This is a genomic window from Hymenobacter tenuis, from assembly GCF_054780495.1.
Genome location: NZ_BAAGWF010000004.1, coordinates 976,028 through 1,033,698 on the forward strand (window position 1 = coordinate 976,028; position 57,671 = coordinate 1,033,698).

The following is a 57,671-nucleotide window of genomic DNA, read 5'->3' on the forward strand; positions in this document are numbered from 1 at the left end:
GGTCAGGATAGTTATAATTGGGTCAGCTGCTTGCAGGCTCCCCGTGATGGAGCGCACTTCCAGCGCCTCCGGGTCGGGGACCTGTACCTGCTTTTCGTACTCGGAGGTAGAGGCTTGGTCGCTGCCCTGGGCGCGGAGGCCCTGGCCTAGGGCCACCGTGAGCGGACTGCCGGGACGGACCTGCTGATTAAGACTAACGCGCACCACCTGGCCCGGCTCCCCGCTCACCTCAAAGGCTACGGGCTGACCGTCCTGGGTCACACGCAGCAGCGGCTTCACATCGGCAGGCTTTACGGGGTAGTTGAAGGGCAACTCAACGCGCATTTCGGCCGTGCCTGCCGCCCGCTCTGAGCGGCCCCAGAATGCCTGTGGCTCCTGCAGCTGCAAGTAGGGCGTATGGAATTTCTGACGATTCTCGGGTAGCTCTATATTGCGCTTGCCTTCCGGCAGGGCCTCTTTCCGCAGGGTAGCCGTAAAGGCGGTACTAGGTCTGAACGGGGTGCTGGGCGAAAAAATCAACTCCCTGTCGGAGGTCCACTTGAACTTGCCGCGCATGGCCGGCTCGAACTTTACCACCTGCACCGTATCCCAGCGGTCCTGCTGGTCCTTATCGGCTACGGCGTCAGAAAACTGAAACACCAGATTCTGGTAGGGGTCAATTTCCTCGCCGTTTGGGTCTTGGCTAGCATCGGAGCCCAGTTTAGAGCACGCGCATAGCAAAGCCAGCAGCACCAGCAGCGGCAGGCGAGAGAGGGGGCGGGGTAACATGGATAGGGAGGAGCTTAAATAGACGCCGGAAGGTATAGAAAAACGCGAATGTTGCTGGGTTATGTATAAGTATGAGTGAGAAAAATATTGTACAAAGTAGTTAATTATGACAAGCATACTGATTTAGCAGTCTCGAGTGCTATGGCCCGATTACTCACCTGGAGTGTACTGGTGCTACTAGGTATGGTGGGGCTCGCAACTGATGCATGTTGGTGGGCGAGTCGGCGTAATATGCCGTATACAGTGGCTCCCACCCATCCAGTCTCTACTATGAGTGCCGACCAAAACCGCCTGTACGCCGACGTTAAGTTTCTGACTTCGCTGCAACCTGCCCGCCATTACCGCAACCTGAAGTCCTTGAACCAGGCGGCTGATTATATCAAGGCAGAGTTTGAAAAGCTGGAAACCGGGCAGGTAGAGGAACAGGTGTTTCGGGCCGATGGGCGTGAGTATCGCAATATTATTCTGGCGATAGGCTCGTCGGAAGCACCGCGCCTGGTGGTGGGCGCCCATTACGATGTGTATGGCGACTCGCCCGGAGCCGACGACAACGCCAGCGCCGTGGCCGGACTGCTGGAAACGGCCCGCTTGCTTCAGCAACTGGGCTCGAATCTGAAATATCGCCTGGAGCTGGTGGCGTACCCGAATGAGGAGCCGCCATACTTTGCTACTAAGCACATGGGAAGTGCCGTGCATGCTAAGTCGTTGCACGATGCAGGCGTGCCGGTGCGGGCCATGCTGTGCTATGAAATGATTGGCTATTTCAGCGACGAGCCCAACTCGCAGCGCTTCCCCAATGAGCAGCTGGCCATGCAGTACCCCAACACTGGCAACTTTATTATTGTGGTGGGGCGCACGGGGCAGGAGGCCTTCACGCAGCAAGTGCAGCAGCTGATGCAAACCACCGCGGCCATAGACGTGCAGCGCATCAATCTGCCCCAGGAAATGGGGCTGGCCGGCCTCTCAGACCACCGCAACTATTGGCACTACGGCTACGATGCCCTGATGATTAACGACACGTCCTTCCTGCGCAACCCCAACTACCACCTCGCCTCCGACACCATCGAAACCCTGGACTTCAAGCGCATGGCCGAGGTAGTAAACGGGGTGTATGCAGCTATTTTGGGGTTGTAGGTTGCATGGGGCTGCTGGCGCAGAGGCTACCGGAACTAGCTTTATCGGAAACGGCGTAGCTTCAATGCTTCTCCTGCCCACCTTGTAACAGAGTATGCTTTCCCATCCGCACGAAGTTTTTCTGGAAGTCGCGCGACAGCTCAGCTTTACAAAAGCGGGCCAAATCCTCTTTCTAAGCCAGTCGGCGGTGAGCAAGCAGGTGAAAGCGCTGGAAGAACACTACAAAACCGGCCTGTTTGAGCGGCTCGGCAATAGTGTAAAGCTGACGCCCGCCGGCGAACTGCTATACCAAAAGCTACTGCTGGCCCGCCAACTGCAGCACGAACTGCACCAGGAGTTTGCGGAACTGAGCCCAGGCTTTTCGCCGCAGGTTCACATGGTGATTGGGGCTAGTACTACCATTTCGCTGTATGTGATTCCGCCGGTGCTGTCGGCGTATCTGGGGCGGTTTCCGCACACACAGCTTACGCTCAAAAACCGCAACTCCGAGAATATCCTGAAGGCGCTGTTGGAGCACGAAATTGACCTAGGCATAATTGAGGGCATTCACAAAGTCAGCAACGTGACCTACACGCCCTTGCTGACCGATGAGGTAGTGGCCGTGTGCTCGGCCCGCAACCCGTTGTACCGGCAGGAGCTGGAAGCTCAGGACTTGCTGCGCATTCCGGTGGCCCTGCGCGAAACCGGCTCGGGTACGCTGGCCGTGCTGGAAGAAGCCCTAAACGAGAAAGGCATCCGGCTCAACGACTTGCCCGTGAAAGTGAGGCTAGGCGGCACAGAGGCCCTCAAGAACTTCGTGCGCGTGGATACCTGCTTGGCGTTCCTGCCCCGCCAGTCGGTGATGAAGGAGCTGGCTGCCGGCGAGCTGATGGAGGTACAGGTGCGCGACCTGAACCTAGTGCGCCACTTTGATTTTGTGCAGCGCAAAGGCACCGAAAACAACCTGCCGTACAAGGCGTTTGTGCAGTTTGCGCGCCGCTACTATGGCGCCGGGCAACTGGCTGCCAAGGGATTCACGGCCTAAGCGGGGCTAGGCAAGCAGTGAGTTGAAACAGGGAGAGCCAAGCTTGCGGCAAGCGGGTTTTCAGGGGCTGACAGCAAAAAAGCACGTGGGCGTGTGGAAATAGATGAGTTCCGGCATCTGGTTTTTACCAACTTGCCCTCCTTATCCGTTCTGACTGTATGCGTCCCTTCCTGTTCAGCTTATTTGCCCTCTTGATGCTATTTTCCACGGGTTCTTCGCAAACTACCCCGCCCGGCAGCGGCGGCAATGCGCCTACCTGGAAGAAAATTGATCAGCTACTGGATAAGCGCCAAACTGCCTCGGCAGCCAAACTACTTGAGCCCATTTACCAGCGCGCCCGCCAACAGCAAAACACGCCCGAGTACTTGCGCGCGTTGCTCTACAAGCTGCGCCTGCTGGAAGCCAAAGAAGAAGAAGCCGACGAAAAAGCCATAGCGTTACTTGAGGCCGACCTGAAAACGGCCAAGTTTCCGGTCCGCCCTATTCTGCACAGCCTGCTAAGCCAGCTCTACGCCACTTACTACCAGGAGCACCGCTACCAGCTCCACGACCGCACCCGCACCGCTGCCCCCGATGCCGCCGACCAAAGCCGCGACGATATCCGCACCTGGGATGCCGCTCGTTTGGGCAGCGCCGTGGTGCAGCACTACCGCGCCTCCGTGGCCGAGGAAGCCAAGCGTCAGCAGCAACTCACCCTCCAGCAGTTGGGCTACGCCGTGCGCCTAGGCGATGCCGAAGGCCAAGCTCTGCGCCCCACGCTTTATGATCTGTTGGCCCACCGCGCCATTGATGGCCTGCAAAACGACGAGTACTACATTACGACTCCGGCCCAGCAGTTTGAGCTGCGGGATGCTGGCCTGTTTGGCCCAGCCGCTGACTTTGCGCGCCTTAAGCTAACGGCACCCCTAGCCGATTCTTTGAATGGCCAGTTTCATGCCCTGCAAGTGTTGCAGCAACTCACCACTTTCCGGTTGCAGGACACCAAGAACCTAGCCGCCCTCGCCGATGTGGAGCTGAAGCGCCTGCGCTTTGTACACCAGCACACAGAGCTAGCAACCAAAGCCGAACTGTACCGCGCCGCTCTGGCTCAGGCCGCCGAAACGTTTGCCGCCGTGCCTGTTTCCACTGAGTTTCTGACGGAGCAAGCCGAAACATATACGGAAAGCCAGCCCGCCAAGGCGCGTGAGCTGGCTTTGCAGGCAGAAAAGCGCTTCCCAACATCAAGGGGGGCGCAACAGGCGCTGGCGCTCCGTCGTCGCCTCGAAGCCGTGGAGCTTTCCTTCACTACCGAGGAGGTCGTGTTGCCCAACCAAGCTTGGCTGCTGAAGCTAAACGTGCGCAACGTAACGCAGCTGTATGCCAAGGCCTATCGGGTAAGCGCTGCCCAACTACTTCGCCAGCAGGAGCGGCCTGAGCGGAATGAAAACCAATCATTGCAAAAGCGCTATGCCCGCGTGTTGGCTGCTACCCCCACCGCTACCTGGAAGCTTCCCATGCCCGGCCCCAGTGACTATAAAAGCCACACGGTGCAGCACGCCGGCCCCGCGCTACCACTCGGTCACTACCTTATCGTGGTGAGTACCGTCACGGATTCTCCTACCAAAAAGCAATCCGGTATCACTACCGCGTATTCAAACCTGAGTGTGAGCGAGCTGAGCGTGGTTAGAAGAAGTGGCTCATCTTCGGATAGCGAGGAGCTTCTGATGCTCAATCGGCAAAGTGGTCAGGTGCTACCGGGAGTACAGGTGCTGCCACTTTATCAATACTACGATCAGAAATTCAACCGATACAACCACCAGCGAGGCGCTACAGTATCCACCAATACCGAGGGTGTGGTGCAAGTGCCGGTTGGGCTGATGGCCGCAGGGCATAACGAAATTGATGCTTACCTACTCACCAAAGGCCGCGACTCCCTGCTGTTTGCAGAAGGTGAGCAGTACTTCCCACGCCGGGCGCGCAATCAAGAGGTAGAGCAGCCCCAGCGGCGCACGTTCCTGTACACTGACCGCGCCATTTACCGCCCCGGCCAGACGCTGTATTTCAAAGGCATTCTGACCGAAAGTCAGGCGGGAAAATCTCGGTTACTAACCAAGCAGGCTATATCGGTACGGCTGGTAGATGTAAACGGCCAAACCGTGCAGACGCTTCCTTTCACTACCTCTGATTTCGGCTCCTTCCACAGCTCTATTGTACTGCCCACTGGCCTGCTGAATGGCGAAATGAGCCTTCAGACGGATGATGGCAGCATCAGCTTTGCGGTGGAAGATTACAAGCGGCCTACCTTCCAGGTCGTGTTTGAGCCAGTGCAGGGCACGCCGGTGCTCGGCCAGGAAATAACCATGCGCGGCAAAGCCACGGCCTATGCCGGCCAGCCCATTGATGGGGCTACCGTGAGCTACCGGGTTGTGCGCAACACGCTATGGCCCATGTTTGGCCGGGGGTACGGCGGCTACGGACCTAGTAGGCCCGAAGTGGAAATCTTGAGTGGCACAGCCCAGACCGATTCGGCAGGTGGGTTCACGGTGAAGTTCACAGCGAAAGGAGAGGTAAACCCCGCCCGCAACAAACGCGGCCCCTGGCAGCCCGGCTATGTGTTTGAAGTAACCGCCGACGTAACCGATGCCGCCGGCGAAACCCGCACCGGCGAGCAGCGGGTGAGCCTGGGCACCGACGCCTTAACCTTGCGCCTGGAAATCCCCGAACTGCTAAACCGCGAAAAGCTACCAACGCTGCGTCTGCTCAGTACCAACGCTACCGGCGAGCCCCAGCCCGCCCGTGGCACCCTCCGGCTTTACCGCCTGACGCCCCCTAGCAAAGGCCTGCGCCCCCGTGCCTGGCCGCAACCCGAACGTGAAGCTCTGAGCTTGGAAGAATTTAAGCGCCAGTTCTCGCTCGATGCTTACGGAAAGGAAGACAATGACAGCACCTGGGCCCGCACCCTTGTTACTACACAGGAGTTCGATACCGAAAAGTTGCCGTTACTGCCGGGGCTAGCCGCTCCGTTGGCGCAGCAGGCGCCCGGGCGGTATGTTCTGGAGGCTAGTGCTACGTTGCCAGCCAGTGCCCAACCGGCTAAAGCGGAACAACGCTTCACGTTGTATGGCCCCGCGGCCACCACGCTGCCATTGCCTACCCCCGACTGGTTTGTGAACCTCCAGGATAGCGTAGCGCCCGGCCAGCCCGTGCGCTTGTTAGTGGGTAGCTCTGAAGCTGGGGCGCGCATCTTGGTGCAGGCAGAAGCCAAAGGCCAAACCCTGCGCCAAGAGTGGCTTACCCTAGCCGCCGGCGAACAGCGCCAGCTAGAAATACCAGTGCCCGCTAACCTCGGCGAAACGCAGGTGTATGTGCACACCACCCAGGTACTCGACAATCGCCTGTACACCCACACGGCTACCATAGAAGTGGCCACGCCGCCCGCACCCCTAGCCCTCAGCATTGCCACGTTCCGCGACAAGCTTCAACCCGGCCAGCAGGAAACCTGGCGCGTTACCATTCATCAAACCGGTGGTAAGCCTGCCCAAGCAGAGCTGCTCGCTTCGCTCTACGATAAGTCACTGGATACCTTCCGGCCCCATGCATTTATGGAGCTGGAGTTTCCGAAGTCGTACTACCAGCCCGCTCTAGCTTGGCAAGGCCAGTTTGGTACAGAAGATTCGGATGAGTTGTTCAATGGTTCAGTATATGGTCCTAATGTTCGAGGCATTAGCTATCCTCATGTCAATATGTGGGGTTTTGATGGCCAGGATGTGGTAATGACCCAAACTGTGAAAGGCAATACCGATAACCCCGCTGATCTAGCCGGTTTGGAGGCGGGTGAAGGGGTAAGAGTGCTGGCAGATCAGGAAGAACTAAAGGACAAATCTGTCAGCTCAGGCCGCATGGCAATGGCTGCTGCGGCACCAAAAATGACAACTGTTAGAGTGTCAGGGGTTCGACAAGACACAACTAGGGCAAGACAGGCTAATCAGCCTGACCTCTCCGGCGTGCAGGCCCGCAAGGATTTTCGCGAAACCGCTTTCTGGATGCCTGAGTTGCGCACTAACGCCCAGGGTGAAACCGTGCTGGAATTCCAGATGCCCGAAGCCGTAACGCGCTGGCAACTACTGGCCCTCGCCCACGACCGGCAGCTGCATTCTGGCCTGCTGCGCCGGGAGTTGGTTACACAAAAACAGCTGCAGGTAACACCCAACGCCCCGCGCTTCTTCCGCGAAGGCGACCAACTGCGCCTCAGCGCTAAGCTCAGCAACCTCACCGATCAGCCTCTGCAAGGCACGGCGCAGCTGTTCCTTTTCGATGCCCGCACCCAACAGCCGCTGGAAAGCCGCCTGCTGAAAAGCAGCGCTAGCCTCCAGTTTGACCTAAAGGCCAACCAAAGCAGTGCCTTAGGCTGGGACCTGGCTATTCCGGAAACTGCCGAAGGGCAAGTGCCCTTGGAAGCCATAACCTACCGCGTGGTAGCCCAAACGGCCGCCCCCAAAAAAGCCAAGCGCAAAGCCAAGCAGCCGGTGGAAGTATTCTCTGATGGTGAGGAAAATACACTGCCTGTCCTGCCCAACCGGCTGCTTATCACGGAAAGCCTGCCGCTGCCCATGGTGGGGCCGGCCACCAGGGAGTTCGAGCTGAAAAAGCTCACGAGCACTACCTCGCCCACGCGCCGCAACTACTCGCTCACGCTGGAAATGACCCAGAATCCGGCGTGGTATGCGGTGCAGGCGCTGCCCTATCTCATGGAGTACCCCTACGAGTGCTCGGAGCAGGTGTTCAGCCGCCTCTACGCCAACCTGCTAGCTGCCAAAATTCTGCAAAGCAACCCCCGCCTCAGCAGCACGCTGGAAGAGTGGAAGCGCGCTGCCCAGTCCGGCGACAAAGCCGCTCTTACTAGCAAGTTAGAGCAAAACCAAGAGCTGAAAAATCTGCTGCTGCAGGAAACGCCGTGGGTGCGCGATGCCCAGTCGGAAACGGAGCGGATGCGCCGCCTCACCGAGCTGTTTGATGCGCCTCGCCTGAAGGCCGAAACCACGCGCGCAGTAACCAAGCTAGCCAAAATGCAGCAGCCCAATGGTGCTTTTCCGTGGTTTGAGCGTATGCCCGATGACCGGTACATCACGCAGCTGATTGTAGCTGGGTTTGGCAAGCTCAACAAGCTAGGCGCCTTTAATGCCGCTGAGGATGAGCAGGCAAGCCAGATTCTGCAGCGTGCCCTAGCCTACCTTGACGCTGAACTGCAACGCGACTACGCTACCCTGCAAAAGCAGCCGAAGGTGGATCTAAAGAAAAACCACCTGGCAGACCTACAGATTCAGGCCTTGTATGCCCGCAGCTTCTGGCCTGCGCAACCCGTAGCCAAAGCCGCGCAGCCCGCCCTAGCCTATTATCAGCAGCAAACCGCTACCTACTGGAAAGACCAAACCCGTTACCTCCAAGCCCAGGTGGCCCTAGCCCTCCACCGCGCCCAAACCCAGCCCGCCGCCACCAAAAACATCCTGACGGCTCTGAGTGAAAACGCCTTGCACAGCCCGGAACTCGGCATGTACTGGAAGGAAGTGCGCGGTGGCTACTACTGGCGCGAGGCTCCCACCGAAACCCAGGCGACACTTATCGAAGCCTTTGATGAGGTGCAAAACGACCAGAAATCGGTGGATGAAATGAAGCTCTGGCTGCTGAAGCAAAAGCAAACCCAAAACTGGGGAAGCACCCGCGCCACCGCCGATGCCTGCTACGCCCTGCTGCTGCGCGGCTCCAACTGGCTGCAGCCCACGCAACCCATTCAGGTAACGGTAGGAGGGGAGCCCGTAAAGCCTACTGCCCAACAGGCCGGCACGGGGTACTTCAAAACGACGTTCCCCAGCGCCAGCATTACAACCGCCCAAGGCAAAGTCACGGTGAAGAAAACCGATGCCGGCGTGGCCTGGGGTGCTCTGTACTGGCAGTATTTCGAGCAGCTGGATAAGATTACGCCCGCCACCAATGCGTTGCAGCTGGAACGCCAACTCTATCGTGAGCAGCGCACGACGGGCGGCCCCACGCTGGAGCGCCTCACCGCCGCTACCCCCCTGCGTGTGGGTGATGTGCTGGTGGTGCGCTTGGTGCTGCGCTCCGACCGCGACCTAGAATATGTACACCTCAAAGACCAGCGCGCCGCTGGGTTGGAGCTCATCGGCCAAACGTCGGGGTATCGGTATCAAAGTGGCTTAGGCTATTACGAGAGTCCCCGGGATGCCGCCACCAACTTTTTCATCAGCTACTTTCCCAAAGGCACACACACTTTCGAATATCGGTTGCGCGCTGCCCAAAGCGGCGATTACTCCGGCGGGCTTTCGCAGCTTCAGTGCCTCTACGCCCCCGAATTCACGGTGCACTCAGCTGGTACCAGAGTACAAATTGCTGCTCAGAAATAAAACTGTTTACAGTTTAGTTTTCTAGTGTATAAGTGAGCTTATTATTCAGTAAATCAATGGGTTGTTACTTTTTGTTTGAGACTACGGTCCCGGAATTGTACATTTGCGACTCGTTAGTTTTTTCAGGTAGGATGAAGTTGATGCATAAACTAGTACTTGCAGTTGGGGTGATGCTGGCTAGCAGCGCCACGGCTTGGGCTCAGGGAAATAAAAAACCACAGGCTGCCATTACTACCCCTACGCAGCTACCCGGCGAGGAGAAACTTTCGGCGCAGGAGCGTGCCGAGCGGGATTTTCTGATGCCCGTACGCCGCAAACACGCCGCCACGTTGCGGGCTGCCGCTGAAGAAGCCGGCGCCTCACAGCCCGCTGTAGAAGTAACGGCTCGTCATCTGGAAGCTGTGAAGGAAGAAGAAAAGCCAGCAGAAGCTACAGAAGCGAAAGCGGCCCCGGCTGCTGCGCCTCGCCGCACCAGCACGCACCGTTCGTCGTCAGCACGCCGGAAATCGTCCTCTTCACACCGGACTTCCTCCAAGAAATCGACTACCAAAAAGAAAACAACCAGCCGTCGCCGGCGCTAGGTTGCTTATACCTTTAAACCCAAAAGAGCCGCCTCAACAATGTTGAGGCGGCTCTTTTGGGTTTCTGGCTACCTAGTAGGGACTAGCCTACTCGTTAGGCATTCTGGGGCATGAGGCGTACTACTAGTCCATCGATGCGCGGCGTAATACGGATCTGGCAGGAGAGGCGGCTGCCTTGCGTCATCACGGGCAGGCTTTCCAGCATAGCTAGTTCGTCGTCGCCAGGTTCGGGCAACTCGGGGCCGGCCAGCACCTCCACGTGGCAGGTGCCGCACAGGGCCATTCCTCCGCAAGTAGCCTGAATGTCATACCCATCAGCCTTCAGCATTTCCATCAGGCTCAGGCCCATGTCGGTCGGAGCCACAATCTCGCGCCGTTGGCCCGGCGCTTCTTCTACATATACGCGTACTTCGTCGGTCATAGAGGTTTAGTTGCCAATTACCAGAGGAGAGTGGCCGGCTGCCCTGGGTTCCTGAACAGAACGCACTAGCAACCGACCACTCTCCTCTGGTAACTTGATTATAAGGTCGGGACTCCGTTTACAGTAGTGTACTTAAGTACGTACTTTTTATCGGGGTTGATATACTTGAAAGCGCCTTGGCACATCAGGGCTGCTTCGTGGAAGCCACACAGAATCAGCTTCAGCTTGCCCGGATACGTGTTGATGTCGCCGATGGCATAAATACCGGGCTCCGAGGTAGAGTAGTCCACGGTGTTCACCTTCACCGCATCGTCCTCTAGCTCCAGCCCCCAGTCACCAATAGGACCTAACTTGGGCGTGAGGCCGAACAGCGGAATAAAGCTGTCAACGGGTAGTGTTTCAGTGTCGCCGCTGTTAGCCGTGATGGTCACGGCCTCTAGGTGGCCGTTGCCGTGCACGTGCGTTACGTTGCTGCTGAGCACCAATTTTACTTTGCCCGCTTCGTGCAGGTCTTTTACTTTTTCTGCGGAGTCGGCGGCGCCACGGAAGGTAGTGCCGCGGTGTACTAGGGTCACTTCCTTGGCCACATTCGCCAGGAAAATAGTCCAGTCCAGAGCCGAGTCGCCACCGCCGGCAATCACCAAGCGTTGGTCGCGGAAGGTTTCCGGGTCGCGTACCATATAGTACACCCCTTTGCCGCCTTCGAAGTTTGTCAGATCCTCAATGGCCGGCTTTCGGGGCTCAAAAGAGCCTAGCCCCCCAGCAATAGCAATGGCTTTGCAGTGGATTTCGGTGCCATCAATGGTGGTGACGATAAACGAGCCATCCTCCAGTTTCTGGTATCCCTCTACTCGCTCACCCAGCGTGAACGTAGGGTGGAAAGGCTCAATCTGGCGCATTAGGTTTTGCACCAAGTCGCCGGCCAGCACCTCCGGGAAGCCCGGGATATCGTAAATCGGCTTCTTCGGATAGATTTCGGACAGCTGACCGCCTACCTGCGGCAGGGCATCTACCACATGGCAGCGCAACTTCAGCAACCCAGCTTCAAATACAGCAAACAGCCCCACCGGGCCAGCCCCGATAATGCAGATATCGGTGGAAATGGAATTCGTCATGTACTACGTACTAACAGCGAGAAACAGAACAAACGGACCGGAGGCCCCTGGCATAACAGCGAAGGCAGTCAAATCGTTGGCGAAGACCAACAATGCCTACGACAGTCGGGTGTTACGCGGGCGCAAAGATAGGGAGCCGGCTGCCAGCCCGCACCCTAGGGGCCAAACTATGTAAAAGCCGCGCCACGATGAAAGGCAACATGCAACAAAAAAGGCTCTCAGCTTAGTGCTGAGAGCCTTTTAGTGGTCACGTAAGGAGTCGAACCTTAAACCTTCTGATTCGTAGTCAGATGCTCTATCCAATTGAGCTACGCAACCAATTTTCACCATTTCGGGAGCGTTCCTCCGTTTTGGTTGTGCAAAGATAGCAGGGAAAAACTGGGGCGTGCAAACCGTCAGGCAAAATTTCAAGCAAAAACCATAGCTGAGACGTGCAAGGTGCTGAATCTCAATTGAAATTTTTTTGCTCCTGTTTCACACTTTTCTCCAAAGAACGCTTCACGGCCCGGGTAAACAAGAAGTATAGCCCGAACAACGATACCGCAATCAAGACCACTACCAGCACTTTGCCGGTGGTGCCCGTGTCGGGATCTTGGATCAGGAGCAATACATCCTGGGCTTTGGTTCCTAGCCAGTAGAAGAACAGCGTACGGGGTAGCATGCCTACTACGGATGCCGTCAGGAATTTGCCCCGCGGTACGCCCATCACGGCCAGAATAAAGGTTATCATGGCGAAAGGCAGGACCGGCGAAAGGCGCGTAAGCAGCACCAGACGCCAACTGTCGCCGCGCAGCTCGTGCATGACGGCGTGGGCTTTCGGAAACTTTTCCAGTAGCTGAATGAGCTTGCCCTTGTCCAGGGAGGTAGCGAGCATATGCCCGAACAAGGCGGCGAGCATGTAGGTCAGGATCATGCCCGGAAAGCCAGCCCAATCAAAATAGAACGCTGTGACCAACACAACCACTGTGGTGTGCGTCAGGGCAAACGTCATAGTAAACGCTACCCCCACAAAGTACAGCAACATCTGCAGCAGGGAAGGGTCCTGCAGCCACCCCGCATTCTGGTGCAGCCCCCAGGCCAGGGCACTGTCGCCGACTAAGGGCAGGAGTGCCATTAGAAACAGCGAGACGATGGTGGAGGTATTCTGGTGAAACAGTTCTTTCAGGAAAGCCATAGGCAAGTAAAACAAACGGGCCGGCGCACGAGGGCCGGCCCGAAGGTAAGAACGTAAAAATGGCTCCGATGGCTACGCGGGTGTCTCGTCGCTAGGGTCGCCGCCGGCCAAAACCGGCTGTAGCTCATCGTCCTTGGCTTTGCCGCCGAAGAACCGACGAATGGCCGTCCAGGCGCCGGCGAGCAGCGCCAAGCCAATTTTCCAGAACTTGAGGATGATGGCAAAGAAGCCCACCTTCGCTAGCACCTTGCCGGCCACTAAGCCGCCGATACCGTAGGCAGCCACTTCATCCAACTCGGGATTAAAATCGGCGTAGCGCAGGCCTTTGGTGAAGGTTACGCTCTTGATGACGTTCGGAATGGTGCTGCGTACCTCGGCCAGTTGGCTGGTTTCGCCCACAGCATTGAGGTTTAGCACACCTTTGCGGCCTAGTAGGCGCACATTGTAGTTGAGCGTGTTGGTAGCCGAGTTGCCAAACTTGAGCACTTTAGCCCAGTGCAGCACATTCAGGCCCTTGTCGTAATAGGGCTTGGCAGCCCAACCCACCAGCGTTACGGGCTCGTAGCCGGCTTGCGTCCGTTCGGCGTTGGCCTCTTCCGTGTAAGACTGCATGTCCTTCAGCAGATCGTCGTAATCAATATCGGCCGCGTCGTCATCTTTCACGTAGCCCATGCCTTCGTATTCCAGCACGAAGGCCCAGTTGTTTTTGCTGAGCGGGCCTCGGTCGGCGGGCATCAACATACCCAGCGACGAGCCATCGGGGTTGCCCCACACCTGCGTGAGCAGGCGCTTGCTTTGGTCGGCATCGAGGTAGCGGAAGCCAGCGGGTACGGCCAATTCACCCAGGTTTTCGGGCAACTGCACGCGGCCGGTCTGGTAGTGAAAAGTAGCATTTACTGAGTCGACGTAGGCCTGCATGCGGGCCGCTGAATCGAGGGCAGTAGGAGGGGTGGGCGCGGCGGTAGCTGTGAGGTAGCCGCACGCTAGCGCCGCTAGGAGTAGTAGTTTTTTCAAACAGATAAAGAAAAAGTGAATAGGATTTTAGGGAAAAGATAGAAAGTAGAGATGATCAGCACAACTTCAACAAACGGCTCCGCGCCTCGGCCGTACAGGACTAGGTACCTTCTGCGCCTGAACCGGTTGTAATAGCTTCTTCTTCTACCTTTGCGCTCCAACTCCTGAACCTCTTCGTTTCAACGACCACCCACATGAAATTCGGAACCAAAGTAATTCACGCCGGTGTGCATCCGGACCCCACCACCGGGGCTATCATGACGCCTATTTACCAGACCTCGACCTATGTGCAACGCTCGCCCGGCGACCACAAAGGCTTCGAATATTCCCGCACGCACAACCCCACCCGCACGCAGCTGCAGGATGCCCTAGCGGCTCTGGATGGCGGCAAGCATGGGCTGGCCTTTGCTACCGGCATGGCGGCCATCGACTGCATTGTGAAGCTGCTGCAACCCGGCGACGAGGTGATTTCGACCAACGACTTGTACGGTGGCTCGTACCGTCTCTTCACGAAAGTATACGCAGCGTATGGCATCAAATTTCACTTTGTGCCCATGCACGACATGACGGCCGTGGAAGCAGCCGTGACCGAGCGCACCAAGCTGATTTGGGTGGAAACGCCTACTAACCCGCTGCTGAACGTAATTGATATTGCTGCTGCCTCGGCTGTAGCTAAGAAGGCTGGTGCGCTGCTGGTAGTGGATAACACTTTCTCGACGCCCTACCTGCAAACGCCGCTGGAACTAGGCGCCGATATGGTGATGTACTCTCTCACGAAGTATATGGCCGGCCACTCCGACACGGTGATGGGTGCTGTGGTGGTGAATGATGACCAGTTGCACGAGCGTCTAAGCTTCTACCAGAACGCTTGCGGTGGCACACCCGGTCCTCAGGACTGCTTCCTGGTGCTGCGCGGCCTCAAAACGCTGCACGTGCGCATGCAGCGCCACTGCGAAAACGGCCGCAAAATAGCCGAGTACCTCAAGAGCCACCCCAAAGTGGAGAAAGTGTACTGGCCCGGTTTCCAGGACCACCCCAACCACGCCATTGCAGCCAAGCAGATGCGGGATTTTGGGGGCATGATTTCTTTCGTGCTGCAAGGCGACCGGAAGGAAGACGCCATTGCTTGCCTGGAGAAATTCGAGCTATTCTCGCTGGCGGAAAGCCTCGGGGGCGTCGAAAGTCTTTCGGGCCACCCCGCTACCATGACGCACGCCAGCATTCCGGCCGAGGAACGTCGCAAGGCTGGCCTCTCGGACTCGCTGATTCGCTTGAGCGTGGGCATTGAGGACGCTGACGACCTAATTGAAGATCTAAAGCAGGCCATCGGGTAATGTGCACCAGCTGGATAGCAGTTGTATCAGGGTTGCTGTTGGGAACGGCCGGCGCAGCTGTAGCGCAGCAGCAACCTCAGGTGGCGGCTGCGCCCTTCAGCCGGGCCAATATCGTGCTCGTGCAAACCTCCGCTCGCCCTGATTCAGTCTTGGCGCAGCTTCAGCAACATCTGCAGGCCCATGGGTTTATTATTGATTCCCTGGATGCCACGCGAGGCCTACTCACCACTAAAGTGATAGTGCCGGCCCAGCGCCCAGCGGAGCAGCTTAAGCTCCGGGCAGTGCGCCAAGAAGCCGGCTGGAAGCTGACCGGGCTGTTTACCCTAGAAGGTCCCGGGCGTGGGCAGGCCACGGCCTTTCCTGCCCAATACTTGGGCCTAGAAAATGCACCAGCAAAAACTGCTTTCCGCGAAGTGGAAGCACTAGCCCGCGCCGTACCACGAGGCCGCCTGAGCTACAGCCGGGCCAAAGTCAGCTTCGGGGCTTTAACCAAGCTAGAAGATGCCTTGAAGGCCGTCTGGTAACCTGCTGCACAACGTTTACCCAGCTGCCCGGCCATTTGGTCGGGCAGTTGTGGTTTAGGGTAGTGTAGGTGTAGCTCAGTAAGCTAGTAGCTCTGCTGCTACCAAGTCGTGGGGTATTCTTAGAACTAGTGTGGCACAAAGGAATTGACTTAGTGCAATCTGGGTTATGCGCAATGGCGTACGTCATTGCTCTACCTCCTACAGCGCTATTACACATGCGGATTCTGCTCTTCTTGTCCTTGCTACTCAGTTTCGGCTGTGAGCAGTCTAACCCGGCACCAGCGCCGGCTCCTACAAGCACCACTCCAACCGCTCCTGTCACTCCGCCAAGCGCCGCTACCGTCAGCTTTCTTTCGCTCGGCGACTCGTATACCATTGGGGAAGGAGTAAGCGAAACGGACCGCTGGAGTGTGCAGTTAGCGCGGTTGGGACAAGCTGAGGGGCTAGCAACTCCTGATATCATTGCTCGCACTGGCTGGACTACTGGGGCACTGCTACAGGCTATTGCTTCCGCGAACAATCAAAAAAAATACGAGTTGGTTTCCCTCATGATTGGCGTAAACAACCAATTCCGGGGGCTGCCGGTGGCCACGTACCGCTCTGAGTTTCGGGAATTGCTGCAAACCGCCATTCAATTTGCCGGCAACCGGCCGGGGCGCGTAGTAGTGCTGTCGATTCCGGATTGGGGTCGCTCGCCCTACGGCAGCAGCTCCGACCAGGCCCGTATTTCTACTGAAATTGATCAGTTCAACGCTGCCGCTAAGCAGGAATGCGCTCAGGCTGCAGTAACCTACATTGATATCACCGACCTAACCCGGGCCGCTGCCACCGACCGTACGCAGTTTGCCTCCGATGGCTTGCATTACTCCGGCAAACACATGCAGCAGTGGGCCGATCGGGTGCTCCCAACGGTGCGGCAGCTGCTGAAGTAGACTTCGGGCCAAGTTATTACCTAGGAAAGTAAAGTAAATGGCTGGGCTTTGCGTCAACAGTTGCAGGCGGTTTGAGTAGTTTCCCTGCCTAGTAGCTATGAAAACACCTTCCCGCTTTACGGGCAAAAAGTACCTGAATACCATTTCCACCAGCATGTCGGCCGATTACGGGCGGATGATGCGGCGGTGGCTTATGGGTAAGGAGGAGCGACAGCCCCGCAGTCCGCTAGGCCCGTTCCGCGCTGATGTTGCGGCTTTGCAGGAACTCGTACCGACCAGTGCGCTGCGGGTTACGTGGTTTGGGCACTCGAGCACCCTAGTAGAGCTCGACGGCAAACGATTCCTGACTGACCCCGTCTGGCGCCTGCGTGCGTCGCCGGTAGCTATAGGACCTAAGCGCTTCTTCGCGCCGCCACTACCCCTGTCCGAGCTGCCAACCCTCGACGGCGTTCTGATTTCACACGACCACTACGACCACCTCGATAAAGAGGCCATCCGAGCCTTGACGCCCACCGGTGTGCCGTTTTTTTGCCCGCTGGGAGTAGGCAAACACTTGCGCCGCTGGGGCGTGCCGGCTACCCAAATAACCGAGTTAGACTGGTGGCAGGAAGTTAAAGTAGGCGGTACGCACACACTGGTGGCTACCCCGGCCCGTCACTTTTCCGGCCGCGGCCTCACCCGCGACGACACGTTGTGGGCCTCGTGGTGTGTGCTCGGCCCCACGCACCGCGCCTTCTTCGGCGGCGACTCAGGCCCCTATGAAGAGGGTTTTCGCGAAATAGGGGAGGCGTATGGCCCTTTCCAGTTAGTGATGTTGGAAATAGGTGCCTACGACGACCAGTGGGCCGATATCCATATGGGTCCCGACGAGGCCTTGGTAGCGCATCAGGCCCTAGGCGGTGGAGCGCTGCTGCCCTTGCACTGGGCCACATTTAACCTCGCTTTCCATAGCTGGCACGAGCCCGCCGATCGGCTAGTAGCCGCCGCTGGCCCGAAAGTACCGTTGCTGCTTCCAGCACCTGGGCAGCGAGTGAATGTGGCAGATGGAGTGCTGCCCGAAAGGTGGTGGGCTGCCTACCGTGGGGAGGTAGTAGGTGCCTCAAGCCAAGTACTAGTAGCTGAGCAGTAAAAAACACCTGCAAAACAAATTCCTGGCTTATCTGTAGTTGATATCCTGTGCCGAAGAAATGCCGTGTGCTTTTTTGGACCAGCTATTTTACTTTTGCCGCGTGAAAAATATCTTCTCAGCCGCCTGCTACGTGCAGAAACATCGGCTGAATGCTACCTGCTTTTCTACTCCCAACACGGTTGAGCCAGCATGTGTTTGCGCGGCTGCGGTTGGGTGTTGTTGCTGTTGTTAGCCTAGAAGGCTGCCGTTGAGCAGCGTGGCGGCAGTTGCGCCGCCTTATTCCTCTCAGTTTCTGGGGTTGCTTTTCGTAGCTAAACGCTATCAGCTTTTGGGCGCCGTTGTGCGTATGCACGAATGAAGCCTTTCTGTAAGCTCCGGTGAGATAGTGGTGGGGTGCACGTGGGGCGCTGTTGTACTACACAGAACCACAAGCTAGTAAAGTTAAAATCTGCCACTAGGCCACTTGGGTTGGCCTAGCGGCCTTCGCACTCGTTTCTTTTTGCTTTTTGATATGAAAAATTTATTCTCCGCTCGAATAGGGCTGGTTACGGCAGTGTCGCTGTCGAGCTTTGCCGCCGTTGCCCAAAACGTGGCCGTAACGGGCCGCGTCACGAATACCGCCGGCCAAGGCCAGCCGGGCGTTACGGTACTGGAGCGCGGCACCAACAATGGCACCAGCACCGATGCGGATGGCCGCTTCAGCTTAAGCGTTTCGCCGGCCGCTACCTTGGTGGTTTCTGCTATTGGCGCCACCACCCAACAGATTCCGCTGAACGGCCGCACCAGCCTGGAGGTGCGCCTGGCTGACAATGAAACCACGCTGAACGAGGTGGTAGTAACTGGTTCCCGCGCTACGGAAGGCCGCTCCAATATCCTAACCACCTCGCCCGTCGATGTTATTTCGGCCCGTGAGATCAAGGCCTACGCGCAAACCGACGTTACGCAGATCCTGACGTACATCGCACCTTCCTTCCAGAGCACGCGCCAGACCGTGACAGACGGCACCGACTTCGTGGACCCGGCTACTCTGCGCGGCCTGGGGCCCGACCAGGTACTGGTGCTGGTGAATGGCAAACGCCGCCACACCTCGGCGCTAGTCAACATCAATGGCACGCCCGGCCGCGGCTCCGTGGGCACTGATATGAACGTGATTCCGCCGGCAGCTATCAAGCGCATTGAGGTGCTGCGTGAAGGTGCTGCAGCCCAGTATGGCTCCGATGCCATTGCCGGCGTCATCAACATCCAGCTCAAAGACGACACTACCGGCGTACAGGCCAGCAGCACCGTAGGCCAGACGGTAGAAGGCGACGGTGATTTATTTCAGGCCGATGCCAATGCGGGTTTCGGTCTGGGCCGTCGGGGCTTTGTAGATGTAAGCGGACAATTTAGCAACCGCAGCTACTTCGACCGCAGCGGCCGTGACACGGCACCTCTCATCTACAAGGGCACCAGCAGTGGCAACTATCCCGCGGGTCTCTCCAACGACCAAAAGCTCGCGCTCAAAGCTGAGGATGACGCCCTGATTGCCCAAAACGGCTTCAACCGCCGCAATATTCGGGTGGGTGCTTCCGACACTCGCACCTACGGGGGCTTTCTGAATGCGGCCTATACGTTGGCCCCAGCCAGTGGCCTAGAGGCTTACATAGCCGGTGGCATCACGCGGCGCACGGGCAAGGGTGGGGCACTCTACCGCCTACCTACCCAAACCACGCAAATCGACTTAAGCATCTATCCGAACGGCTTCCTGCCTTTTATTAATAGTACCGTCGATGACCAGTCGATTATTACCGGTCTGCGTGGTAATGTCCTGGGTTTCCAGGCTGATCTAAGCAATACCTTCGGCCGCAATAGCTTGCGCTACGACATTACCAACACGCTGAACGCCTCGCTGCCGCTGGGCACCAGCCCCACGGAGTTCTACGCGGGCACGCTTGTGTTTCAGCAGAATACCGTGAACTTAGGCTTCTCGCGCAAATTCACCAGCGTACCCGTACTCAGCACCCTGAACGTGGCGTTTGGTGGCGAGTATCGGGTAGATAATTTCCAGATCAAAGCTGGTGAAACCGGTTCATACGCCAACGGTATCAATGAGCAGGGTCGGGTGATTACACCGGCCAGCGGCAATACGGCCGCTACCTATGCCTCGGCTGGCTCGCAGGGCTTTGCTGGCTACCGCCCTTCCGATGCCACCGACCGCTCCCGCAACAACTTGGCCGGGTACATTGACTTGGAGAGCGACATTACGGAAAAGCTGCTGGTGAGCGTGGCCGGCCGCGCCGAACGCTACAGCGATTTTGGCAACAACGTAAGTGGCAAGCTGGCCGCCCGTTACAGCATCCTGCCCGATTTGGCAGTGCGCGGCAACATCGGCAATGGCTTCCGGGCCCCTTCTCTGCAGCAGCGCTACTTCACCAACTCCAGCACCCAGTTTACCAGCGGCGAGCTGCGCGAAGTACTGACCACCAACAACGACAATCCGCTTACACGCGCCTTTGGTATCGGCCCTCTGAAGCAGGAAAAGTCGAAGAACTACAGCTTGGGCCTCACGGCACGGGTACTCCGCACGATTACGCTGACCGTGGACGCGTATCAGATTGACATTGACGACCGGATTGTGCTCAGCAGCCAGTACAACCGCGGCAACGCCACCGTAAACCAGATTCTGGGCACATTGCCTGTGCAGGGCATCCAGTTCTTTGCTAACGCCGTGAACACCCGCACCCGCGGCCTCGATGTAGTAGCTAATGAGCGCCTGAACCTGGGCCCCGATAGTCGCCTGAGCCTAACGGCCGCAGCCAACTTCAACGAAACCACCGTGCGCGGCTTCAATAGCTCATCTATTATTGATGCAAATCCCGCATTGCAGAACACGTTGTTCGACCGCGCTCAGCGGGCCCGCCTGACCAATGGGCAGCCCCGCAGCAAAATCAACCTGAGCGCCGACTACGCCTACAAAATATTCAGTGCCAACCTACGGACGGTGCGCTTTGGAGAGGTGCAAACCAAGGACAGCAACCCCGACCGCGCCTTCATCGACCAGACGTTCTCGGCAAAATGGGTAACGGATTTGGTACTCAGTGCCCAGGTTATTAAGAACCTGAGCCTAAGTGTAGGCGTGAACAACCTGTTCAATGTATACCCTGACCGCCTCTATCAGGATCCAAACAACAATGAGCAGAGCCTAGCTTATAGCACCCTTGATGCTACCAACCGCGGCCGCTTCCAGTACAGCTCCAACCAATTTGGGTACAGTGGGGCCTTCTACTTCGGGCGCGTGAATTTCTCCCTGTAGGTTAGGTCACCTACTTAGTAACAAGTCGTGTGCAAAGCCGCTTCTGCAACTGCAGGGGCGGCTTTTTGCTTCCAGGTCACCCGTGTATTTTTCGCTAAATAGTTGGGTTTTTCTTAAATAACTTCTTTTCGCTCGGCATGATGGGTTAACTGTAAGTGTCATTTTATGGAATCCTACTTACACACTCTAAGCGGCCTAGGTCACATGAAAACATAAACCGCCGACTCGTGGGAGTCGGCGGTTTATGTTTTCATGTATTTGTATCGTTACTCACGTACCAGCCTTACCAATTGCTTACCATCAGCGGTACGGGCGAAGTATAGGCCGGGACTTACTGTTTCAGCGGGTTGCCAGGTAATGGTACCATCGGGGCGGCTTGTGAGGAGAGCAATAGCGCGGCCCAGGCCATCAAGTACCGTTACGGGTTGCGGCTTTGCTATCTGGAAGGACACCTGGGTATGAAATGGATTGGGGCTGGCCGGCAGAAGAAGTGGCCTAGGGGTAGTAGTACCCAATATTTGGTTGGTCACTAGAAATGTAATGGTGCGTACTTCGCTAGCATTAAGAGGGCAGCTATCATCGGCTACTCCTACCGCGAGGCGGTATCGGCCCATCGGAAGGGTGCTCGGTACAGTCCAGGTTAGGCGAGCCTGGGTGGCGTTCAGGGTTTGCAACGTGGCACCGGGAACTACCTCAGGAGCATCACTTACGAAGCGAAGTTTCTGGCCCGCATCAGCATCAGACGCGGTAAGCGTCAGGGATACTTTCTGGCCTGGGTTCACCCGAATGACCTGTTCAAGCGGTTGAGCCGTAGTGCCGTTGTTCACGGTAAGGCCAGTAAACGTAGGGTTGAGGCTGGAACTGGTATAGGCCCGATACATCTGGTCGCGGGTTACGCTGCCAATCTTCGTCCAGACGTTGTTGAGCTTTCGGTATTCATCTACCCGAACGGGCAGCACATAATCGCCTAGTACTAAAGCTGCTGAAGTAGGAAGCAGCGCACCCGTAGCAGCATCTATAGTAAAATGAGGAGCCGCCGTATAATTCGGTATTTCAGTGCTGCAAGCAAACTGCTGTGCCGACGCTGCAGTGTTTTCTCGTGGCGCCACAATCTGATAAACCAACGAGTCGCCGTCTATGTCAAAGGCGCTGGAGCTGTATTGGTGAACCTGATTGCCGCTCAGATACGGCAGCTTGTAGGAGGTGAACTTGGGAGAGGAATTTACCAAGCCGCTAGAGTTATCCAGAAACGACTCAATATGCTGGCTGTGCTGGATTGTCTGGTTTATGTTGAGAATAGCTGGTGAGCGGTTTATCTGCCATGTACTCAGCAGCCAACGGCCAGGCGGCAATGTCACATCTCCCTCGAAAACACTTGCTTCATCTAAATATATCCCACACCTGATGGCATCAAGAGAGATGACTTTCGTACGGGGTAGGTTTACAACAAAGCTTCCGGCAGAAGCAGCATCGCAACTGTTCTTGGTGCAATGCAAGGAAATTGATCCTCCAAAGTCAGCAACTCCGGGTCCTTCCGTTCTAAACAACCGGACCTTAATGTGGTAACGGTCTGCTGAACCAGCAATAGGCTCATACAGAATTTCGCCCCCAGCGGCGTGCGTGGCCCAAGCATGGGTAGATACCAGCAGCCCGCCCAGCAGTAGTAACCAGAATCTAAGGATAATATTTTTCATAAGTTTCAGATAAGTAAAGAAATAAGATATGGCAATATACCAAAAGAGCGGAGCCAGACACGCTGGCTCCGCTCTTTTATACGAAGTGACCTAAGCCTACTTGCCGCCGGCGGTAGAGTTGCTGTCTAGAATCTTGAGCAACTCGTTGAGTTTGGGCGTGAGAATGATTTCGGTGCGTCGGTTCAGGGCCTTATTGGCCGGCGAGTCGTTGGCGGCTACGGGCACAAACTGCGAGCGTCCGGAGGCCGTAACGCGGTCGGGCGCTACCCCTCCCGAGGTGAGCAACCGGGCAATTTCGGTGGCGCGCAGCACGCTCAGGTCCCAGTTATCCTGCATGGCGCCGGCGGGCCGGCTGAACGGTACGTTATCGGTGTGGCCTTCTACCACCACATTCACATCGGGCTGCTGCTGAAGCACCACGGCTAGCTGCTTTAGTGCCTCCTGGCCTTTGGGGTCAACTTTGGTAGAGCCGGTTTTAAACAGCAGCTGTTCCGAAAGCGACACGTACACTTTGCCATCCTTCATCTTGACCTGTAAATCGGTGCCTTGGAAGCCGCGCAGGGCGTTGCTTACGCTGGCCTTGAGGTCGTCCACGGCTTTGTCTTTATCGGCCAGTGCTTTTTGTAGCTCCTTCAGGCGGGCTTCGCGGGCGGTGAGGTCGGCGTTGAGCTTATCGATGTCGGCGCGGCTTTTCCGCAGGCTAGTGTCTAGCTCGCCTAGCTCGGCTTCGCGGCGGGCCAGGTCCTTGGCTACCTTGTTATAGTCGGCCGATTTGTCGGCCATGGCCCGGTCGGAGTTTTTGAGCAGCTTGTCATAAGAGTCCGTGAGCTGGGCATTGAGCTGGCGCGTGCGGCGCAGGCTGCGGCCGGTTTCAGTCGAGTCATCAATGAGGCGGCGGCTTTGCAGGCGCAGCTCGGCTAGCTCATCGGAGGCTTTTTTTAGCTCTGATACCGCTTGGCGCTGCTGGCGTTCCAGGTCGGCTTTGGCTTGTTCGGTAGCGGTTTGGCGGGCTCTTAGGTCGTCGTATTTCTTAGAGGCCACGCAGCCTGGCAGCGCGGCAGAGGCCAGAAGGGCGCAAACCGCCAGAGTAGAAAAGTTTTTCACAGAAAGTACGCGGAGTAAGTGCAACAACGGAAAGCCGGCTCAACTGCCCGGTTTTCTCGCGGCAAGGTACAGCACCTTGGCCGGATGTGCTACCCTAGGCGCCGCGGCAAAGCCAGCTTTCACGCTATATTTAACGTAGCTGCTACCTGCTCATCGTTACTCTAACCCGTTCAGCCCATGGCGTCTATCCTCGAAGGACTTCCTGCCGAAACCGCTGCATTGCTGGAACACGCATGCCGCACTATCCCGAAAGAGCAGCTGCACATTCCCGGCCCCGATTTTCTGGACCGCTGCTTTGTGCCCTCCAACCGCACCCCGCAGGTACTCCGGAGCCTGGGGCAGCTGTATAATCACGGGCGCCTAGGCGGCACCGGCTACCTCAGCATTCTGCCCGTCGACCAGGGGATTGAGCACACGGCCGGCGCTTCCTTCGGGCCAAACCCCATGTACTTCGACCCGGAGAACATCATTAAGTTGGCGCTGGAAGGCAACTGCAATGCCGTAGCAACCACGTTTGGCACCTTTGGCACGGTAGCGCGGCGCTACGCTCACAAGATTCCGTTTCTGGTTAAAATCAACCATAATGAGCTGCTGAGCTACCCCAATACCTACGACCAGATTCTGTTTGGCTCCGTGGAAGAAGCCTGGAACCTGGGAGCGGTGGCGGTAGGGGCTACCATTTATTTTGGGTCGGAGGAATCCCGGAGGCAGATTCAGGAAATAACGGCGGCCTTTGAGCGTGCCCACGAGCTAGGCATGGCCACCGTGCTATGGTGCTACACGCGCAACAATGCCTTTAAAACCAAGGATAAGGACTTTCACGTGTCGGCTGACCTCACTGGGCAAGCCAACCATTTGGGCGTCACCATCGGGGCCGATATTATCAAGCAGAAGCTGCCCGAAAATAACGGCGGCTTCAGCACGCTTAAGTTTGGCAAAACGCACCCGGCCATGTACGAGCAGCTTTCCTCCGACAACCCCATTGACCTGACGCGCTACCAAGTTGCCAACTGCTACATGGGCCGCATCGGCCTGATTAACTCCGGCGGCGAAAGCCTAGGTGCCGGCGATCGGCAAGCCGCCATCCGGACGGCCATTATTAACAAGCGCGCTGGCGGACAAGGACTTATTTCCGGCCGTAAGGCCTTTCAGCGGCCTTTCGCCGAAGGAGTAGAACTGCTACATGCCATTCAGGATGTGTATCTTGATGATTCGATTACGTTGGCTTGACCAGGAAGCAAGGGCTAGTAAACATACCTTAAGTAAGCAGAACCGTTGTTAGGGGCTGGCAGAGGGCTACTTGCGTAGATAAAGAGCCTGCAGTTGCCTGTTTCGTTGCCGGGTACGTACCTTTCATTCGCATTTCGCACTTTTGCATTCTGCCGTAACTTGCAGCACGGAAGAACTCTAAATCTGGCTTCGGCTAGCTTCCTTCTGCTCCTCTCATCGACCCAAGCATCTCACAGAAATATGTCCTCCTGGTTTAAGCGCAAAGAGAAAGGCATCGTCACGCCGACGGAACAAAAAAAGGAGACCCCCGACGGCCTGTGGTACAAATGCCCTGAGTGTAAGCACGTAGCTACCATGGCCGAGCACAAGCGCCTGTTAGCTACCTGTGGTAGCTGCGGCTACCACGACCGGCTAGATGCCGCGGATTACTTCGACTTCCTGTTCGACAACCATGAGTACCAGGAACTAGACGCCGACCTGCGCTCGGCTGACCCCCTGAACTTTGTCGACACCAAAGCCTACCCCCAGCGCGTAGCGGCCACCGAGAAAAACACGGGCCTGAAAGATGCCGTGCGCTCGGCGCATGGCCAGATGAACGGCCTGGGTTTGGTAGTAGCTGCTATGGATTTCAAATTCATTGGCGGCTCGATGGGCTCTGTAGTAGGGGAGAAGATTGCCCGCGCCATTGACTATGCCCGCCAGAACCGGCTACCCTTCCTCATGATTTCGCGCTCCGGCGGGGCCCGCATGATGGAAGCTGGCTACTCGTTGATGCAGATGGCCAAAACCTCAGCCAAGCTGGCGCTGCTCTCCGAAGCGGGCATCCCGTACATCTCACTGCTCACTGACCCTACTACGGGCGGCGTTACGGCTTCTTTCGCCATGCTCGGCGACTTTAACATTGCCGAACCTGGCGCCCTGATTGGCTTTGCTGGCCCGCGCGTTATCAAAGAAACCATTGGGAAAGATTTGCCCAAGGGTTTCCAGAGTGCTGAGTTTGTACTCGAGCACGGCTTTCTTGATTTCATTGTAGACCGGAAAGAGCTCAAGCATAAGCTCACCGATTTGCTGAAGATGCTGAAGCCAGTGGAAGTGCCTGCTCGTGAGGTAGCTACAGCTGAGCAGTAAGCCACTAGTCGGCTAGCCCTTCATTTCCGGCAAGCTTTTTGAAAACGCCCCTGCACCACCTGTCCGGTGGTTTGCAGGGGCGTTTCGGTTAAGCGAATTGGGCACCCTAGTGTAAATGAAAGCAAGTATCCATACTGGACTATATTTGCAGAACATTTTTCGCTAATCCGCAGTAGAAGCTGCAAAACCAACCGGTCGACATTCTCTCAACCTATTTCCTTAAGAACATGACATCTCGTAGTTCACTTCTAACATTGCTGATGGCTGTGCTGCTTTTCGTAAGCTCTTGCGCCAGCACCAGCACCCGCAACCCCAACATTCCGGAAGCTGACACCAACGGCACCGGCCCGCGCAAAACTGGCATGAGCAAAACGGCTAAAGGCGGCCTGATTGGCGCCGGCGGTGGTGCTGCAGCAGGTGCTATTTTGGGCCGCGTAATCGGTGGTAAGTCGGGTACGGCTGCCGGCGCTATTATTGGTGCTGCCGTGGGTGGTACTGGTGGTGCTCTTATTGGCCGCCGTATGGACAAGCAAGCTGCTGAACTGCAGCGCGATATGCAAAACGCCAAAGTGGAGCGCGTAGGCGAGGGTATCAAAATTACCTTCGACTCGGGCATCCTCTTCGATACCAACAAGAGCGAGCTGCGTGCTGCTTCGATGACGGAAATTCAGAAAATGGCTGAGGTATTGAAAAAGTACCCCGACACCAACGTGCTAGTAGAAGGCCACACCGATGCTTCCGGCTCGGACGCCATCAACCAGCCCCTGTCGGAGCGCCGCGCCCAGGCCGTTGCTAACTACACCCAGCAGCAAGGCGTTGAAGCCGGTCGTATTACCAGCAAAGGTTATGGCTCAAGCCAGCCGATTGCGGATAACACCACGGCTGAAGGCAAGCAGGCTAACCGCCGCGTAGAAATTGCCATCTATGCCAACGAGAAAATGAAGAAGGCTGCCGAAGAAGGCCGTCTGTAAGCTTACACAAGCTTTTAGTTTCAGAAAAGCCGCTCCTGTTGGGGCGGCTTTTTTTGTGCCCTAGCCTCCAGATAGCAACAAAGTATCAATAGCGGTAACTCAAAATACTGCGTCTGGCTATCAGTCTGTGATTTAGGTGCGAAGGGTTTGGGCAGGAGCAGGGGCTAGTAAAATGTGCAAGCAAACGCATTGATGGACAGCGTGCTGTAATTTTTAACGCGGGGTTTTGATACTTTAGAGGTGGTAGAGAGCGTTTTTGGCAAGGTGGTTGCAAAACGCTTTTTCCAGAACTGAAGCCTCAAACGAAAGTTGTCCTGATATCTTTGCCCCTGAGGCTTTCGCTTACCTCATACCACTACACTCAAACCTTGCCCTCATGAAAAATCTACGTTCCTTATTCGTGCTGATGTTGGCTGTGCTGCTACTAGGCAGCAGCTACGCGGAAGCTCAAACCACAACGACCACTAAAAAACCCTGGAGCAAAACCGCAAAAGGCGCTGTAATTGGCGGCTTGGGTGGCGCTGCCGGTGGGGCGGTACTGGGCCGCGTAATTGGCGGTAAGTCGGGCACGGCGAAAGGCGCAATTATTGGTGCTGCCGTGGGTGGTGCTGGTGGAGCTCTTATCGGCCGCCGCATGGACAAGCAAGCTGCTGAACTGCGGAAAGAAATGGCAGGCGCTACGGTTGAGCGCGTAGGCGAAGGCATCAAAATCACCTTCGACTCGGGTTTGCTGTTCTCTAAGAACTCGTCGGCTCTGACCGCTACGGCACAGTCTAACATTCAGGACCTGGCTAAAACTCTCATCAAGTACGGCGACACCAACGTAATTGTAGAAGGCCACACCGACACCAGCGGCAGCGACGCTATCAACAACCCGCTTTCGCAGCGCCGCGCTCAAGCTGTAGCTAACTATGCCCAGCAGCAAGGCGTAGATGCTTCGCGCTTCACGGTAACGGGCTACGGTTCGCGTCAGCCCATTGCTGATAACTCTACGGAAGCTGGCCGCGTAGCCAACCGCCGGGTAGAGGTGGCTATTTTCGCCAACGAAAAGCTGAAGAAGGCTGCTGAAAAAGGCACTATCTAAGCACTAAAGCAACTGCCTTAGTTTTGAGGCAACAGAAACGGTGGCTCCCGCAAAGGAGCCACCGTTTTTTATGGGGTTTGTGGTCAGGAGTGCCCTAGGAGCCCCGAGTGAGTGCAACCTGCACGCCACCTGAGCGGTACAACCTGCTATGCCCACAACCTACACCTCGCCGCCCGCTGAAAAAACCAATCAGGACCATCTGCTATTAAACGAGTTTTATCCGCCACTTACCCAAGAAACCACGCGCCGCTCACCCATGCGCGAGCTGATTTCGACGGTACTCTCGCACCGCACCACCCACGCCGATGAGGAACTGGCCTACGACCGGATGCTGGACACCTTCGGGGATTGGGAAGGCGTACTAGCTGCGCCTACGGCTGAGCTGGCCCACGCCATTCGTACTACCCGCTGGCCCGATACGCAGGCACCCCGCATCCAGGAAATTTTGCGTCGGATAAAAGCGGAACGAGGCGAGTTTACCCTCGATTTTCTGGAAGAGTGGCCCACGGAGCAAGGCATGCAGTGGCTGAATGATATGCCGGGGATTGGACTGAAAACAGCGTCCTTGGTGCTGCTGTTCAACTTTCGCAAGCCCGTACTGCCCGTGGATACCCATGTGCACCGCATTGCTCAGCGCGTAGGCATGATCGGGCCGAAAGCCTCTGCCGACAAGGCGCACCAAGTGCTGCTAGAACAGCTGCCCAAAGATTCGCTGGTCCTGCTTAACTTTCATAAACACAACTACTGGCACGGCCAGAAAATTTGTCTCTACACTAAGCCCGATTGCCACCGCTGCCCCCTAAAAGGCTTCTGTAATTACTATCTGGAGCATTACGGCCCGGCTACTCCAGAGGCACTGGCGGCAACCCCCACTACCTGGGATAGTGCCTGGGGCGCATTGCCACACTAAGTCTACTTGGGCGCGGAAGTGCTGCTAGGTTGGCTGCTGGCCCAAATCGGATGCCCTGCAGGCACACTCGCTTCCTGGCCGTACCTTTACCCGCCTATGCGTCTTGTTCGTCATCCGGTTCTGTGCAATTACTACGTCACCTATCGGTGTAATGCGAAGTGCTCCTTCTGCGACATCTGGGAAAAGCCGTCGCCCTACATTCAGCTGGAAGATGTGGAGCGTAACCTACGCGACCTGAAACGGCTAGGGGTATCGATAGTAGATTTTACGGGCGGAGAGCCGCTGCTGCATCGCCAAATCCATGAGTTTGTGGGCCTAGCGCATGATATGGGCTTTATCACGACGCTCACCACTAACTGCTTGCTCTACCCCAAGTACGCCGAAAAACTGCGCGGTAAGGTAGATATGCTGCACTTTTCCCTGGATGCCTCGGAGAAAGAAGTGCACGACAAAGGCCGCGGTGTCGCCTGCTTTGATTTCGTGCTAGAAAGCATCCGGGTAGCCAAGGAACTGGGCGAGCGGCCGGATATTCTGTTCACAGTATTCCGCGAAAACCTGGCCGATCTGGAAAAGGTGTACCGAGAAATAACGCGGCCCAACAAGCTGGTGCTGATTCTGAACCCGGCCTTTGAGTACAACACTGTGGAAACCGGCGAGCAGCTCACGGCCGCTGAACTTGACTACCTCTCTGATTTCGGTAAGCGCCCGGGCGTGTACCTGAATGAGGCGTTTATTCAGTTGCGACGCGACGGGGGCAACCACGTAGCCGCGCCCGTGTGCCGGGCCGCTAGTACTACGTTGGTCATTTCACCCAGCAATGAGCTGGTGCTGCCGTGCTACCATTTGGGTGAGCAGAAATTTCCAATTGCCAACGACCTGTTCGGGCTGTATAATTCTGCGCCGGTACAGCAGTTGGCTGCCCTTGAAGGCCGTTTGCCCCAGTGCGAAGGCTGTACCATCAATTGCTATATGCAGCCGAGCTTTGCGGTGGAAACCAGCAAGTATTTCTGGCAGGCGCTGCCCAGCACGCTCAAATACAACTGGGATAAAGGCACCTGGAAGCGGATGCTGGCGCGCTAAAAGGTGAAATCACTAGGTTTGCTTATCCAACCAACCTAGTAACTGTTGCTAGTTGCACCTTCGGTTGCCTACGCGCTATTCCTCGCTCGCCCACTTCACTTCCTTTCCTATGCCCGCGCTCATTCTTCCAGTTCAAGGCAAATATCCCCAACTAGGCCCCGACTGCTTTGTAGCCGATAATGCTACCATTGTAGGCGACGTGACACTAGGGGCTAACTGCACGGTATGGTTTAACGCCGTAATTCGGGGGGATGTGAACAGCATCCGCATCGGCGACAAAACGAACATCCAGGACGGCGCCGTGATTCACTGTACCTACCTCAAGGCCGCTACTACTATCGGCTCGCGCGTTAGCATCGGCCACAAAGCCATTGTGCACGGCTGCACGGTAGAAGATGACGTGCTGATTGGGATGGGCGCCATCGTGATGGACCAAGCCGTAGTGGGGGCTGGCTGCATTATCGCGGCCGGGGCGGTAGTACTCGAAAATACCCAGTGCGAGCCAGGCTACCTCTATGCCGGCATCCCGGCCCGTAAAATCAAGCCCGTAACAGAAGAGCAGCGCGCCAACATGCTGCGCACCGCCGACAACTACGTGATGTACGCCGGCTGGTTCACGCCTGAGTAGGAGCTAGGCTGAGCAAAAAACGTAAACGAAACAGACGAGGAAGTACTAGCCCTCCTTATGCGTCGAAGGCCTCAGATGGCTCTTCGTCGCGCTCGGCTTGCGTGGTTACGCGTAGCTGCACTAGCTCCACGGCGCGGCGGGAGCGTTTCAATACCCGAAACTCGTAGTTGTCGAGTACGGCTACATCGCCTACTTCCGGGATGTTGCCATAAATCACGTTGAGCAGGCCGCCCACCGTCTCGTAGTCATCGCCTTCGGGTAGGGGGAAAGGGAGGTATTCGTTAGCATCTGGGATGGCGGTAGACGAGGCTACGCGATACTCGGCTTCCGAAACCTTTTCCACTACCGGCACCTCGTTATCGTATTCATCCTGGATTTCGCCTACCAGCTCTTCCATAATGTCTTCGATGGTGACAATGCCCGACACGCCCCCAAACTCGTCGCTGACGATGGCCATGTGCGTGTGCTTGCGCTGAAACTGGCGCAGCAACCGGTTAATCTTCTTGGTCTCAGGCACGAAATACGCCGGCCGGATAATCTTCTGTAGTTCAATTGGCTCACTCCGACGAATAATCTGGAGCAGATCCTTCACGTACAGAATGCCGATGATATTGTCGATGTTGCCCTCGTACACCGGAATGCGCGAGTAGCCTTCGTTGTATACGGCTTCCAGCACGGCATCTTGGGGCGTGTTCACGTCAATAGCAGAAAGCTTGGTGCGCGGCACCATAATCTGCTTTACCATCCGGTCGTTGAACTGAAACACGTTCTCAATCAACTCATGCTCCGAGTCCTGAATTTCGCCGCTTTGCTTGCTTTGGTCGATTAGCAGGCGCAGCTCTTCGGCAGTATGTACTTCGTGCTCGGATACTTGCTGAATGCCAAACAAGCGCAGCACTAGGCCCGAGAGCCAGTTCAGCACGACAATAGGAATGCGGAATACAGTGTAAAACACCCGCAACGGCAGGGCCACAAACATGCTGGTGGCTTCGGGCTGCTGAATAGCTAGTGATTTAGGCGCCAGCTCCCCAAACACAATGTGCAGGATGGTGATGAGCGCAAACGAAGTAGGCAGGGCAATGCTGTGAGCGGTAGCATCGGTCATTTCCAGGCCCAGCGCGTGTACTGTGGCAATTATGATCTGAGAAACCACACTCTCGCCAATCCAACCTAAGCCCAGCGAAGCCAGCGTAATACCTAGCTGGGTGGCCGATAAGTAGCCGTCGAGGTTGTGCAGGATGCCTTCGGTCATTTTGGCAAACCGGTTGCCAGTCTGCGCTTTCAACTCAATCTGGGAGAGTCGAACTTTCACAATGGCAAATTCTGCCGCCACGAAAAACCCGTTCAACAATACCAGAAGAACAGTAAGAAGTATATTTAAGAGCATAGATGCGGAAGCAAGACTCGACCGGCCTGCCTTCCTTTGTAAGGCAAAAGTACGACATTCAGCGCAAGCGGTTCGGAATGAGGAGCGCTATTATAACCCAAAAGCCTAGGAAGTGGCTTGCGGGGCATTCAAGCTCACTACAGAAAACTACTTCTTGGCTGTAGCTGTTGCGGTTTCTGCCGACCTTTGTATTTCCTTTCGGCATCCGTTTGCCGTTTCTTTCTCTACTTCATGCCTCGTCGTACGTTTTATTTGCTCCCGTTGCTGCTAGCCTTGCTGGCGGCCCTAGGAGTTCAGGCCCAGGTCCTGACCCCCACCAAGCTTTCTGCTGCCGTAAGTAAATCCTCTGTGAAAGTGGGGGAGGAAGTAGAGCTCATCGTTAATGCCCGCATCGACGACAAGTGGCATCTGTACGCCACTAACTTCGACCCCGATCTGGGTCCTACCGTGTTTACCTTCACGTTCACCAAGAGCCCGGCTTACGAGCTGGTAGGTAAGCCTACGTCCATCGGGACCAAGAAAAAATTTGACGAAGTATTTAAAGGCGACATTACCTACTTCGAGAAGACCGGCCAAATTCGGCAGCGCATTCGGGTGTTACAGCCCGGTGCTCTGACTATTACGGCGGAAACCGAGTTTCAGACCTGCACCGATATTGACGGCCGTTGCATTCCGGGTGAAGAAACCCTGAGCTTTGGCCCGCTGGAAGCAACTGGCACTGCTGCCGCACCCGCTACGCCCAAGCCCGCCGCTACCCCCGTCGCCACCCCTAGTACTACTGGGGCACTAGCCCCGGCGGTAGCCCCCAGCAGCGCCGGGGCCGCAGTTACTGACACGGCGGTTGAAGCTGCCCCGGCAGCTAGCGCCCTTGCTGCGCCTGCCCCCGACTCGGGGCAGACTGCGGCCGCCGTGGTAGCTCCTGCCAAATCAGATGGAACTGTTGCGGCGGGAGCATCGGCCGCTACACCGGCTGGCACGGCCCTATCTCTATGGAAGTTCTTGCTAATTGCCTTTGGAGCGGGTTTGGTGGCCGTTATCATGCCCTGCGTGTACCCCATGCTCCCCATGACGGTATCGTACTTCACCAACAACAGCCGCAGCCGCAGCGAGGCCATTGCGAAAGCATCGGTTTATGGCTTATCCATTATTACCATCTATACCGGTGCAGGTGTGGTACTGAGCTTGCTATTTGGGGCCGATGCCGCCAACCTCATCAGCTCACACTGGCTGCCCAATCTGTTGTCGTTCGTCATCTTCATCATCTTCGGGATGTCGTTTCTGGGGCTTTTCGAGATTAATGCCCCTAGCAGCCTAGTAAATAAAGTAGATGCCCAGGCCGACAAAGGCGGCTGGTCGGGGCTGTTTTTTATGGCGGCTACGCTGGTGCTGGTGTCGTTTTCCTGCACCGTGCCTATTGTGGGCTCGGTGGCTATTTCAGCCGCGAATGGTGAGCTGCTTCGGCCCACGCTAGCTATGCTGTCGTTTTCAACTGCCTTTGCGCTGCCGTTCGTGCTGTTTGCCTTGTTTCCTACCTGGCTGAAGTCGATTCCTCGGTCGGGCGGCTGGCTGAACACCCTGAAAGTAGCGCTGGGTTTTGTAGAGCTGGGCATGGCGTTTAAGTTCCTGAGCTCCGCCGACCTCTCGTACCATTGGGGGCTGCTGCCGCGGCCGGTGTTCCTGGCCATCTGGATTGTGCTGGCCGGTTTACTGGGCCTATATCTGCTCGGGAAATTCCGGCTTTCCCATGACAGCGAAACCTCGCATGTAAGCGTGCCCCGGTTGCTGCTGGCTACGCTGGTATTCTCATTTATGGTGTATATGGTGCCCGGCTTGTTTGGCGCGCCTCTGAACGGCCTTTCGGCGCTGGCACCGCCGCCGGCCCGCCAGGATTTCGCCTGGCTGAACGCTACCCCCACCGCATCGGCAAACCCCGCCGCTTCTGCTTTGTGCAGCGTGCCGCGCTTCCAAGGCGATTTGGAATTGCCGCTCAACCTGGAAGGGTACTTCACACTGGAAGAAGCTCTGGCATGTGCCCGCCAGCAGAAGAAGCCTATTTTCGTTGATTTTACGGGCCATAACTGCGGCAATTGCCGCGTAATGGAGTCCACTGTGTGGAGCGACCCGCGTGTGCTGCAGCGGCTGCGCGAAAAGTTTGTGGTAGTGGCTCTCTATGCCGACGACAAAACGGAGCTTCCCCAAAACCAGTGGTACACCTCCACGCGCGACCAACGGGTAAAGAAAACGCTGGGCGAGCAAAATCTGGACTTTCAGATCAGCCGCTTCAATATGAATGCCCAGCCGTACTACGTAATCCTGGACCCGGCCAGTACGCCCGAGCAGCCGCTGGCTCTGACGACATCCGTAGCTTATGAGCCTGATATTACGGCCTTCGTGAAGTTTCTGGATGCCGGCCTAGCGCGCTATCAGCAACAAACCCTAGCTACTCGATAATAGCACCTCCTTCTCGGTCTGCCCGCTCCGGATACAAGTCTGGGGTGGGCAGTTGGTTTATGGGCTATGATGGGCTAGTAAAAAGGCGAAGATTATACCTTCAGAAGCAGCCTAGCGTTGTGTAATCAAGCACAGGCGGGCCGTAACAAAAACAGAAAGAACACAACAGAAATAGAGAAGGCTTTTTTGCCAAGATGGGTGCTTAACCGATAAGAAAAAGCGAACTTTGCGGCCGATTTCATAAAGTACTGCTTCTGTTTGCCAGAACAGACAAATACTTACCGGCAATAAAAAATAAAAGGCGGCACCCACCCAGATGCCGCCTCTTGATTCAGAACGTACCCACCCAGATACGTCCCGTTTTTCCCTCCTCACATGATCCACCCAATACTGTTTGTGCTGTAGAAGAAGGATTCGAACCTCCACGGAGTGGTTAGCCAGCCGCCGGACCAGTTTTTCCCGAATCTCCACCCCCGAGAGAGGAGGGTATGTCTGCCAGTTTCATCATTCTACAGTGTCAAAATTCTCCCCCGCCGTTCGCGTTGGATTATGACAAATGTAGCGCCTAACTTGCTGTGATAAAATAATTTCAGACATTTGTATTAAAATTTACATACTTTTTAAAAAAAGTAGCTCGTCATTAATATATCCGTAATCAACATAGAAAAAAATGGCCCGTAATTACGAACTTGACGACACCGATCGGAAGATTCTGGCGCTCCTAATCGACGATGCCAAAATGCCGTACACTGAAATTGCGCGTAAGGTGCATGTTTCAGGAGGAACGGTACACGTGCGGATGGCCCGCCTAGAGGAGCTAGGCATTGTGCTGGGCGCTACCCTCAAAATTGATTATCAGAAGCTTGGCTACGGCGTGCGTGCTTTCCTAGGGATCTATCTGCAGAAAAGCTCCGTGTATGAAAGCGTAGTAGAGCAGTTGCGGCAGATACCGGAGGTAGTAAGCATCGACTTCACGACGGGCGCCTACGGCATCTTTGCCCGACTCATTTGCCGGGATACCAACCACCTACGCGAGGTACTGCACGAGCAGATTCAGCTAATTGAAGGGATTGAGCGTACCGAAACGCTTATCTCGCTGGAGGAGGCCTTCAACCGGCCAATTCAGCTGCAGGAAATAGAAGAGCGCACCAACTAGTTTAGCACAAGCCCAAAACAGCACCTCATGCCGCTGCTCCGTTTTTCGGGGTAGCGGCTGCTGTGTTTAACTGCCCTAGAAAAGTTATCTTTTAAATAGAAGCGGGTAGAAGCTACAGCGTAGCGTACTAGTGGCAGCGGAACTGGGTGGGTTGTTGGGTGTTAAGCAGCTAAAGTAGTATTTTTTTGATGAAGTTGGACTGGCGCTTGGGTCTTGATTACCTGCGGGTTATATTTCGTTCACCCTCCGCACGTAAGCCCTTACCCTAGTTGCTCATGAGAAAACAATACGCGCTTCTCTTGCCGTTGCTGCTAGCAATGCACCTAGGTTGGTCCCAGAGTTTACCGGCCGTTTATCTGAATAACCGCGACGAAGCGACCGTGCCCGATAGCGCCACCCATTACCGGGTGGTAGATCGGAAAAACGAGTTGCTGGGCACGTACGCCATGCGAGAGTACTCTTTGTCGGGTACGTTGCTGCTGCGCGGTACGCTGTCATCCATTGATCCACCCGTTCGCAACGGGCTTCTTACGTGGTATCATCCGAGTGGCAGCAAGGCTGGCCAAGTGCACTACCGCGACGATGAAGCCCAGGGCCTGTATGTGGGCTGGTACGAAGACGGCCGCGTAAGCCAGCGCGGCGACTATGCCGATGGCCAACGTGTGGGCCGCTGGATTTCGGTGCACCGCAACGGCCAGAAGCGCTCTGAGGGGCGCTACAACGCGGGCCGACCAGTGGGCGAGTGGCATTACTTTTACAACACTGGCCAGCTCAGCGCCATTGAAATGCCCGACCGGCAAGGAAAGCCCTTGGCCCTGGCGTTTTTTAATGAGGACGGTTCGCCATTTATGGGCAAAGTGCGGGCCCGGGAGCTCCCGCAATTTCCGGGCGGTGAGGCGGCTATGCTGAATTTCATTGCCCAGAATACTAATTACCCCCGCAACGTCCGGCGCAAGGGCATTACCGGCAATGTGTACATAAGCTACACAGTGGGTGAAGATGGCCGCGTGGGGCAAGTGCAGGTAGTGCAGAGCCTAGCTCCGGAAGCCGACCAGGAAGCCCGGCGCGTGGTCGCCAGCTTACCGGCTTTTGAGCCAGGGCGTGAGTACAATCTGCCCACGGCCATGACGTTCACCATCCCTATCCACTTTGCTCCCAACTTTTCTCTGCTGTCCGGGCTGAGGCCCCCGCAGCTTGCTCCTTCCGAAGCGCGCGTGTTTGCGCCTGATGAAAGCTGGTAACCCTTCATGGCTTCCCTAGGCACTTTGCTAGGGTACAATGCCTAGGGAAGCGCCCCTCATACTGTAACAATAAAAAAGCCCCGCCTTGAAAGAGGCGGGGCTTTTCTATGTAGGTGGTTAAGGCAAGCGTTACGCCGTAACCTGAGCGTCAAGTTTCTGAGCCAGCACGTGCTTCGGTACAGCACCTACTTGCTTGTCCACAATCTGGCCGTTCTTAAACACGAGCAGCGTTGGAATGCTGCGAATGCCAAACTTGGCCGAGGTCTGTGGGTTAGAGTCTACGTCAACTTTGCCAATAATAGCTTTGCCTTCGTATTCGCCAGCCAGTTCCTCAACTACTGGGCCTACCATGCGGCACGGACCGCACCACTCGGCCCAGAAATCCACGAGCACGGGCTTATCAGAGTTGATGATCTGGTCGAAGTTAGCATCGGTAATTTCGATGGCTTTATGTCCCATAACAGAAGGGGGTTTAATGGAATGTGTGTGCTGTTTACGGTCAACCGGGCCGCAAGGTAGCAGATTGCGATTCAACAAGCCACGAGCCAGAAAGTTCACTCGGCCAGAGTGGCAGTTCCGCCGGCCAATTGCGCTTCGGCCCCGATGACGCTGGGCCGGCTTTGATGAAAGGGGAACGGCCTTTCCTTGGCCGCTTTCTATTCATTAAAGAGTTAGCGTGGTGGCTGTGGGCACAACTAAAATAGAAGTGCTAGGTGAAAAAGAATGGCCAAACTGCCCTGAGAATTTCTTACCAAAACACGCGCCCCATTGCTAGGGCGCGTGTTTTGGTAAAGTCATTTTTACTAGGGTTAAATCAGCTGGCAAGCGTCAATTTCCATCTCGCGCATCTTCCGGATAAACTCCTTGGGCTCGATGCGGTAGCGGCGCGAGTAGGTATCGACAGTGAGATGTTCATGAGGCTCGGCAAACTTAATTTCCAGCTTCTTGCTGCCAGGGGCTGCTTCCACGGCCTCCATAAAGCGGTCCATAAAGGGCTCCGTGATGGTGCGCAGGTCAAGCTGCACTCGCACGCCGTTAGCTAGCTTCTCCGCCACGTTGAACAGCGGCTCCATGGTCAGAATCTTGAATTCAAACTGGTCGGAGTCGCGGAAACGCTGGGCGTATTTGCCCCGGATGTACATGGGAGGAACCTGCTCCTTGTCGTAGTTTCGGGGGTTAATCAGGGCTGAAAACCGGCTGTAATCATCGCGGAAAAGCGCTAGGTTCAATGACGACTCATAGTCTTCCACACTGAACGACACGAACGGCTGTCCGGTCTTGGTGGTCTTGAACAGCACGTTTGAAATCAGGCCGGCAACCGTCACCTCCCGGTTTTTGTAGTTCTCTACCTTATCCAACCCGCAGGTGCAGTACGAGTCAATTTCCAGCTTGAAGTCATCGAGCGGGTGGCCTGAAAGGTAAAAACCTACTACCTCCTTTTCGCGGCGCAACTGCTCCGTAGCGGGCCAGGGCTCCATGTCGGGCACTTTAGGCAGCGGCATGGCCACGGCCCCAAAGGCGCCACCGCCAAACAAGCTCTGCTGCGCCGACTCCAGCTCCGCCTGGTACTGCTGGCCCATGCGCACGGCCTTGTCAATCAGGTTTTGGTCGCCGGAAGGGGCTTCCACAAACTGCCGGCGGTGATAGCGCTCAAACGAATCGAAGGCGCCGGCCAAGGCTAGGCTCTCGAAGGTTTTCTTGTTGACGGCGCGCAGGTTCACGCGCTTCGAGAAGTCGAAAATATCGGTGTAGGGCCCACCTTTTTCGCGCTCCTGCACTAAGCTTTCCACGGCCGCTTCGCCCGCGCCTTTCACGGCCGCCATGCCAAAGCGGATCTGGCCCTGCTTGTTCACGTTGAACTTCAGGATGGATTCGTTGACATCGGGACCTAGTACCGGAATGCCCTGCTTGCGTGCTTCCTCAATAAAGAACGTCACCTTCTTGATGTCGCCCATGTTGTTGGTCAGCACCGCCGCCATGTATTCAGCAGGGTAGTTGGCCTTCAGGTAACCCGTCTGATAGGCCACCACGGAGTAGGCAGCGGAGTGAGAGCGGTTGAAGCCGTAGGCCGCAAACTTCTCCATCACGTCGAAAACCTCCGAGGCCTTTTTGGCGGGAATGTTATGCAGCTTTTTGGCACCTTCCACGAATTTCTCGCGCTCCTGGGCCATCTTCTTCATGTCCTTCTTACCCATGGCCCGGCGCAGCAAGTCGGCGCCCCCGAGGGAGTAGCCGGCCAGAATCTGGGCGGCCTGCATAATCTGCTCCTGGTACACCATAATGCCCTGGGAGTAGTTCAGGATGGGCTCCAGCAACTCGTGCGGGTACTCTACCGGCTCGCGGCCGTGCTTGCGGTTGATGAAGTTCGGAATGAACTGCATCGGGCCCGGGCGGTAGAGGGCGTTCATGGCAATCAGGTCCTCAATGTTGGTGGGCTTGAGGTCCTTGAGGTACATGCGCATCCCCTCCGACTCGAACTGGAACGTGCCGATGGTGTCGCCGCGCTGATACAGCTCATAGGTTTTGGGGTCGTCAATCGGAATTTCGTCGATGTCGATCCGGATGCCGTGGTTTTGCTCAATCAGGTTGATGGCGTCCACAATAATCGTGAGCGTCTTCAGACCCAGGAAGTCCATTTTGAGCATCCCGGCACTCTCAATCACCTTGCCGTCGAACTGGGTCACGAGCAGGTCCGAGTCCTTGGAGGTGGAAACCGGAATGTACTTCGTGATGTCGTCGGGGGCGATGATAACGCCTGCGGCATGGATGCCCGTGTTCCGGACCGAGCCTTCCAGCTTTTCAGCCAGGCGCAGAATCTGGCCGCGCAGGTTATCGGGCGCATCGTCGCGCCGAATCATGTCCAGCTCCTGATTTTCCGCAAACGCCTTCGCCAGCGTAGTACCCACCTGGTCGGGTACCATTTTTACTAGGTCGTTGGCTTGCGGCAAGGGCAAGTCCATGGCCCGCGACACGTCTTTAATCGACGACTTGGCGGCCATGGTACCGAAGGTGATAATCTGGGCGACCTGCGTTTTGCCGTACTTATCCACCACGTAGTCAATGACTTTCTGGCGGTTCACGTCGTCGAAGTCAATGTCGATATCGGGCATCGATACGCGTTCCGGATTCAGGAAGCGCTCAAACAGCAGCGAGTACTTAATCGGGTCGATGTTGGTGATGCCGATGCAGTACGCCACGGCGGAGCCCGCCGCCGAGCCCCGGCCCGGGCCCACGGCCACGCCGATGTTGCGGCCGTGGTTGATAAAGTCTTGGGTGATAAGGAAGTAGCCGGCAAAGCCCATCGTCTCAATCACGCGCAGCTCGTAGTTCAGGCGTTCCTCAATATCAGCCGTGCGCTCTGAGTAACGCGGGCGCGGACCCTCAAAGGCGCCCTTGAAGGTGAGGTGGCGCAGGAAGGCATCGGCGGTGGGGTGCTCCGGAGGCAGCGGGAAGTTGGGGAGCAGAATGTCGCGCTGCAGCTTGGGCGGCGTGATCTTATCCACAATTTCGTTGGTGTTGTCCACACTTTCCGGCACGTCCCGGAACAGCCGGTTCATTTCCTCCTGGCTTTTGAAATAGAACTGGTCGTTGGGGAAGCCGAAGCGGGAGCGGGGCTTGGGCATTTGCGCTTCCTCATCAATGCGCATGAGCTGGCGGCGCACCTGGTCGTCGGAGGAGGCTAGGGGGCGCAGGTTGTCCAGGTGGTCATAGAGCACCTTGTTGTCTTGCGACATCAGCCGGAAGTACTTGGTCTGGAAGTCGCCGACCGGGATGCTGTGCTCCTCGCCTGTATTTACGCACAGCAGAATATCGTGGGGGGCAAAGTCGGTCTGATCGACGTAGTGCGAGTCGTTGGTGCAGATAACTTTCACGTTATACTTCTGCGCCCACTTCAGCAGCACTTGGTTCAGGTCTTCCTGGCTTTTGCCGGTATTGTCGATGTTCTCGATGCCGTGGCGCTGAATCTCGATGTAATAGTCATCGCCAAACACATCCAGCCACCATTTTAGCTGCTTTTCGGCTTCTTCCTCCGTCTTCCAGAGCAGGGCCTGCGGAATTTCGGCGCCAATGCAGCAGCTGGTGGCAATTAGGCCTTCGTGGTACTGCAGCAGCAGCTCCTTATCAATGCGCGGATACTTGCTGTACACACCCTCAATAAAGCTCATGGAACAGAGCTTGGCCAGGTTCTGGTAGCCGGCCTGGTCTTTGGCCAACAGCAGCTGGTGGTGGCGTACGTCCCGCTCGCCTTTTTCGCGGCTGAAGCTTTTCTTATGCCGGTCTTCTACCAGGTAGAACTCGCAGCCCACAATGGGCTTCACGTTGTACTTATTCGCTTCGGCCACAAAGTTGAAGGCCCCGAACATGTTGCCGTGGTCGGTGAGGGCTACGGCAGGCATGCCATCGGCCTGGGCCTTTTTCATCAGGGCCGAAATGCTGGCCTGACCATCGAGAAGCGAATATTGAGTGTGGCAGTGAAGGTGCGAGAATACGGGCATGGGCAAACGACTTCGGCCATTAGAGGCACGAAGCATCAGGTAAAGTTACCCACGAAATGGCGGCCGGGAAAGGTTGCGCGGCAACGGATTTTGGCGTATTACCGGTAAGTGCGCCTTAGGCACCTAGTAAAAGCAAACGCAGCAGAAGCAGTGCTACCTAACAAATTCGTAAGCTTTTGCAGCCAACATTCAGCCAGAACTACAAGACCTAAAACCCAACAGGGGGCGACCACGAGTGGCCGCCCCCTGTTGGGTTGCTGTGCTTATGAGGCCTAGTTACTAGCCTCCACTGTCAAGACTTCGCCAATTTTCACGCCGCTGCTGGCTTTGCCATTCCAGGCCTGTAGTTGCGCTGGCTCTACGCCATAGCGCCGGGCAATGCTAAAGAGCGTTTCGCCTTTTACTACGGTGTGGCGGTGGGTAGCGCTAACCGCAGGCTTTGGCGCGGCAGCAGGGGTAGCAGCTACGGGGGCAGCAACGGGAGTGGTGGCCGCAGGGGCAGGTGCCGGAGCCGGAGTAACCGTTTGGGTGCTGGCAACTGCAGCTGGCGTAGCGCCCGTGCCCATAAACCCAGCCGTCCGGAGCTGGGCAGCAGCTGCTTTCAGCTCGGGGTTTTTGGCTGCGCGGGCATCGAAGCCACGGTACTGGGGGCTGTTCAGTAGAGTCCGGAGTTCAATTTGCCAGGGGTGCTTGCGTAAGCGTTGAGCCAGCACTTGCTGCTGCTCTCGGGAAAGGCTGGCGGTGTAATGGCTCAGACGCTGATTAAAAGCCGGAATGTCGTGCAGGGCGGCTCCAATTAGTTTAATCGTTTGCGCCTCGTTGGGCTCAAAGTAAATGGCACGCAACTGGCGCACACTGGCCTGCACCAACCCTGACATCACGCGCACGGAATCATCGGAAAGGGCAGCGGGGGGAGCGGGCGTTTGTTGGGCTTGAGCCGAGAAGGAGCCTAGTGCGAGGCCGGAAAGCAGAAAGAATGCGAAAGAAGAAAACCGCATTGATAAGAAATTACTAGGGATGATAAATATGCGAAGCCAATACACTGGCCTTCAGAGGCTGCCTGTTAAAGTGGCCGCAGAAAGGCACTTTGGGCCATAGCAGGGGCTAGCGGAACGCTATTTGGCTGGCTGAATAATGAGCACTTCACCCGGCTTCACGGAAAAGTCGGGCTTGCTGTTCCACTCCATAATCTGCTTGATGGTGACGCCGTATTTGCGCGACACGCTATACATCGTTTCGCCAGCTAATACGGTATGGCGCACAGTAGCTGGGGCTGCCGGAGTAGCCGGAGCGGAGGCAGCGGGCTTGGGTGTAACGGCAGAAGACGAGGGCTTGGGGGCTGGTGCCGGGGTAGCAGGTACTGGAACAGCGGTAGTTGAGGCGTCGGGCGCGGCTACCCGCAATACTTGGCCAATGCGCAACGACGGGTTTTGAGGTAGATTATTCCAGGCAATGATATCGGCGGGGCGCAACGCAAAACGGCGCGCTACAGAATACAGGTTTTCCTTAGGTTGAACAGTATGCAAGCCGTTTGCTGGAACGGGTTCTACCACAGTCGTAATTGGTGCAGGAGCTGCGGGTTGCGGAGTTGCAGGTGCCGCTGAAGGCGTGGAAGTCGTGGTTGGGGTAGAGGCCGGTACAGTTGGCTTAGTAGCAGCTTTGGGCGTGGCCGCGGGCGCTGCCGGGGCCGGCGCTATGCTAGGCTCATCGGCAGGCGCAACCTCCTCTGAAGGCTCATCGGCAATGGAAGTAGAAGCGGGCAGCGGTTTGCGAGGGGCCGGCGCCATAGCGGGTTCAGGAGTGGTAGCAGGTGGCGCCGATGGTACACTTCCGGCCGGAGCAGTTGCTGGCGCCGAAGAAGCAGGTAGCTCGTTGAGGTTTTCGGTGTGCTCATCGGTTGCGCTGTCGGGCTGTACTACATTGCCAGGAGTTTCTTCCTGCACCGCATCTTCCAGCACACGGCTAGAGCTGGCCGTACGGCCCGTATACGGTTCCGAGGTATCGATTTTGCGCTTCTTCTCCGGCTGGGTTGGCGCTGGAGCCGGGGATGAAGCAGGGCTAGTAGCCGAAGTAGCCACTGGCTTTTCGAAGGCAGCTAGGGCCGTTGCGTTATTGCCATCGGCATATTCAACGGGTACGTTTTTAGGGCGCGTGTGCTGCAGCCACAATACCCGGCCAGCGCGCAACTCTTCATTGCGGGCCATGCGGTTTTTGCTCCAGATAGCCTTCGCGCGCACCCCGTATTTCTGCGACACCGTGGCTACACTCTCGCCCGGGCGGGCCACGTGGTATTCTACGGCTGCCTTGTCGCGCTTCTTTTGCACGAAGTAGGGCTGGCCCGCTACAATATTGTCGAAGGCAAACAGGTCGTTGTACTGCATGAACCGCTTCACCTTCAAATCAGCCCGCTTGGCCATACTTTCCTTGGTGTCACCGGGCAGGGCTACCAAGGCTCGCAACCCGTTTACCCGCACGAAATCCGCATTTTCGGGGTCGGCGGTGGGCTGGTTTAGGAGCTGGCCGGAGGTAGCGTTTTTCTGCTGGGCCGCCAGAGCTGTGAGTTGCAGTGGGTCCGTGATGGGCACCAACATCGTGTACACGCGGTCGGTGGGCACCGTGGGAGCCAGCAGCCAACGGTTGTGCTTGGCCAAGTCTTCGGGGTTTTGCTGCAGCGCCTGCGCCATGGTGGACAGGGGCTGGCCCGCCGGAGCCGGAAACTCCTGGAACAACAGCGGCGGCTTGGTATTAAGGCCGATGGCAGGCTCGAAAGCGATTTTATGGGCCAGGAACGTCAGAATATACGGATGCGTCTGCTCGGTTATTTCAACCTCGGTAGCATCTACATCGGTAGGAAGTGTGTAGGGCTTGGTGCCGGTTAGACCTAGGTTGTAGCTCAGCAGCGCGTTAGCCCAGTTGCGGAACGTTTTGTTGTTGCGCAGCAGGTATTGGGCGGCGGCTTTCGAAGAGGCCACAATGTGCTTGCGCTCATCCACGGCGTCGTTCATCAGCAACCCAAAGTCCTGCGCCGACTCGCGCTTAAATTGCCAGTAGCCCACGGCATCATGAATGCTCTGGGCATCGCCCTGCAAGCCGCTTTCCTGTAAGGCCAGAAAGTGGAAATCCAGGGGTAGTCCTTCCTGCTGAAACACCCGGTCGATGAGCGGGAAGTAGGCATCGGCCAACACCACGCGGGCCTGGAAAGAGGCCGGGTGGCGGCGTAAGGCATCTACCTTTTGCTGCAGAGCCGTGCGGCCGCCATCGGTAAAGCGAAAGCGCAGACCCGCCAGGTTTATCTCGGCCGGAACCGGAACAGTTTGGGCCGCGGCCAGCAAAGGCAGCAGCAAAAACAGAAGAAGTACAACTCGTTTCATGTGGGCAAGCAATTGACAAAGCGGCACGCAATAGCGCTACTAGCTCTGTTAGCCCTACAAAGTAGAAGAAAAATTGACTGCCAAGGCGCTAATCAAACGCAAATCCAACAGAATGCTAGAATTCTACTCTCTCCATCAAGGCGGGCATCAAGTAGCGCGAGCAGCCTGTGTTCGAGTTTCGTTTCTGATACGGGCTGAAATCAGTACTGCCCCGGCGGTGGGCCGAGGCAGTACTGGTACTAGGCTTCAAAAGAAGACAAACCGCGCTGAAGGGCTACATGCCGCCGCCGGGAGGAGGGCCGAACCCGCCGGGGCGCTGACCGCCTGGCCGTTGCCCGCCGGGGCGCATAACGTCTTCGGGTAAGGCGTTGCCGCGGCCAGTGCCGCTGAAGTTGCGAATGTTGTACGTAAACATCAGCATGAAATAGCGCTGCAAAATATTGGTTTGCACGTCCTCGGTGTAGGCCGCCGTAATGTTGCGCTGAATGCTGTTGTTCTGGCCCAGCAAGTCGAAGGCAAATAGCTTAATTTCGGCCTGCTGACTAGCCCCCAGCTTCTTGCCAACCGATGCGTTCCAGAGCACAAAGTTCTGGTTGAAGCCCGCCGACAAACCCGAGTACAGCTGGTGGTTCACATCTGACTGCACCGTAATGCCCTTTACTACAATCCAGTTGAAACGCAGCGTTGTGTTTTGGCGGAAGAAGGTGCTGTTGAGCTGCTGGCGCAAGGAGTTGCGCACGTAGCTCTGGCTGGAGTTCGAGGAAAGCGTGAAGTCGAGCTCGGGGCTGATGTTGCTGCTCAGTACTACCCCTAGCCCGGCCGTAGGCGTGCGGCTGTAGTTCAGCTCACTGAACACCAGGCCTGGGGTTTGGGAGTAGGTAGCGTTGGCATTCAGGTTCAGGTTCGACTTCATGAACGTGAGGGGCAGGCTGTAGTTGATGAAGGAGCGGAGCGTGTACTGCGCATCCAAGTTAACGGGGCGCGTGAGCTGGCCGCCCGCCGGAATAACTACGCCATCTACCGTAATAGGCTCCGTAGCGGCGAAAATGGTGTTATTGGTGATGTAGTTGTTGGTATAAGAGCCGCCCAGCAAGGCAAAAAACGAGGTCGATTTCTCGGGCACTGCCGAGGAGTAGCGCACAAAGAGGTTGTGGCGGTCTTCCTGCTGCAGGTTAGGGTTGCCGGTAGTCAGTTGCAAGGGGTTGGAGTTGTTTACTACCTCCTGCAGCTGGTTGATGCTCGGCGGATTGGTGTTCATGCGGTAATTCAGCCGCAGGTTTTGCTGTTTCGAGAAGTTGTAGCGCACCTGGGCGTTGGGTAGCACGTTCACAAACGTGCGACGCGTGGCGCCGGGGCGCGGATACTCCTGCTCACTGCGCAGCTGCGCGCTCTGCAGCGCCGCCCCCACCGACCACTGAAACTCCTTGTTCTGGAAGCGGTACGTCACTTCACCGGTATTGGTGAGGTAGCGGCTCTGGAACACGTTGCTTAGCGTATCGTTCAGGATGGTGTACTGCTGCTCGCCCGGAGAGAAATTGTAGGTCTTCTTGTCAGAATCGTTAGGGGTATAGCCGATACGGTAGCCGAGTTGCAGAATGCTGTTCTCCCCAATTGGCTCGGTGTAGTTCAGGTTTCCATTCCACGACCAGCCCGTTTGGCTTAACTCCGAGAACTGGTTAAGCACGGTGTTACGCAGCGTATCGGCGCGCAGAAATGAGGTAGTAGAAAGCAGCGTGTTGTCGCCGTCTTTGGTATTGTAGCCCGTGTTTACGCCCAGCGTAAAGGTGCGCCCGCGCCGCTGGAACCGGCGGCGGTACTGGAGCTGGTTGGTGCCCGTGATGCCCGTCAGGGCTGAGCGGTAATTGCTGTTGTTTGCGCCCTGCGTGGTTGTCGCGTCGCCACCAATTACCTGAAACGTGGAGCCATCCAGCAGGTTGGTGCCGGTGTTGCGCTGCACCGAGAGGCTAGGCCGCCACAAAATCGAGTTCAGGGAGTCAAACTTGTGCTCGAGGCGTAGGTTAAAGCGGTTGTTGATGTTGCGGCTGCTGGCCAGTGAGTTTTCGTTGTAGCGCAAATCCTGGTTCTGGCCCGTTGGCGAAACGTAGCGGCGCAGCAGGTTCGTGCGGCTATTGTTGTCGCTCAGGTTGAAAAAGTAGCTGCCTTGTACCTCGGTTTTGGCGCCCCAGCTATCCGAGTAATTGAGGCCTATGGCGTGCGTTTTGGAAATGCCGCCCTGCTGGTTTACCAGGAAGTCGCCGGAATTATTGCCGCCACCTCCGCCACCGCCTTGGTTTCCGCCGCCCCCTACACGGCCGCCGCCTTGGCCGCGCTGGCCCTGGCCTTGCCCGCCGCCCTGCCTTGAGGAACCCACCACGCCTAGCAGGTCTTCGGTGCCGAAGTTCTGCTCGTTCACATTGTTGCTTTGGGCTACAACAGATAGGCGCTGCTTACCCTTAAACGAGTTGATGTTGCCACTTAGGCGGTACCGGTCGTCTTGGGGGCCGTACCCGGCGAGCACACGCCCAAAAGTGCCGTTTCGGAATTGCGGCTTGGTGACGATGTTGATGATTTTCTGCTGGTTACCGTCGTCGAAGCCCGTGAACTGAGCCTGGTCGGAGGCACGGTCATATACCTGAATTTTGTCGATTACCTCGGCCGGAATGTTCTTGAGCACGGCGTCAGGGTCGTTGCCAAAAAACTCCTTCCCATCTACCAGAATGCGCTGCACCTGCTCGCCCTGGGCCTGCACTTTGCCATCGGCCCCGACGGTTACGCCGGGCATTTTGGTGATGAGGTCCTGGGCGTTGGCGTCGGGGTTGGTTTTATAGGAGCCGGCGTTGAACTGCGAGGTATCACCCTTCTGCACAGCAGCCGCGGCTCGGCCTACTACTTCCACGCCTTTTAGCGTAACGCCGGCGGTTTGCAGGGTCAGGGTACCTAGTACCAGCGGCTGGCCGGTTACCTCCACCGTGCGGCGCAGATTCTGGTAGCCCAGAAACGAAACCGTAAGAAAATAGCGCCCCGGCGTAACGCCCGGCACGCTAAAGCTGCCATCCGCATCTACGGCGGCGCCGCGCTTAGTGGAGTCCGGAATCTGGGTGAGCAGTACGTTGGCCCCAATCAGCGGCGACTGGTCTTTGCCATCGAGCACGCGGCCACTTACAGTAGTTGTTTGGGCCTGCGCTATCGTAGTAATAATGGCGAGCAGCAGGATAAGTAATAGAAAGCGTTTTTGCATCAGTCCGGAAGAATGGGTCACTAGCCCGGATAGACGCAAAACCTGTCTAATCGTTTAATCCTATATTTCGGAGACGCCTGCTTTTGCCCCTAATTGTTGGGCTAGGCGCTGAAAACTAACTGTTTTATTTTTCAAACTGCCTATCAGCCCTAAAGGGTTTGCGGCTTTCGACAGCCTAGTAAAATCAGGTGTGCTTATGTGAGCGGCAAGTAAAGGTGCTGAATGGCAGGCCTACTTTTTTCGCACAAGCAGCAGCCCGTCGCGCATAGGCAAAAACACGTTTTCTACCCGCTCATCGGCTTGCACCTTGTCATTAAAAGCGCGCACGGCATGCGTGTCTTTGTCGGAGGGCTTCACGCAGTAGGAGTCCACTACTTTGCCGCCCCACAGCACATTATCCACAAGCAAAAATCCGCCGGGCCGCACGTGGGGCAATACCAGCTCGTAATAGGTGTCGTTGTTAATTTTATCGGCGTCGATAAACACGAGGTCCCAGGTCTCGGCCAGAGAGGGCACAATAGCGCGGGCATCTCCAATGTGCAGCTGAATTTGCTGCTCTAGCCCAGCTTCCTCCACGTAGCGCCTGATTCGGTCTTCCAGCTCTGGGTTTTGCTCCACGGTATGTAGCAGGCCATCAGGAGCCAGTCCTTCTGCCAAACACAGCGCCGAGTACCCAGTGAATGTACCCAGCTCCAGAACCCGCCGCGGCCGTACCATGTGGCTGAGCATGCTCAGCAAGCGGCCCTGCGCGTGGCCCGAAAGCATCCGGGCGTGCAGCAGCTGCACGTGGGTTTCGCGGTTGAGGCGGGCTAGGAGCGGGCTTTCAGCAGTGGTGTGGCGGTCGGCGTAGAGCTGGGCTTCGTCGGGAGAATACATACAGGAGAAATAAAGCGTCCGTTGCGGGCCTTGGGTAAAGCTTCAGATAACGGCAGTTCAAGGTAGGGTGGTAAACGGCACCAAATGGAACTTCCAGACCAAATACCCCGACTTGCCAGCTTCGTAAGCCGCCCCAATAACTTGGAACAAGCCCTCATAGCGGTAGCCACTGCCGGCCTCGGTAGCTACTTTGCGGAACACACGCACTGGTAGCCCCGTTTCCAGACTGCGTCGCAGCATCACGTTGCGCCCGGACATTTCCTGGTTGGTAGTTTGCTTGCCTGTGCGAGGGTCGCGGCCTCCGCTGCCCGAGTAAGTGATGTCCAGTTCGCGAAAATCATCGTCTTCGTACTGATCGGCCAGGATGATGGAATCGGCGCCTTCCGCCTCGCTGCCACTCACACCGGCTCGTGTGGGGCGGTGCAGGCCGGCCCGGCTTAAAGCCAAGCGGTTTTCCAGCACGTCGCCCGGGAGGTAGTAGCTGATGTGGCCGAAGATGGGCATAAGAAAGTGGAGGTGTTCCCGAAGGCCAAAACACCTGCCATCCGTTGCTTAGATGGCAGGTGCATGATGAAAAGTGAACTGGCCGCGCTACTACTCCGGCACGTATTGCAGCACGCTGAGGTTGTCCTCATGCAGCACGTCGTTGGCCAACTCCAGCAGTTGGGAAGAGGTGATGCGGCGCACCTGCTCGAAGATTTCGTTGATGCTTTCCACGCGGCCCAAGTCTAGGGTGCTTTTGGCCAGCAACTGCATTAGGCCGCTGTTGCTTTCCTCGGCCATGGCCAACTGGCCCATCAGTTGCTCCTTAGAGGTATGCAGCTGCGAGGTGCCTAGGGCTTGCTCACGTAGCCGCTTTAGCTCCTTCTGTACCAGCGAAATAGTGCGGTTTACCTGCTTCTTCTCAGTACCGAAGTAAATGCCAAACAGGCCCGTATCGGTGTAGGGTGAGTACGTGGCATCGATGGTATATACAAGGCCATATTTTTCACGCACGGCCAGGTTGAGGCGCGAGTTCATGCCGGGGCCGCCCAACAAGTTGTTCAGCAGGAAGAACGGAATGCGCCGCTCATCATGCAGGGCATAAGCGGGCCCGCCAATGAGGCAATGTGCCTGCGTAATGGGCTTGCGCTCCAGCCGCTCCAGGCGCTGATACCCGGTGAAGGGGGTGCGAGGCCGCGCCCCCAGCTTCGGAGGCAACGGAGCCAAGAATTTGTCGGCCAGGCGCTTTACTTCCTTGAAGGGCAGGTTGCTAACGGAGCTGAACACCAACCGGTCGGTGCGCACGTTGTCCTGCAGAAACTGCCGGAAATCGGCCTGCTGAAAGCCCGATACACTTTCGCGGGTTCCGAGAATATTATGCCCTAGCGTGTGGCGGGCAAACACTACATCATCAAAATCATCGATAATGGCGTCTTCGGGCGCGTCGTGGTACATGGCCATTTCCTCCAAAATCACACCGCGCTCCTTCTCAATTTCCTTTTCCGGAAACACGGAATGGAACGTGAGGTCAGTCAGCAGCTCAAACGCGCGCTCAAAGTGCGTGCTAAGCAGCGAGGCATAAAAGCAGATTTTCTCCTTGGTCGTGTACGCGTTCAGCTCGCCGCCCACCGTTTCGAGGCGGTTGAGGATATGAAAGCTTTTGCGCTTTTCGGTACCCTTGAAGGCCATGTGCTCCCAGAAATGGGCCAGGCCCAACTGGTGCGGTTTTTCATCGCGCGAGCCAATATCCAGCAGGAAACCGCAGTGCGCAATTTTGGTGTGTAAGACTTGTTTATGCAGAACCCGGATGCCGTTGGGCAACTCGTACAGGTCGTAATCAGACATTTTCTGGAATCTTGGGTAGGATAGAGCCGGGCAGTATAAGGCAAAAGCCAGCCCCGGTTCAGTATAACCACGCAGCTAGGCGAGTGGTTGCAAAGGTACGAAGCCTAGCGCCTAGGCCCAGAGTTTCAGCGAACCAGGCAGGTAGTAGCCTGAAACATTTCGGCCTCAACCAGCACATCCAGCAGCTGCTGCGTCCGGATGCCGTAGGCGCAACGGAAGTGGCCCAGGGGGCATTTGCGGTAGCCATGCAAGCCGCAGGGCTGGCACGTCAGTTCTTCCTCAATCTGCACTACTCTGGAAAATGGGCTGAGCGGACCGAAGCCAAAAAATGGTACTGTAGAGCAGTACACGGCACACACTGGCGCGCCCACCGAAGAGCACAAATGCATAGGTGCCGAGTCGTTGACGTAGTTCAGTACCGCTCCGCGCATCAGCGCCGCCGAAGCCAGCAGCGAGAGTTTACCAGACAGGTTTACCACGTTTGGGCGGCTAGTAGCGGCCTGAATGCGGGCGCATGCCTCCACATCGGGCGGGCCTCCGAGCAGGTATACCGTGTAGTGCGGGGGGAGGGCCGCCAGTAGCTTTAGCCACTGCTCTTCCGGAAACTGCTTGGTATACCACACGGAGGTTGGCGCCAAACAGATATAGGGGCCCACAGCCGCGTAAGGGGCTATTGCCGCTTCATCCTGCGGGCTGGGGTAGAGGCGGGGTGGCGTCAGGTGGCCTTCAAAAGCCGGATCCAGCAAATGCAGATTACGTGAAACCTCGTGCACGCCCGCTCCAATAACGTGCGGAATAGCGCGCGTAAACCGCACGGCAAAGGGGTTCTTATTAAACCCAATGCGCTCCGGGGCACCAGAAAAGGCCGTCAGGAAGCCAGTGCTGGCAAACCGCTGCAATGTAACCACGCGGCCATACTGTGCCTGCCGTATTTGCTGAAGCAGCTTCCAGAGGCCTTGGTATTTGTCCTTTTTCTTGTCCCAAACCAGAACCTGCCGCACGTGCGGATTGCCTTTCAGCAAGCCTTCATTGCCTTTGCGCACCAAAAAGTCAACGGGCGTACCAGGCTCGGTCAGATGCAAGTGTTCCAGCAGCGCCGTGGCTAAAATCACGTCGCCGATGAAGGCAGTTTGAATGAGCAGGACGGCGTGACGGGCAGGTGAATCGGGCATAATGCAATAGCAATATACAAAGATACCGCTTCGCATCATGTGCACTACTATATTGTCTTATTGCTAGATAGGAAAATGAGCATGCCAGCGTCCTGGGCAGAAGCACTTTCTTGAAAGCAACTGCCTCGTACTGTGGCTCGTTTGCGACAGATGGCTACCACCCACTGATAGCGCGCAAAGTGTTGTACTAGGTGCTAATTTGTAGCAAACCCTTTGCTCCACATACTGGGCGGTTGCGATGATTGGGAGGGATAGGCCCTGCTGATTTCCGTGCGGCAAAGCCGCGCGGAACTGCCTAACTTGCCCCGGCCGCTTTGGCGGTTTCCGTTTGTGCCACCTAATCGTCCCTTCCGCTCATGCGCTACGGCTCTATTTCGCCCGATTTATTTGTTGAGAACCGCCGCCGCTTCACCCAGCAGCTGCCCCCGGCTTCGCTTGCCATTTTCCAGTCCAACGACATCATGCCGACGAACGCCGACGGTACGATGCCTTTTCGCCAGAACAACGACCTGTTCTACCTTTCCGGGGTAGATCAGGAGGAGAGCATCCTGGTCATCTTCCCCGACGCCGTGCTGCCCCAGTACCGCGAAATCCTGTTCCTGAAGGAAACCAGCGAGCATATTCTGGTGTGGGAAGGCTACAAGCTGACCAAAGAGCAGGCCCGCGAGCAAACCGGCGTGCGCACCATTATGTGGCTAGAGCAATTCAAAACGGTGCTGCCGGCCCTCATGAATGAGGCTGAAAACGTGTTTTTGAACACCAACGAGCACATTCGGGCGGTGGTGGAGGTAGAAACCCGCGACGCGCGCTTCGGTAAGTGGCTGCGCGAAGCCTATCCGCTGCACACCTACCGCCGCGTTGCGCCCATCATGCACTACCTGCGCGCCATCAAGAGCGACGAGGAAATCCGGCTGATGCGCCGCGCGGCCGACATCACCGAAAAAGCATTTCGCCGGTTGCTGGGCTTCGTGAAGCCTGGCGTGATGGAGTATGAAATTGAGGCCGAAATCTACCACGAGTTCCTGCGTAATGCCTCGCGCGGCCCTGCGTATGGCAGCATCATTGCCTCCGGCGCCAACGCATGCATTCTGCACTACGTCTCGAACGACCGGGAATGCCAGGACGGCGACGTGCTCTTGATGGACTTCGGCGCGGAGTTCGCCAACTACGCCGCTGACCTCTCGCGCTCCATCCCCGTGAACGGCAAGTTCACGAAGCGCCAGCGCGACGTGTATGAAGCTGTGCTGCGCGTAATGAAATCGGCTACTTCGCAGCTGGTGGCGGGTAACAACATTGAGGAGTACCACGCCGCTGTGGGCCGCACCATGGAGCAGGAGCTGATTAAGCTAGACCTCCTGAATGCGTCCGATGTGAAAAACCAGGACCCTGCCGCACCGCTCTACAAGAAGTACTTCATGCACGGCACCTCGCACTATCTCGGCCTCGATGTGCACGATGTGGGCGCCAAGTACCGGGTGTTCGAGCCGGGCATGGTCTATACCTGTGAGCCGGGCATCTACATCCGCGAAGAGGGCTTAGGCATTCGTCTGGAAAATGATATTCTCATCACCAAAACCGGCAACGACGACCTGATGAAGAATATCCCGCTGGAAGTAGCCGACATAGAGCGCCTGATGCAACGCTAGTTGTTGGTACTACCCCTCTAAGAAGACCTAAACCAAAAAAAGTAGACGTCGCCCATAGGCAACGTCTACTTTTTTTTGATGTTTTTTAATTGACTTTATCTGATATTTAATTTTGTCTCTTAAAGAACAGTGCAATTGTACACTACATGCATATCTTTTAATATAAATTACTGAATATGTAGCTGTTGAGTAGGGTGGAGGAGAGATGAAAATGGGTTTTTACCGCAGAAAGGGCAACTTTATTTAAAAGAACGGGTATAGGCGGATAGTCTGGGATTATGTTATGCCGGCGGCGGCACCTTCCGCCTGTGCAATTACTTCACCTAATTTCGCCCTCATGAGACACATTTTAACAACCTCAACAGTCCTGGGTCTGACGCTGCTGGCGGCGGCCCCTCGGGCTCAGGCGCAGAACGCCGACCGCAAGACGGCCATCGGGCTCAACGTGAGTGCCATGCAGTACAAAGGCAACTTCGGCTCCGACTACTGGAAGTGGGGCGAAAACAAGTACGCACCGGGCATCACCATCAGCCGCTACCTGACCAGCGGCCTGGACCTGCAGCTGAGCGGCAACTACGTCGAGTTCAAGAAAACAGCCCCCAACAGCGCGCCCCTCTTCGGTTCCAACTTCGCGACCAACGTGGTCAATGTGAACTTGGGCCTGAAGTTTAAGCTGCTGGGCGAAGACTCGCCCGTACGCCCCTACTTGCTGGCAGCTCCCGGTCTGACGTACATGAGTCGTGAGAGCACCATCAACCGCAACAACCAGAACTCGGTTCTGAACGAAGACAAAAACCACTTCGACCTGTTCGGAGCAGCGGGTATTGACTTCCGTTTGGGTGATGCCGTGACCCTGTTTGTGCAGACCGGCCAGCACTTCCCGCTCAACGCCAACATCGACGGCGACCCAGCACGTGATGACAACAAAATTGACGACCGGTTCCTGCAGCACACCATCGGTTTCAACTTTGCCTTGGGCAAAGCCAAAGACACCGATGTGGACGGCGTTCCGGACCGCAAAGACAAATGCCCCGATACGCCTTCGGGCGTAGCAGTAGACGAGAATGGCTGCCCGCTTGACGGCGATAAGGACGGCGTTCCAGATTACCAAGATCAGTGCCCCACCGAAGCTGGTACGGCTGCTATGCAGGGCTGCCCTGATAAAGACAGCGACGGTGTAGCGGACAAAGACGATGAGTGCCCAGACCAGGCTGGCCTGCCCGCACTGCGCGGCTGCCCAGATGCTGACGGCGACGGCGTAGCTGACAAAAACGACAAATGCCCCGATACGCCTGCTGGTACGCAGGTTGACGCCAACGGCTGCCCCTTGGTAGTTGACGCTGACGGCGACGGTGTTCCAGACAGCGCCGACAAGTGCCCCGATACCCCGAAAGGCGGTAAAGTAGACGCCAACGGCTGCCCTATGGAAATTGATCCGGGCGTACGTAAGCTGGAACAGCCTATCCGCTTCGAGACCAACAGCACTGTTATCAAGCGCACCTCGTATGGCACGCTCGATAAGATGGTGAAAGCCCTCAACGACCACCCTGAGTACAGCCTGCGCGTAATTGGCCACGCTGACTCACGCGGTACCGATGAGTACAACCAAGCGCTGTCGGAGCGTCGGGCTGGTTCGGTGAAGCGTTACTTCACTGGCAAGAAGCTTGATCCTTCGCGCATCGTGACGGAAGGCCGTGGTGAGTCGGAGCCATCTGCCCCGAACACTTCGTCGAAGAACATGTCGCAGAACCGTCGGGTAGAGTTCAAGTTTGAATTCTTCATCCCGAATGCTCCTCAGCCCTAAGGCACCGGAGTAGCTAGCAAAAAAGGCGGCGTACCAGTAGGTGCGCCGCCTTTTTGCTGTAGTTCTTACTAGGTGCTTCCAGCGTTATAACCCAACACGGCCAACAGCCGGCGCCCTAGCTGCGTACAGGCAGAATCTTTTCCCTTATCTCAACCTTCCATGAAACTTCGCAATTACTCTTTTCTGCTGGCAGTAGTGCTTCTCTTACTGGCCGGCTGTCGGGCCAGCGGGCCTGGTACTCCGGCGCGCACTGTAGCCGAGTTCTTTAACAAGTACGAAAACCGACCTGGCTTCAAGGCAACCGATTGGAACGCCGGCCTCACTACCCGTTTTTTACTAGGCAAGATTGGCAAGCTGGGCGGCGACAACGACATCAGCCAGGCCCTGACGGCTGTGCGTAGCGCCAAGGTGATTACGTTTGCGCCCACCACCAACAGTGCTCGTGATTTGGTAACTGAGGGCCTCACGAAAGAGGTAGAAGGCCTGCTGGCCAATGAGCGCTATACCCCGCTGGTAGTGGCCGAAACCGATAACCCTAACCGCCTGCGCTACTCGGTGCGCGAGCAAGGTGGGCGCGTTTCGGAGTTTGTAGTAGTAGGCAATCAGGGCTCTACCGACTCGTTTTTCATGGCATCGGTAGCCGGCAACTTTACCCGTGAGCAGGTTGGCCAATTGGTGAAAGTATTGCCTAATGTGGTAGATGGGTTATAAGAGCCTATTCTAGCCAAGGATATACAGCAACGTGCCCCTCCTGCTTGCAGGAGGGGCACGTTGCTGTTGTGGGCAGTTGATGAGGCTTAGGCAGCTAGTACCCGGCCTGTAGTGCGGTTTGCCATTGATAGGAGGCTAGTCTACTCAAAGTCCAGCACGTTGATGAAGAACACGTCGCGGGCTTCTCCCTTCTCAATGCGCACGTGTTGGTAGCCCATGGCCAAAAAACGGCTGCCATACCAGGTTTGGAGTTCTTCCTGCTTGGTTTCCGTTGCTTTTTCCTTGACGTCTGACATGGTGGTTCTTAGCAGCACCTGCCAGTCGTTTGGGGAGGAGACATCCCGGTCGATGATTTTGTAGTGGAACTCGTCTTTTTTGAGGTAAGCCAGGGCAATGCGTCGGCCATCGGCCAATGGGCGCGCCCGCACGTTCTCCTGCAAATCAAAACGCTCCATTTCCTTCAAGATAAACGAGTTATCCCAAAGTAAATTCCCTTGACGGTCGAAACCACAAACCAGGGCTTGGGTGGTGCGGTAGCCTTCGCTGCGGCGGCCGTTGTAGGTGTTGTAGTAGCGGGAAAGGGAATTTAGGCCGCCGTAGCCGTAGTAACTATTTGCCGGAAGGCCATAGTTGCCAAAACCGGTGTTGCTATAGCGCGGATAATAGACCTCTGATACCAGCACGTAGCCGTCGCGGGTGGGCATCATATCGTGCATCAGCAGCATGTAGCGGTGCCGATACTGCCGGTCAGAAGCGCGGAGCTGTGCGCTCTTTTTGCGCATACGGGCCAGACGTGCGGGCTTCATGAAATCGAAGAAATGCTTCAGGTTCAGGAAATCGTAGTAGCGCAGGGAGCGGCGCTGGCCGGTGGCCGTGACGCCCGCGTTCAGATCAGAAGCAAAAAGGCCCTGAGAGTAGCGGGAGTCGCGGAGGGTGTAAGTGCCGGCCAGCAGGCGGGCAGCGCTGTCGCCGGGGCTTAGTTGCGCATCTAGCAGGCCTCGCTCGCTGCTGGCCTGCACAAACTCAGAGCGCAGCAACGAGCCATCATCGGCCAGCTGCTTGAGCTGCAGGCGCGACTTAAAGCCGTTGCTTTCGCTTAAAATCAGCTCGGCGCGCTTGGTAGCTGAGTCGGCCAGGAATGTGAAACGGCTGGGCAGCGGCTCGTAAATAGAAGGCAGAAACCGGAACTCGGCCTTTTGCAGATCCAGCAATAGTAGCGTGAGGTGCTGATCTACTTCCACCGTCACGAACAGGTTGCCGTCCAGCGCTTTCAGGTCATGCACTTGGCGGGTGCGCTTGGTTTCAAACTCGCCGGTGCCTAGCTCACCCGTGCGAGAATCGAAGGCTGCTACCCACAACGTGCCCTGGTCGGTGCCTTGAAAAAGGGCGTACACATCAGTGCCTTCTGAGCAAACCTCCAATAGCTCATAACTACGCGGCACGGGTACGTCTACCTTCTTAACCGGCTTAAGGTCTCTATCGAACTTCTGAAAATAAAACTCGGGCTTGCCGGCCAACAGTGGGTCTTTCTCAATCAGGAGCACCAGGCTACTGTCTTCGAGTAGGGGCTGTACCTGCACACTGCTGGTGTAGGTTTCTAGGGGCAGCTCTAGGCGCAGGAGTTGC

General features: G+C 56.5%; 39 protein-coding genes, 1 tRNA gene and 1 pseudogene (1 of these 41 cut by a window edge). 22 read left to right on the forward strand and 19 right to left on the reverse strand.

The window, feature by feature from the left end; all coding sequences use genetic code 11:
- A pseudogene (locus ACYVGU_RS17785) lies at window positions 1-768 on the reverse strand (hypothetical protein); the annotation flags it as partial.
- 270 nt (window positions 769-1,038) lie between these two features.
- On the opposite strand from ACYVGU_RS17785, the gene ACYVGU_RS17790 reads away from it, so the two are divergent.
- The 4 genes from ACYVGU_RS17790 to ACYVGU_RS17805 all read left to right on the forward strand — a co-directional run bounded on the left by ACYVGU_RS17790 (window position 1,039) and on the right by ACYVGU_RS17805 (window position 9,905).
- On the forward strand, window positions 1,039-1,902 hold the full coding sequence (locus tag ACYVGU_RS17790) for a zinc-binding metallopeptidase family protein (RefSeq protein WP_460623150.1): 864 nt from the start codon (window positions 1,039-1,041) through the stop codon (window positions 1,900-1,902).
- A 94-nt stretch (window positions 1,903-1,996) separates the two neighbouring features.
- Entirely contained in the window at window positions 1,997-2,926 is a 930-nt protein-coding gene (locus tag ACYVGU_RS17795) for a LysR family transcriptional regulator (protein ID WP_460613970.1), read from the forward strand.
- 158 nt (window positions 2,927-3,084) lie between these two features.
- The gene (locus ACYVGU_RS17800) at window positions 3,085-9,324 is read left to right on the forward strand and encodes an alpha-2-macroglobulin family protein (protein WP_460623151.1); all 6,240 of its coding nucleotides are present in this window, start codon (window positions 3,085-3,087) and stop codon (window positions 9,322-9,324) included.
- Window positions 9,325-9,464: 140 nt separating this feature from the next.
- Entirely contained in the window at window positions 9,465-9,905 is a 441-nt protein-coding gene (locus ACYVGU_RS17805) for a hypothetical protein (protein ID WP_460623152.1), read from the forward strand.
- 94 nt (window positions 9,906-9,999) lie between these two features.
- On the opposite strand, the gene ACYVGU_RS17810 is transcribed toward ACYVGU_RS17805, so the two are convergent.
- The 5 genes from ACYVGU_RS17810 to ACYVGU_RS17830 form a co-directional block, all read right to left on the reverse strand.
- A complete protein-coding gene (locus ACYVGU_RS17810; protein ID WP_460613973.1) occupies window positions 10,000-10,326 on the reverse strand; it encodes a 2Fe-2S iron-sulfur cluster-binding family protein in 327 nt (108 codons plus the stop codon).
- 98 nt (window positions 10,327-10,424) lie between these two features.
- Entirely contained in the window at window positions 10,425-11,441 is a 1,017-nt protein-coding gene (locus ACYVGU_RS17815; RefSeq protein WP_460613974.1) for an NAD(P)/FAD-dependent oxidoreductase, read from the reverse strand.
- A gap of 244 nt (window positions 11,442-11,685) precedes the next feature.
- Window positions 11,686-11,759, reverse strand: a tRNA-Arg gene (locus tag ACYVGU_RS17820).
- A 130-nt stretch (window positions 11,760-11,889) separates the two neighbouring features.
- Window positions 11,890-12,615 (reverse strand): TVP38/TMEM64 family protein, encoded by a 726-nt coding sequence (locus ACYVGU_RS17825; RefSeq protein ID WP_460613981.1) that lies wholly within the window; start codon window positions 12,613-12,615, stop codon window positions 11,890-11,892.
- 72 nt (window positions 12,616-12,687) lie between these two features.
- Window positions 12,688-13,629: a DUF2167 domain-containing protein gene (locus ACYVGU_RS17830; RefSeq protein WP_460623153.1), complete on the reverse strand. Its 942-nt coding sequence runs from the start codon at window positions 13,627-13,629 to the stop codon at window positions 12,688-12,690.
- 194 nt (window positions 13,630-13,823) lie between these two features.
- On the opposite strand from ACYVGU_RS17830, the gene ACYVGU_RS17835 reads away from it, so the two are divergent.
- The 5 genes from ACYVGU_RS17835 (at window position 13,824) to ACYVGU_RS17855 (ending at window position 20,840) form a co-directional block, all read left to right on the forward strand.
- Window positions 13,824-14,963, forward strand: coding sequence for a trans-sulfuration enzyme family protein (locus ACYVGU_RS17835; protein WP_460613983.1), 1,140 nt, complete (start codon window positions 13,824-13,826; stop codon window positions 14,961-14,963).
- The gene (locus ACYVGU_RS17840; RefSeq protein ID WP_460623154.1) at window positions 14,963-15,487 is read left to right on the forward strand and encodes a hypothetical protein; all 525 of its coding nucleotides are present in this window, start codon (window positions 14,963-14,965) and stop codon (window positions 15,485-15,487) included. Before ACYVGU_RS17835 ends, ACYVGU_RS17840 begins: the two co-directional genes overlap by 1 nt.
- Before the next feature lie 215 nt (window positions 15,488-15,702).
- Window positions 15,703-16,419 (forward strand): SGNH/GDSL hydrolase family protein, encoded by a 717-nt coding sequence (locus ACYVGU_RS17845; RefSeq protein WP_460623155.1) that lies wholly within the window; start codon window positions 15,703-15,705, stop codon window positions 16,417-16,419.
- A gap of 97 nt (window positions 16,420-16,516) precedes the next feature.
- Window positions 16,517-17,548 (forward strand): MBL fold metallo-hydrolase, encoded by a 1,032-nt coding sequence (locus ACYVGU_RS17850; RefSeq protein ID WP_460623156.1) that lies wholly within the window; start codon window positions 16,517-16,519, stop codon window positions 17,546-17,548.
- Between the two features lie 511 nt (window positions 17,549-18,059).
- The gene (locus ACYVGU_RS17855; RefSeq protein WP_460623157.1) at window positions 18,060-20,840 is read left to right on the forward strand and encodes a TonB-dependent receptor; all 2,781 of its coding nucleotides are present in this window, start codon (window positions 18,060-18,062) and stop codon (window positions 20,838-20,840) included.
- 266 nt (window positions 20,841-21,106) lie between these two features.
- On the opposite strand, the gene ACYVGU_RS17860 is transcribed toward ACYVGU_RS17855, so the two are convergent.
- Window positions 21,107-22,198, reverse strand: coding sequence for a hypothetical protein (locus tag ACYVGU_RS17860; protein ID WP_460623158.1), 1,092 nt, complete (start codon window positions 22,196-22,198; stop codon window positions 21,107-21,109).
- A gap of 432 nt (window positions 22,199-22,630) precedes the next feature.
- Entirely contained in the window at window positions 22,631-23,638 is a 1,008-nt protein-coding gene (locus ACYVGU_RS17865) for an OmpA/MotB family protein (protein WP_460613989.1), read from the reverse strand.
- Window positions 23,639-23,815: 177 nt separating this feature from the next.
- Between ACYVGU_RS17865 and ACYVGU_RS17870 the strand changes: the two genes are divergently transcribed.
- The 7 genes from ACYVGU_RS17870 (at window position 23,816) to ACYVGU_RS17900 (ending at window position 30,669) form a co-directional block, all read left to right on the forward strand.
- Complete coding sequence (locus ACYVGU_RS17870) at window positions 23,816-24,868, forward strand: class I fructose-bisphosphate aldolase (RefSeq protein ID WP_460623159.1); 1,053 nt, start codon at window positions 23,816-23,818, stop codon at window positions 24,866-24,868.
- A 240-nt stretch (window positions 24,869-25,108) separates the two neighbouring features.
- A complete protein-coding gene (gene accD, locus ACYVGU_RS17875) occupies window positions 25,109-25,996 on the forward strand; it encodes an acetyl-CoA carboxylase carboxyltransferase subunit beta (protein WP_460623160.1) in 888 nt (295 codons plus the stop codon).
- Window positions 25,997-26,223: 227 nt separating this feature from the next.
- Window positions 26,224-26,967, forward strand: coding sequence for an OmpA family protein (locus ACYVGU_RS17880; protein WP_460623161.1), 744 nt, complete (start codon window positions 26,224-26,226; stop codon window positions 26,965-26,967).
- 376 nt (window positions 26,968-27,343) lie between these two features.
- Entirely contained in the window at window positions 27,344-28,051 is a 708-nt protein-coding gene (locus tag ACYVGU_RS17885) for an OmpA family protein (protein ID WP_460613993.1), read from the forward strand.
- Window positions 28,052-28,199: 148 nt separating this feature from the next.
- On the forward strand, window positions 28,200-28,961 hold the full coding sequence (locus ACYVGU_RS17890; RefSeq protein ID WP_460623162.1) for an endonuclease III domain-containing protein: 762 nt from the start codon (window positions 28,200-28,202) through the stop codon (window positions 28,959-28,961).
- A 96-nt stretch (window positions 28,962-29,057) separates the two neighbouring features.
- Window positions 29,058-30,041 (forward strand): radical SAM protein, encoded by a 984-nt coding sequence (locus ACYVGU_RS17895; protein WP_460623163.1) that lies wholly within the window; start codon window positions 29,058-29,060, stop codon window positions 30,039-30,041.
- A 109-nt stretch (window positions 30,042-30,150) separates the two neighbouring features.
- The gene (locus tag ACYVGU_RS17900; RefSeq protein WP_460623164.1) at window positions 30,151-30,669 is read left to right on the forward strand and encodes a gamma carbonic anhydrase family protein; all 519 of its coding nucleotides are present in this window, start codon (window positions 30,151-30,153) and stop codon (window positions 30,667-30,669) included.
- 55 nt (window positions 30,670-30,724) lie between these two features.
- Here ACYVGU_RS17900 and ACYVGU_RS17905 read toward each other — a convergent pair whose 3' ends face one another.
- On the reverse strand, window positions 30,725-32,056 hold the full coding sequence (locus ACYVGU_RS17905; protein ID WP_460613997.1) for a hemolysin family protein: 1,332 nt from the start codon (window positions 32,054-32,056) through the stop codon (window positions 30,725-30,727).
- A gap of 231 nt (window positions 32,057-32,287) precedes the next feature.
- Here ACYVGU_RS17905 and ACYVGU_RS17910 point away from each other — a divergent pair, with 231 nt between their 5' ends.
- The 3 genes from ACYVGU_RS17910 (at window position 32,288) to ACYVGU_RS17920 (ending at window position 36,904) form a co-directional block, all read left to right on the forward strand.
- Complete coding sequence (locus ACYVGU_RS17910) at window positions 32,288-34,507, forward strand: protein-disulfide reductase DsbD family protein (RefSeq protein ID WP_460623165.1); 2,220 nt, start codon at window positions 32,288-32,290, stop codon at window positions 34,505-34,507.
- Window positions 34,508-35,177: 670 nt separating this feature from the next.
- Complete coding sequence (locus ACYVGU_RS17915) at window positions 35,178-35,663, forward strand: AsnC family transcriptional regulator (protein WP_460613999.1); 486 nt, start codon at window positions 35,178-35,180, stop codon at window positions 35,661-35,663.
- A 275-nt stretch (window positions 35,664-35,938) separates the two neighbouring features.
- The gene (locus tag ACYVGU_RS17920; RefSeq protein ID WP_460623166.1) at window positions 35,939-36,904 is read left to right on the forward strand and encodes a TonB family protein; all 966 of its coding nucleotides are present in this window, start codon (window positions 35,939-35,941) and stop codon (window positions 36,902-36,904) included.
- Window positions 36,905-37,033: 129 nt separating this feature from the next.
- Here the strand turns inward: ACYVGU_RS17920 and trxA are convergent, their stop codons facing one another.
- The 9 genes from trxA to ACYVGU_RS17965 all read right to left on the reverse strand — a co-directional run bounded on the left by trxA (window position 37,034) and on the right by ACYVGU_RS17965 (window position 51,884).
- The gene (trxA, locus tag ACYVGU_RS17925; RefSeq protein ID WP_135397675.1) at window positions 37,034-37,363 is read right to left on the reverse strand and encodes a thioredoxin; all 330 of its coding nucleotides are present in this window, start codon (window positions 37,361-37,363) and stop codon (window positions 37,034-37,036) included.
- A gap of 350 nt (window positions 37,364-37,713) precedes the next feature.
- The gene (gene dnaE / locus ACYVGU_RS17930) at window positions 37,714-41,436 is read right to left on the reverse strand and encodes a DNA polymerase III subunit alpha (RefSeq protein ID WP_460614001.1); all 3,723 of its coding nucleotides are present in this window, start codon (window positions 41,434-41,436) and stop codon (window positions 37,714-37,716) included.
- Between the two features lie 236 nt (window positions 41,437-41,672).
- A complete protein-coding gene (locus ACYVGU_RS17935) occupies window positions 41,673-42,398 on the reverse strand; it encodes a LysM peptidoglycan-binding domain-containing protein (protein ID WP_460623167.1) in 726 nt (241 codons plus the stop codon).
- Between the two features lie 117 nt (window positions 42,399-42,515).
- Window positions 42,516-44,771 (reverse strand): LysM peptidoglycan-binding domain-containing protein, encoded by a 2,256-nt coding sequence (locus ACYVGU_RS17940; RefSeq protein WP_460623168.1) that lies wholly within the window; start codon window positions 44,769-44,771, stop codon window positions 42,516-42,518.
- Between the two features lie 274 nt (window positions 44,772-45,045).
- Entirely contained in the window at window positions 45,046-48,009 is a 2,964-nt protein-coding gene (locus ACYVGU_RS17945) for an outer membrane beta-barrel protein (protein WP_460623170.1), read from the reverse strand.
- 231 nt (window positions 48,010-48,240) lie between these two features.
- Window positions 48,241-48,885, reverse strand: coding sequence for an O-methyltransferase (locus ACYVGU_RS17950; RefSeq protein ID WP_460623171.1), 645 nt, complete (start codon window positions 48,883-48,885; stop codon window positions 48,241-48,243).
- 57 nt (window positions 48,886-48,942) lie between these two features.
- A complete protein-coding gene (locus tag ACYVGU_RS17955) occupies window positions 48,943-49,389 on the reverse strand; it encodes a YDG/SRA domain-containing protein (protein ID WP_460623172.1) in 447 nt (148 codons plus the stop codon).
- Window positions 49,390-49,479: 90 nt separating this feature from the next.
- On the reverse strand, window positions 49,480-50,712 hold the full coding sequence (locus ACYVGU_RS17960) for a M16 family metallopeptidase (protein ID WP_460614007.1): 1,233 nt from the start codon (window positions 50,710-50,712) through the stop codon (window positions 49,480-49,482).
- A gap of 125 nt (window positions 50,713-50,837) precedes the next feature.
- On the reverse strand, window positions 50,838-51,884 hold the full coding sequence (locus ACYVGU_RS17965) for a glycosyltransferase family 9 protein (protein ID WP_460623174.1): 1,047 nt from the start codon (window positions 51,882-51,884) through the stop codon (window positions 50,838-50,840).
- 356 nt (window positions 51,885-52,240) lie between these two features.
- On the opposite strand from ACYVGU_RS17965, the gene ACYVGU_RS17970 reads away from it, so the two are divergent.
- The 3 genes from ACYVGU_RS17970 to ACYVGU_RS17980 all read left to right on the forward strand — a co-directional run bounded on the left by ACYVGU_RS17970 (window position 52,241) and on the right by ACYVGU_RS17980 (window position 56,045).
- Window positions 52,241-53,530: a Xaa-Pro aminopeptidase gene (locus ACYVGU_RS17970; RefSeq protein ID WP_460623175.1), complete on the forward strand. Its 1,290-nt coding sequence runs from the start codon at window positions 52,241-52,243 to the stop codon at window positions 53,528-53,530.
- A gap of 337 nt (window positions 53,531-53,867) precedes the next feature.
- Window positions 53,868-55,334, forward strand: coding sequence for an OmpA family protein (locus ACYVGU_RS17975; protein ID WP_460614010.1), 1,467 nt, complete (start codon window positions 53,868-53,870; stop codon window positions 55,332-55,334).
- Window positions 55,335-55,493: 159 nt separating this feature from the next.
- Window positions 55,494-56,045 carry a DUF4252 domain-containing protein gene (locus ACYVGU_RS17980; RefSeq protein ID WP_460614011.1) on the forward strand — a complete coding sequence of 184 codons (552 nt, stop codon included), beginning with the start codon at window positions 55,494-55,496 and terminating at the stop codon, window positions 56,043-56,045.
- A 140-nt stretch (window positions 56,046-56,185) separates the two neighbouring features.
- Here ACYVGU_RS17980 and ACYVGU_RS17985 read toward each other — a convergent pair whose 3' ends face one another.
- A protein-coding gene (locus tag ACYVGU_RS17985) for a hypothetical protein (RefSeq protein ID WP_460623176.1) crosses the window boundary here: on the reverse strand, window positions 56,186-57,671 show its 3' portion. 80 nt of this gene lie beyond the right edge of the window; the window shows 1,486 of its 1,566 coding nt (coding positions 81-1,566); its start codon lies off the right edge, out of view — the gene reads right to left on this strand; it ends in the stop codon at window positions 56,186-56,188.

Bases quoted from the DNA above. Each gene is read 5' to 3' on its own strand.
- ACYVGU_RS17795 (WP_460613970.1), top strand. From the start codon at position 1,997: ATGCTTTCCCATCCGCACGAAGTTTTTCTGGAAGTCGCGCGACAGCTC.
- ACYVGU_RS17915 (WP_460613999.1), top strand. From the start codon at position 35,178: ATGGCCCGTAATTACGAACTTGACGACACCGATCGGAAGATTCTGGCG.
- ACYVGU_RS17800 (WP_460623151.1), top strand. From the start codon at position 3,085: ATGCGTCCCTTCCTGTTCAGCTTATTTGCCCTCTTGATGCTATTTTCC.
- ACYVGU_RS17880 (WP_460623161.1), top strand. From the start codon at position 26,224: ATGACATCTCGTAGTTCACTTCTAACATTGCTGATGGCTGTGCTGCTT.
- ACYVGU_RS17945 (WP_460623170.1), bottom strand. From the start codon at position 48,009: ATGCAAAAACGCTTTCTATTACTTATCCTGCTGCTCGCCATTATTACT.
- ACYVGU_RS17970 (WP_460623175.1), top strand. From the start codon at position 52,241: ATGCGCTACGGCTCTATTTCGCCCGATTTATTTGTTGAGAACCGCCGC.
- ACYVGU_RS17890 (WP_460623162.1), top strand. From the start codon at position 28,200: ATGCCCACAACCTACACCTCGCCGCCCGCTGAAAAAACCAATCAGGAC.
- ACYVGU_RS17905 (WP_460613997.1), bottom strand. From the start codon at position 32,056: ATGCTCTTAAATATACTTCTTACTGTTCTTCTGGTATTGTTGAACGGG.
- ACYVGU_RS17900 (WP_460623164.1), top strand. From the start codon at position 30,151: ATGCCCGCGCTCATTCTTCCAGTTCAAGGCAAATATCCCCAACTAGGC.
- ACYVGU_RS17855 (WP_460623157.1), top strand. From the start codon at position 18,060: ATGAAAAATTTATTCTCCGCTCGAATAGGGCTGGTTACGGCAGTGTCG.
- ACYVGU_RS17910 (WP_460623165.1), top strand. From the start codon at position 32,288: ATGCCTCGTCGTACGTTTTATTTGCTCCCGTTGCTGCTAGCCTTGCTG.
- ACYVGU_RS17980 (WP_460614011.1), top strand. From the start codon at position 55,494: ATGAAACTTCGCAATTACTCTTTTCTGCTGGCAGTAGTGCTTCTCTTA.
- ACYVGU_RS17960 (WP_460614007.1), bottom strand. From the start codon at position 50,712: ATGTCTGATTACGACCTGTACGAGTTGCCCAACGGCATCCGGGTTCTG.
- ACYVGU_RS17870 (WP_460623159.1), top strand. From the start codon at position 23,816: ATGGCGTCTATCCTCGAAGGACTTCCTGCCGAAACCGCTGCATTGCTG.
- ACYVGU_RS17845 (WP_460623155.1), top strand. From the start codon at position 15,703: ATGCGGATTCTGCTCTTCTTGTCCTTGCTACTCAGTTTCGGCTGTGAG.
- ACYVGU_RS17835 (WP_460613983.1), top strand. From the start codon at position 13,824: ATGAAATTCGGAACCAAAGTAATTCACGCCGGTGTGCATCCGGACCCC.
- ACYVGU_RS17825 (WP_460613981.1), bottom strand. From the start codon at position 12,615: ATGGCTTTCCTGAAAGAACTGTTTCACCAGAATACCTCCACCATCGTC.
- ACYVGU_RS17810 (WP_460613973.1), bottom strand. From the start codon at position 10,326: ATGACCGACGAAGTACGCGTATATGTAGAAGAAGCGCCGGGCCAACGG.
- ACYVGU_RS17950 (WP_460623171.1), bottom strand. From the start codon at position 48,885: ATGTATTCTCCCGACGAAGCCCAGCTCTACGCCGACCGCCACACCACT.
- ACYVGU_RS17920 (WP_460623166.1), top strand. From the start codon at position 35,939: ATGAGAAAACAATACGCGCTTCTCTTGCCGTTGCTGCTAGCAATGCAC.
- ACYVGU_RS17965 (WP_460623174.1), bottom strand. From the start codon at position 51,884: ATGCCCGATTCACCTGCCCGTCACGCCGTCCTGCTCATTCAAACTGCC.
- ACYVGU_RS17790 (WP_460623150.1), top strand. From the start codon at position 1,039: ATGAGTGCCGACCAAAACCGCCTGTACGCCGACGTTAAGTTTCTGACT.
- dnaE (WP_460614001.1), bottom strand. From the start codon at position 41,436: ATGCTTCGTGCCTCTAATGGCCGAAGTCGTTTGCCCATGCCCGTATTC.
- ACYVGU_RS17935 (WP_460623167.1), bottom strand. From the start codon at position 42,398: ATGCGGTTTTCTTCTTTCGCATTCTTTCTGCTTTCCGGCCTCGCACTA.
- ACYVGU_RS17850 (WP_460623156.1), top strand. From the start codon at position 16,517: ATGAAAACACCTTCCCGCTTTACGGGCAAAAAGTACCTGAATACCATT.
- ACYVGU_RS17885 (WP_460613993.1), top strand. From the start codon at position 27,344: ATGAAAAATCTACGTTCCTTATTCGTGCTGATGTTGGCTGTGCTGCTA.
- ACYVGU_RS17840 (WP_460623154.1), top strand. From the start codon at position 14,963: ATGTGCACCAGCTGGATAGCAGTTGTATCAGGGTTGCTGTTGGGAACG.
- ACYVGU_RS17955 (WP_460623172.1), bottom strand. From the start codon at position 49,389: ATGCCCATCTTCGGCCACATCAGCTACTACCTCCCGGGCGACGTGCTG.
- ACYVGU_RS17815 (WP_460613974.1), bottom strand. From the start codon at position 11,441: ATGACGAATTCCATTTCCACCGATATCTGCATTATCGGGGCTGGCCCG.
- ACYVGU_RS17940 (WP_460623168.1), bottom strand. From the start codon at position 44,771: ATGAAACGAGTTGTACTTCTTCTGTTTTTGCTGCTGCCTTTGCTGGCC.
- ACYVGU_RS17975 (WP_460614010.1), top strand. From the start codon at position 53,868: ATGAGACACATTTTAACAACCTCAACAGTCCTGGGTCTGACGCTGCTG.
- accD (WP_460623160.1), top strand. From the start codon at position 25,109: ATGTCCTCCTGGTTTAAGCGCAAAGAGAAAGGCATCGTCACGCCGACG.
- ACYVGU_RS17805 (WP_460623152.1), top strand. From the start codon at position 9,465: ATGCATAAACTAGTACTTGCAGTTGGGGTGATGCTGGCTAGCAGCGCC.
- ACYVGU_RS17895 (WP_460623163.1), top strand. From the start codon at position 29,058: ATGCGTCTTGTTCGTCATCCGGTTCTGTGCAATTACTACGTCACCTAT.
- trxA (WP_135397675.1), bottom strand. From the start codon at position 37,363: ATGGGACATAAAGCCATCGAAATTACCGATGCTAACTTCGACCAGATC.